We start from the raw sequence: 57,671 nt of genomic DNA, 5'->3' as shown, positions 1-57,671 counted from the left end.
GTTTTATATACGTTAATATGCTGGAGCTATTCATTGGAATTTACGATCAATTATCATGATTATTACATTCTTTTCTGTAGTGTCTTACTGTTGTTGTGTCTAATAAACATTTGGTTATTACTATTAAAAAGAATGGAATTGGTAATACAAGGAATTGAGTCAAAAAAGAGGTGGACTTATTGAATGAATATACATACCCCATATTATTTGGTGTAATTGTCGGTACACTTGCTCGTATTATTATGCTAAAAACAGATTATCGCCAATATCCTACATACCTGCATGGCAAGATAATTCACCTGGCTTTAGGATTTATTGCCGCAGGACTCGGATCCGTAGCTGTTCCTGCAATTATGGAAAAAGAATTCACTGCTATTACGTTTTTAACCATTGCGGCTTCCCAGTTTCGGGAAGTGAGAAATATGGAAAGGAATACACTTACCGAAATGGATGGTTATGAATTAGTTCCGCGCGGGAAAACCTATATTGAAGGTGTTGCCATAGCATTTGAAAGCAGAAATTACTTAGTTATCTTTACATCTCTCATTACCACATTGTCCTATTTGGTCTGGAATCTTTATATTGCTATAGTTGTGGCGATAATTGCATATTTCATTGTAAACAAATTGATGAGTGGTTCTACATTAGGGGATATTGTGGATATAGAACATTCAGAAGTGTCCTTCGATGGAGCTGGACTTTATGTTGATAATATTTATATTATGAATATCGGTTTGCCTGCAAGACAAGAAGAAATCCTGAAATATGGAATGGGGTTTATTTTAACACCCAAATCATTCGATGTCAGGTCAACCATTGCTAATTTAGGGCAACGACAAGCTATTTTACATGATGTATCTGTTTCACTTGGTGTATTCAGGGATTCAGGAACACCAGCATTAGTACCATTGATCAAGCGAGATTTAGATGACGGAAGGATTGGGGTTTTCATTCTGCCTCAAGATAAGAATGTGGAAAAAGCGATGAAAGTTATCAGTGCTGTTCCAGTATTAGAAAATGCTATTCGAATGCCCTCAGAATCCAAAGCAAGTAATAAGGAGGGTTCCTGATGCAATTAGAAAAAGCAATTCTTGCAACAATTACTACAAATGCAAAGAAGGTGACTGCAGGTTCTTCTATCTTTATCTGTGAAACGAAAGAAGAGATGGAGAAAGTAGCTGCCAATTTAGAAGCAATATTAGATGGGATAAGTCATGCACTAAGTGATGAGCTATATATAATTGTTAAACACTAACACTAATGATCTCTGGGAAGCAGTTTTTATCCTGACAATTTTATTTAAAACGTCTATCTTAACTGAAACTTGTTTTTATTCAATGGTTTATGGTACTTTAATTAAAGCGATATAAGAGCAAGCTTTTATAGTGCGTGTTCAAAAAGTCGGCAAATTAGAAGCAAGAAGGTCGAGGCGGTTTAGTGAGGAGCCTCGGAACGTATGGTCTGAATACGTGAGAAGCGGACTCGCAAACCAACGAAGAGATTCGCCACTTATCATTTGGTGACTTTTTGAACATCTTCTTATAGAGAGAAATTTATAAAGGAAGGATGTGCCTTCATGAGAAAATCAGTTGTAGCAATTGTAGGAAGGCCTAATGTAGGTAAATCAACTATATTTAATCGATTAGTTGGTGAAAGGATATCTATTGTGGAAGACATACCTGGAGTAACCAGAGACCGAATTTATGCGAAAGCGGAATGGTTAAATAATACATTTCGTTTAATAGATACAGGTGGAATAGAAATTGGTGATGAGCCGTTACTGATTCAAATGAGAGAACAAGCAGAAGTAGCGATTCAGGAAGCTGATGTTATTATCTTTTTAGTAAATGGCCGTGAGGGAATTACAGCTGCTGATGAAGAAGTAGCCAAAATGCTGTATAAATCAAACAAGCCAATTGTACTAGCTGTAAACAAAATTGATAATCCGGAAATGAGAGAACAGATTTATGAATTTTATGCTTTAGGATTCGGTGAGCCATTCCCTATCTCTGGAACACATGGTCTAGGGCTGGGAGACTTATTGGACCGTGTATTAGAATTATTTCCGGAGCGTGAAGAGGTACCAGTCGATGACGATGTAATCCACTTTAGTTTAATTGGAAGACCGAATGTAGGTAAATCTTCATTGGTGAATGCCATGTTAAATGAAGAGAGAGTAATTGTCAGTGATATAGCCGGAACGACCAGGGATGCAATTGATACCACTTTTACAAAAGATGATCAAAATTTCGTTATTATTGATACAGCAGGAATGAGAAAAAGAGGAAAAATCTATGAAACTACTGAAAAATACAGTATCCTGAGAGCATTAAAGGCAATTGAGCGATCAGATGTTGTCTTAACATTAATTGATGCGGAGACTGGTATAATTGAACAGGACAAAAAAATTGCCGGTTATGCACATGAAGCGGGGAAAGCTGTCGTTATAGTAGTGAATAAATGGGATACGATTTCTCAGCATGATCATGCCATTAAAGAGTTTGAAGAAAATATCCGGGCCCATTTTTTATTTTTAGATTATGCCCCGATTGTTTATTTATCCGCAAAGACAAAAAAGAGAATTCATACCCTTCTGCCTAAAGTAATGGAAGCTAGTGAAAATCATACAAAACGTGTGGAGACGAATGTATTAAATGATGTCATTATGGATGCATTAGCAATTAATCCAACACCGACAAGAAACGGAAAACGGTTGAAAGTTCTTTATGCAACCCAAGTGGCTGTAAAGCCTCCAACCTTTGTTGTATTTGTAAATGATCCAGAATTAATGCATTTCTCCTATGAGCGGTTTTTAGAGAATAAAATAAGAGAAGCATTTGGCTTTGAAGGAACCCCTATTAAAATTTATGCAAGAAGACGAAATTAGAGGTGATTCATTGTGGGGAATATTGCGGTATTAGGTGCAGGAAGCTGGGGCACGGCACTGGCAATGGTGTTATGTGACAATAATCATGATGTGCGCTTATGGACACATAATGACGAGCAGAAAAAAATGATGCAAACTTCTGGAATGAATGAAAAATATTTACCAGGCATTTCACTTCCGTCTAATTTGAATATCGTCAGTGACTTGGAAGAGGCGATGAATAATGCAGAATCAGTTATTCTTGTTGTACCATCTAAAGCTATTCGGGAAACGTGTAAGAAAGCACTACCATATATAAAAAAACATATGGTCATTGTTCATGGTTCCAAAGGCATAGAGCCTGTTTCACATTGCCGAATATCAGAAATGATACAAGAAGAATTAAAAGGTATGGACTATAGCGGCATCGTCGCACTGTCTGGCCCTAGTCATGCGGAAGAAGTAAGTTTAAAACACCCGACAACGGTAACAGCTGCTTCTGTAAGTGCATCTGCTGCAAAATATACCCAGGATTTGTTCATTAATGAGTACTTCCGGGTGTATACCAGCCAGGATATAGTTGGTGTAGAGTTAGGTGGCGCATTAAAAAATATCATCGCATTAGGTGCAGGTATATCTGATGGTTTAGGATATGGCGATAATGCTAAAGCAGCTCTGATTACAAGGGGGCTGGCAGAAATATCAAGGCTTGCCACAGTTTTGGGTGCTAACCCTTTAACTTTTATTGGCTTATCAGGTGTTGGCGATTTAATTGTTACATGTACAAGTGTTCACAGCCGGAATTGGCGGGCAGGAAATTTATTTGGCAAAGGACAAAGTCTAAGTGATGTACTAGACCAAATGGGCATGGCAGTGGAAGGAGTACGAACAACCGAAGCTGTATTTCAATTATCACATAAGCTGAATGTGGACATGCCAATTACAAGAGCAATATACGAAGTCATATTTGAGCAAAAATCTCCAAAAGATGTAGTGGATCACTTGATGACTAGAAATAGAACTACGGAAATTGAAGATATTGCCTCCATTTTAGTCGACAGGTATTCTGATTAACTGTTTGGTCTCCCTCTGCATACTATAAAAAGAGATCTATAGTAAGGAGGAGAAACAGTGAGCGATTTTAAACAAAATATGTTTGACCAAATTCAGAAGAAGTCAAATATCAAATCAGACGAAATATTAAAAGTAGCCCAATCTGTTCAAAATGCTGATTTTTCTGATGAAGCAACAGTAAGAAAGCTGATTAGGCAATTAGCGAACATGGCTGGCAAACCCGTTTCTAAGGAAAAAGAAGATAAAATTGTTCGGGCTATTACGAACAATAATATGCCTGCAGACATAAACACATTAAGTAAACTATTTAAAAAGTGATATTATAGGCACATGAGGATGCAATGTGAAATTGCTTCGCATACAATAAATCGCACAAGCATTCACTTTCAGGGTGCAACTGGGTATTTATTTAGTCATTACCGGAGTAGATTCTGCCCCTTCTACTTCGGTTTTTTTATTTATTCTTCGTTACATATAAGAAAGTTGAATTGATTTTTAACTTTTCTTGAACTTATTAGAAAACAAGTGGCTCAAAATTGCTTATATGGTATACTAGTAATTATGTTTTTATCACGATATTATACAGAGAAAGAAAGGATGGTACTATTCATGTCAGCTTCCATGATGATGATGTGGGTATCTTTTGCTGGAATGATTGCACTATTTTTAGCAATTGGTCTGATATTATTAAGTCGTTATAAATTAAAAGGTGTTCTCGCAGTCATCGTCGCATTCATTGCTTATATTTTTCTAATACTCGGTGGTTTTATTATTGGTTTCGTCGTACTAAGAGGACCGACATCATAATTGGGAGGTTCGAAAGAAGAATGATACATAAAAATATTCTGTTATTTATTATTTTACTGCTGTTAACTGGCTGTATGTACCCATCAGAAAATTTGAGTCAAAATCAAATTTCAAATGATGCACAGCTTGAAATGGTGCAGCAGGCAATTAATCAGTATGCTGCACAAAATGAGGGCAGATTACCAATCTATACTAAAGAGAACGACACACCTATTTATCAGAAGTATATGATTGACTTTAACATGTTAAAACAAAACAACCTGATCCAGTCTATTCCAGGGACTGCTTTTGAAAGCGGTGGAATATATAAATACGTATTAATTAATGTGGAAACAGAACCGGTTGTTAAAGTAATTGATTTAAGAGTAACAGATCAGTTAAGGGATATCCAGCAACGTCTGGATATATATATTAGTGAAAATGAGTACCCTCCATTCGGAAAGAAAGTGGCTGATGGCGTTTATTCATTAAAATACGAAGAATTAAACTTAGATGCTGCGCCTTTCGTGAAGAGCCCATACTCTACTAATAATCTACCTGTTCTAATTGATACAAACGGGGAATTATTAATCGATTACAGGATGGAAATATATAAATTACTGGAAAATACGGATAAGCCATATCAAGCAGAAGAAGATGTAAGAAAAATACTTACCGATAACTATCCGATCGTCCCGGCATATTCCATACCGTATACCTTGAAAGATGGGGAACCAGTTTTTTCTTCCGATTATAAAAAATAGATAGTAAACAAGCTATTTAATACCGAACGATTATTCCAGTTGTCTACCTGCGAATTCGTTCGGTTTTTTTATATTACATTTCCAAAAACTATGAAAGTTCCACTAGATAAACACCGGTATTTCTTGTTTCTTATTTAAACTTAAAAATGAAAGTTAGCATATCCTTCTAATTTGCCTCATATGATCTACTAGTTATTTCTAATCCAACACAAGGGTGTGAAAAAAGAAATTTAATTATTCGATAAATATTAGCATATTTTAATAGGACAACATCATAAACTAACAATGTCAATGATTCGAGTAATTTTAAGTTGAATAGATCGGGAGGGGATCATTTGGAAAGGGTAGATATCTTTAAGGATATTTCAAAACGCACGAACGGGGATATTTATTTAGGAGTAGTCGGTGCTGTTCGAACAGGTAAATCTACTTTTATTAAGAAATTTATGGAAAAAACAGTTTTACCTAATATCCCGAATGAAAGTGATCGACTAAGAGCTCAAGATGAACTGCCGCAAAGCGCAGCGGGTCGCACGATAATGACAACAGAACCAAAATTTATTCCAAATCAAGCTGTTAAATTACATGTGGAAGAAGGATTAGAAGTCAATGTCAGATTAGTTGATTGTGTTGGGTACACGGTAAAAGGTGCTCAGGGATTTGAGGATGAAAACGGACCTCGAATGATCCATACTCCATGGTATGAGGAACCAATTCCTTTTCATGATGCAGCAGAAATTGGGACACGCAAGGTTATTCAGGAACATTCTACTATGGGGATAGTTGTCACGACAGATGGCAGTATTGGTGAAATTCCTCGGGAAGATTATATCGAAGCAGAGAACAGAATTGTAGAAGAACTGAATGAAGTTGGAAAGCCATTTATCATGATAATAAATTCTGTACAACCATATAAACAGGAAACAGAATTATTAAGACAAGAGTTAACAGAGAAGTTCGATATTCCTGTACTTGCCATGAGTGTTGAAAGCATGACAGAACATGATATTAATAATGTGCTGCGTGAAGTATTGTATGAATTTCCTGTACTCGAGGTAAATGTTAATTTACCTAGCTGGGTATTGGTACTTGATGATAATCACTGGTTGAGACAAAACTATCAAGAGGCTATTGAAGACACAGTTAAGGATATTAAAAGATTACGCGATGTAGACAATGTGATCGGGCATTTTGATCAGTTCGATTTTATTGAGCATGCAGCACTAGCCGGAATTGAAATGGGTGAAGGTATTGCTGATATTGATCTGCATGCACCAAATGAATTGTACGACCAAGTTCTGAAAGAGATTGTTGGAGAAGAAATTAGGGGAAAAGATCACTTATTGCAGCTGATGCAGGAATTTACTAATGCAAAAAAAGAATATGACCAGATTGCTGATGCATTAAAAATGGTGAAACAAACAGGTTATGGGGTTGCAGCACCAGCTTTGCAGGATATGGCCTTAGAAGAGCCTGAAATCATCCGTCAGGGACCGAGATTCGGGGTAAGATTAAAAGCGGTTGCTCCTTCCATTCATATGATAAAGGTAGATGTGGAATCTGAGTTTGCTCCGATTATTGGAACTGAAAAGCAAAGTGAAGAATTGGTAAGATACTTAATGCAGGATTTTGAAGAGGATCCATTATCAATTTGGCAGTCAGATATTTTTGGCAGATCACTAAGTTCGATTGTGAGAGAAGGTATACAGGCGAAATTGTCATTAATGCCGGAGAATGCAAGATTTAAATTAAAAGAAACATTAGAACGAATCATAAATGAAGGCTCTGGAGGATTAATAGCTATCATTTTATAATTGGATAATTATTCCTGAAAAGCGTTATGCAATCTGCGTTACGCTTTTTTATTTTGGACAGTATATGCACTACATTTCCTGTCAATAATGTATAGCATAAATACTAGATTTGGATAATACAGAGAAATGTTGATATATCAATATTTGAAATCACTTGCATAGTGAACAGGCATGTGTTAACATTCTGATTAATTCAATGAGATTTATTAGCAGATTTTTTAAAAAATCTGTATGAAAAGAATTATTTTTGTTGAATTATATCTAAATCTCAGTTATTATAAGCCTTGTCATCAAACATTTGGTGATAAACAGCTATAAATTCTTGCATGTCAATTGAGTTCTTATAGCTTATTTTGGGAGGAGGTGAATGTCATGAATAAAACAGATCTAATTAATGCCGTTGCTGAGAAAAGCGAACTTTCTAAAAAAGACGCTACAAAAGCAGTAGATGCGGTTTTCGAATCTATCATGGATTCACTTAAAGATGGAGACAAAGTTCAATTAATCGGTTTTGGAAACTTCGAAGTACGTGAGCGTGCTGCACGTAAAGGACGTAATCCACAAACTGGGGATGAAATTGAAATTCCAGCAAGTAAAGTTCCTGCTTTTAAACCAGGTAAAGCCCTTAAAGATATCGTTAAATAATATATGGTATTACATACGGGCAAAAAGGGTGCATTTTTCAATGCGCTCTTTTTTTTTGAAATCATATTCTTATACAGTTGGTTTAAAAGGGTAGAGGCGGCTTTATCACAGCGCCAACCGTCTGTAATGCCCTAAGCGAAAAGATTCAAGTAACAGGAAGAAAGTTAGTGGGGGATAAACAGACGCTATGCATCCTGATATGTTTCGCTAATGATCAGCTGGACATAGAAAAACCCCAAATGATCAAAGTCTGACTTTATTGGAAATGATTTTTTCTTGTTATTCCTAGATATTATGGCGTGAAATATGTAAAGTTATGATATACTATGTTAATATAATATTGGATTCTAATAAGAATTGCGGTGAGTTTTTTTGAAATCTAAACAATTAATAAATTATTATAAAAAACGAATACATAAAAATATAAAGCAAGACTATCTATTTATGAACCTTGAGCAGCCGGATATTGAAGAGTATAAATTATTTGCATTACATGCCATGACTTCTCATCAATTGCAAAAGGATCATTACATTGTCAGTACAATGATCGTTCAACTGGCATTAAATACTCATGATCAGATATTCAGATCATTCCCGCAAAAAGACAAACACTTAATCAAAAACCAGCAGCTTACTGTGCTGGCCGGTGATTTCTATTCAGGAATTTATTATCAACTGCTGGCGAAAGCAAAAGACATTTCCTTTGTCCGTCAATTAGCGAAGGGAATTAATGAAATGACACAACAGAAAGCTTTTGTATATTATCAACAATTCGACGATATCGAGACTTTTCTTCAGGAATACGAAAAAATCGAAACTGCTTTATTAAATAAAGTTGCCACATACTTTGAATTAGAGCAGGGGATTGAATACATGGGAAAGTGGATATTGTTTAAGAAATTGCAATTAGAGTGGTGGAAATTCAAAAATAGTGGTCATTCTTTCTTTCAGGACTTATTGCTTCATAATGTCGGCAAAGACATGTCGGTGAACGAATTAGAAAGCATGCTGTTCTCTATGATAGATCTGACAATAAAGAAAATCAAAAACTATCAAAAAAAATTGCCGCCACAATTCGATATGTTGATTCAAAATTTTCAGCATGAGATAAGAAATAGTAATTTATTACATGTCAACTCAGTATTGGAAGAAGGATTATCAAAATGAAACAATCAAAGGAAGAAAGAGTCCATCAAGTATTTGAAAAGATTTACAGTAATTATGACACAATGAATTCTATCATTTCCTTTCAAAGACATAAAACGTGGCGTAAAGATGTGATGAAACGAATGGATGTACAAGAGGGTGCAAGGGCGCTCGATGTCTGCTGCGGAACTGGTGACTGGTCTTTTGCCCTTGCTGAACAAGTCGGCCCGGCTGGTGAAGTAATCGGTCTTGACTTTAGTCAGAATATGTTATCAGTTGCAGAAGAAAGAAATCAGACTTTTGGATATAAGCATTTATCATTTACTCAGGGAAATGCAATGGAGCTGCCGTTTGCGAATAATTATTTTGATTATGCGACAATTGGCTTTGGTTTGAGAAATGTACCGGACTATCTACAAGTATTAAAAGAAATGCATCGTGTGGTGAAGCCAGGCGGTCTTGTTGTTTGTCTGGAAACATCCCAGCCAACATTGCCTGTATACAGACAATTATATTATTTTTATTTTAAAAATATTATGCCACTAATCGGGAAGGTGTTTGCCAAAAGTTATCAGGAATATGTATGGCTGCATGAATCGGCAAAAGATTTTCCAGGTAAAGAAGCACTAAAACAGTTGTTTGCAGAAGCAGGTTTAGTAAAAGTGCAGGTAAAAAGCTATACAGGTGGTGTAGCGGCAGCGCATATGGGGGAAAAGATAGTAAAAAGTAAAGGTGACTGAAGAATGAAGCTTGCGAAAACTTACTCATTTATAAAAAAAGATTTAAATCAAATCGAAACAGTGCTTGAAGATACTATATATACAGATCAAGTCGTTTTACGCGATGCTTCACTGCAGCTATTAAAAGCAGGAGGGAAACGACTAAGGCCTGTTTTTGTTTTATTAGCAGCAATGTTTGGTGACTATAATATTAACCGTGTCAAAAAAGTAGCAAGTTCTTTAGAATTGATTCATATGGCTTCATTGGTGCATGATGATGTAATTGACGATTCTGATATAAGAAGAGGAAAGCCAACGGTTAAAGCAAATTGGGATAATCAGATCGCAATGCTGACAGGCGATTTTATTTTTGCGAAAGCATTAGACCAGTTTACAGAAATAGATAATCCGAGAGCACATCAGATTCTTGCGAAAACGATGATTGAATTAACTGTCGGAGAGATTGAACAGATAAGAGATAAATATAATCTTAATCAGAATTTGCGCACATATTTACGGAGAATACGGAGAAAAACTGCACTGTTAATATCTTCGAGCTGTCAATTGGGAGCAATTGCTGCCAATACATCATTGGAGACAGAAAAGGCATTATTCCGGTATGGTTATTATATGGGGATGTCCTACCAGATTATTGATGATATTCTGGATTTTACCGGTACAGAGAAAGAGTTAGGCAAACCTGCTGGTGGTGATCTGCTGCAGGGGAATATTACATTACCTGTATTGTATGCAATGAATGATGTCCAAATAAAAAAGGATTTAGTAGACTTATTTGAAAGTCCAGACACTGTAAATAAAGAAAAGTTAAAGCCAGTTATTGATAAAATTTTAGATACGAATGCGATTGGACAAGCTAGAGTAATCAGTGATCGATATTTACATAAAGCATATGAGTCATTACATTCCCTGCCTGATAACAAAGCAAGGAAATCGTTAGAAGATATTGCTAATTATATTGGGAACCGAAAAATATGATGTGAGGTGTATTTATGGAGAGAACATTTTTAATGGTAAAACCTGATGCAGTTCAGAGAAATCTTATTGGTGAAATAGTCAGTCGGTTTGAAAGAAAAGGCTTTAAACTTGTTGGAGCAAAGTTTATGAAAATAACAAATGAACTTGCGGAAACACATTATCAGGAACATAAAGGGAAGCCCTTTTTTGATAATCTGGTAAGCTTTATTACTTCCGGACCAGTCTTCGCTATGGTTTGGGAAGGGAAAGAAGTTATTACAACTGCAAGAAAAATGATGGGCAAAACTAATCCTCAAGAGGCAGAAACAGGCACCATTAGAGGAGACTTCGGTCTGGTAACCCATCGAAATGTTATTCATGGCTCAGACTCAGAGCAAAGCGCCAAACGGGAGATCTCTATATTCTTCCAGGAAAATGAGTTGATTGAATATAAAAAAACCGTTGATGATTGGCTTGCTTAACCTTTAAAAGGTTCCAAGCATAAAGGGAGAACAACTATGGAAGATTATCAGAGCTTTGTAAAAAAGATATATAAAAAAACCGGGCTGGATTTAAGCTTGTACAAAGAAGTGCAGATGAAAAGGCGACTGACATCATTAAGAAATAAACGCGGGTATGAAAACTTCAATCAATATTTTGAAGCAATAAATAAAGAACAACCATTACTACAGGAATTTCTTGATAAGGTTACGATTAATGTTTCTGAATTTTTTAGAAATCCGAGCAGGTGGAAAGTTCTGGAGGATAAAATACTTCCCAGAATGAAACAGAAAAAGAACAGAATCAGGATTTGGAGTGCAGCATGCTCTACTGGTGAGGAGCCGTATACTTTAGCCATATTAGCGAACCAATTCTGGCCATTACAAGATATTGAAATCATTGCAACAGATCTTGACACAAATGTATTGGCACGTGCCAAACAAGGGATATACAGTGACAGGGCTGTTCAAGATGTTCCATTACAGTTAAAAAAGAAATATTTATTGCAAGAAGCAAATACATATAAAGTGGAAGAGAATTTAAAAAAATGCATTACTTTTAAGCAACACAATTTATTGGCAGATCCTTATCCGAAAGGGTTTGATCTGATTGTTTGCCGTAATGTGATGATTTACTTTACTGAGCAAGCGAAAGAGACAATTTATCATAATTTCAGTCAGTCATTAAATTCGAATGGTGTTTTTTTTGTAGGAAGTACGGAACAGATTTTTCACCCGGAAAAATATGATTATCAAGTTCTTGATACATTTTTCTATGAGAAAAAATAAATAAATAGCTCAAAAAAATACTTACAATCTTGTGAAGCTATGTTATAGTATTACAAAAAATAAAATATGGGGGGATTACATTGCGTTATTTAACTGCAGGTGAATCACATGGAAAACAACAAACAACAATTGTTGAAGGATTACCGGCAAAAATGCCAATTACGAAAGAAGATATAAATGATTCTTTATTGCGACGTCAAAAAGGACATGGCAGAGGAAAAAGAATGCAAATTGAGAAGGATTTAGTTGATATCGTTGGCGGTATTCGTCATGGATATACATTAGGTTCACCAATTGCCCTTGTTGTACATAATGATGATTTTAAACACTGGCTTGATGTTATGGGAGAAGATCCTGTACCAGAAGACCAGAATGTTCGCAGAGTAGTTACTAGACCAAGACCAGGTCATGCAGACTTGAATGGTGCATTAAAATATGGTCATCGGGATATGCGTAATATATTAGAACGTTCTTCTGCAAGAGAGACTACAGCAAGAGTTGCTGCAGGAGCAGTTGCCAAAACATTGCTTAAAAACCTTGGTATTAACATTGTTGGTTATGTCAAAGAAATCGCTGGAATTAAAGCAGAAGAAAGAGATAACTTGTCGATTCAGGAAAGAATCAAAATATCAGAGGATTCTCCTGTCCGTTCACTTGATGAGGTGGCAGGTCAAAAAATGATGGATGCAATAGACCAAGCGAAGAAAGATGGAGATTCGATTGGCGGTGTTTGTGAAGTGTATATTGAAGGAATGCCGGCAGGAATTGGTTCATATGTCCATTATGACAGAAAATTAGATGGTCGTATTGCAGGTGCTGTTCAAAGTATCAATGCCTTCAAAGGTGTAGAATTTGGTATCGGGTTTGAAGCTGCACGTAAAAATGGCAGTGAGGTACATGATGAAATTTTATGGTCTGAAGAACGAGGATATTACAGGAGAACAAACCGCTTAGGTGGATTTGAAGGCGGAATGACAACAGGAATGCCAATTGTGGTAAAAGGTGTAATGAAACCAATTCCTACATTATACAAACCGCTGAAGAGTGTTGATATCGAATCAAAAGAACCATTTAGTGCTAGTATTGAAAGATCAGACTCATGTGCAGTTCCGGCAGCGGCAGTCGTAATGGAGCATGTTGTTGCATTTGAACTTGCTAAAGCTATCTTAGAACAATTCCCGAATGATCAGTTTCCCAAATTAAAGCAGGCTGTCGACCAGTATCGTGAAGAAATCAGGAGTTTCTAATATGCATAAGCAGACGATTAAAACAAGTACGATTCACTATGATGTCATTGTGGGTGAAGGACTGTTAACGGATATTGCTCAATTTTTACCAAAAAATTATGAGAATGTGTTAATAGTATCGGATGATGTTGTGGAAAAGCTCTATGCTGAAAAACTTGCAAATAATTTAAGTCATATTAAGAATGTCAATATGACTTCAGTTCCAGCTGGAGAAGGGTCTAAAAGTATTGATAAATACTTTGAGCTTTTAACAGAAGCAATAAATCATAAGCTTGACCGAAAATCTTTAATAATTGCACTTGGTGGCGGAATGGTTGGTGATTTGGCAGGATTTGTTGCAGCAACTTACATGCGCGGAATTGATTTTATCCAAGTACCGACAACGATACTGGCACATGACAGCAGTGTTGGAGGAAAAGTTGCAATTAACCATCCAAAAGGAAAAAATTTAATCGGTAATTTTTATCCACCTGTCGCGGTTATATATGATGTAACAACACTACGCTCGTTACCGGCATCTGAAATCAGATCAGGTTATGCAGAAGTAGTGAAGCACGGATTAATTAGTGAGGAGTCTTTCTTTAATGAAGTATTGAAAGTGGACTTAACCAAACCTTTAGATCCTGATGTTACAGTTGAACAATTGCAAAAAGGTATTGCTGTAAAAGCAAATATTGTAGAAAAAGATGAACGCGAAAGCAATATTCGGAAATTTCTGAATTTTGGGCATACTTTAGGTCATGCCATTGAATCGGAAATGGGTTATGGGCAAATCACCCATGGAGAAGCAGTGGCGATTGGTATGTTATTCGCATTGAAAGTAAGCCAGGAAAATTATAACATTTCATTGCCATATAATGAGCTTTATCAATGGTTAGCAGCCAACAATTATCCTTTAATGATTAACTGGCCAGGTCCCGATATGCTTATTGATAAAATGAAACTTGACAAGAAGTCTGAAAATGCGATTGTTCAAATGGTTTTATTGGAGGAAGTCGGTAAACCATCCATCGTTAATATTGATGATCATAATCTCCGTATACAATTAGAAAATTTCATTAGAGAGTTGGGTTCACTGTGATCAGAGGAATACGAGGAGCAACAACTGTACAAAAAAATGAAGAAAAAGAAATGCTAGAGGAAACGAAAAAAATGATTGAGCAAATGGCTGTGGTCAATCAAGTCTCTCCTGATCAAATTGCTTCTGTTTTAATTTCTGTAACACCAGACTTGGACGCAGCTTTCCCAGCGAAAGCGCTCAGATTAATCAACGGTTGGAAATATGTTCCTGTTATGTGTATGCCAGAAATAAGTGTTCCAGGCAGTTTGCCACAATGTATACGTGTCATGATGACAGTTAATACGGAATTAGGGCAGGAAGAAGTTGAGCACGTTTATCTTAATGAGGCCGTAAAACTAAGACCAGACTTAGCTGATAAAGCCTGAATAAATCAGAAATAAATGAAAGGAAGTCAATATAATGGAAGCAAAACAAGTTTTTAGTAATATGGCTCCGTATACACCTGGAAAGCAAATAGAAGATGTAAAAAAAGAATATGGTTTGGATAAAATTGTTAAGCTGGCTTCAAATGAAAATCCGTTCGGTTATTCTGAAAAAGTAAGAGAAGCTATTCCTAATATGCTTAATGGATTAGAAATTTATCCGGATGGATATGCAAAAGCTTTGAGAGAAGAAATAGCGGCAAAATTATCTGTTAAAAAAGATCAGTTAACTTTTGGCTGTGGTTCTGATGAAATCATTGATATGTTATGCAAAACTTACCTTGAAAAAGGAACAAATACCATCATGGCGACTCCGAGCTTTCCACAATATAAGCATAATGCATTAATTCAGGGAGCAGAAATTATTGAAGTCCCATTAATCAATGGTTATCATGACCTTGCTGCGATGTTGAAAGCAGTGAATGAAGCAACAAGAATCGTATGGCTATGTTCACCAAATAATCCCACAGGTTCTTTAATTTCTAAAGAGGACTTAATCGACTTTTTAGAAAAATGCCCTGACCATACCTTAGTAGTACTGGATGAGGCTTATTATGAATATATTGATCGGTCTATAAATCCCAACAGTGTAGCGTTATTAAACGATTATGACAATTTGGTTATTCTTAGAACATTCTCGAAAGCTTACGGTTTGGCTAATTTAAGAGTAGGTTATGGCATAGCATCTGAAGAAATAACTAAATACTTAAATATTACACGTGGTCCATTTAATACCACTACTATCTCACAGCTGTCAGCATTAACTGCATTTCTTGATACTGATTTTCTTGAAAAAACCTACCAGGAAAATATTACGAACAAGCAGACGTTTATGCAGTTTTGTGATGATGTTGGACTAGAATATTATGATTCCGAAGCAAATTTCCTTTTTGTTAAATTACCAACATCGGGTGATCAGTTGTTTACTTATTTACTTAAAAACGGCTTTATCGTCCGTTCAGGTGAAGCTTTAGGCCATCCAAATGGTGTACGTATTACGATTGGATCGAAAGAAAATATGACAGAGCTTCAGGAATTAATGAAAAATTATTTAGCAACGGTTTGAAAAGGAGACTAAATCGTGAAGGAAACGGTTTTAATTGCGGGCCTTGGTTTAATTGGAGGCTCGCTTGCTTTAAATATTAAAGAAGTAGAGAATGTACATATAATAGGATATGATGCAAATCGGAGTTCATTAGATTATTGTATAATGAATGGGATTGTGGATGAAGTATATGATGACTTTGCGGAAGCAGTGAAGCTAGCTGATATTTGCATTTTAGCTGCACCTGTATCAATCACTGTTGACTTAATTCATCAATTAAATCATATAACACTGGACAAAGAACTGCTTGTAACAGATGTTGGTTCTGTTAAATCACTGATTATGGAAGCAGCAGAACAATTAACATCAGATCTGGTCACATTTATTGGCGGTCATCCGATGGCGGGTTCACATAAAAAAGGAATTCAGGCAGCAAGAGCCCATTTATTTGAAAATGCCATCTATGTATTGTCACCAACGGAAAAAAGTAATGAAGAGCAATTAGATAAATTAAAAGCATTACTTTCACCAACAAAGTGTAAGTTCCTCATCTTAGACCCGGAAGAGCATGACGAAATGACAAGTGTGATCTCACATTTTCCTCATTTAATTGCGTCATCACTCGTTCACCAGGCCCGCAATTGGCAAATAAAACACCCATATATTCCGAAACTTGCTGCAGGTGGATTTCGTGATATTACAAGAATTGCATCAAGTAATCCGGTTATGTGGCGTGATATCTTCTTTCAAAATAAGGAAAAAATGAGCCGCTTGCTTGCTGACTGGATTGAGGAGATGCAGCAGCTAAAAGAATTAATTGATACAGGGGAAAAACAGCAAATAGAAACATACCTAGAACAGTCCAGAGATTACAGAGACGGTCTTGATAGTAAGAAGAAAGGTGCCATCCTTTCCTATTATGACCTGTATGTTGATATATTTGACCAGCCAGGTGCTTTGCTCAAAGTTGCCGGCTTACTTGCAGAGCATGATATTAGTATTAATAACATAGAAATCTTAGAAATAAGAGAAGGTATCACTGGTGTCTTACGTTTGAGTTTCCAAAACAAAAATGACCAGCAATTAAGTAATGCTATTTTAAAGAAACACAAATATGAAACACTGATAGAAGAATAGGGGGGGGTAAAATGTCAATAAAATCAGTGTCTTTTAATCGAAAAACTTTAAATGGCAGCATATCCGTTCCGGGGGATAAGTCAATCTCACACCGTGCTGTTATGTTTGGATCACTTGCCAAAGGAAAGACTACCATTACTAATTTTTTGGCCGGAGAAGACTGTCTTTCTACGATTGCTGCTTTCGAGGCTATGGGTGTAAAGATAACAAGAAATAACCAGACAGTTGTCGTAGAATCTGCTGGAGCTTCAGAATTAAGTGAACCTCTGGAACCAATTAACTTAGGTAATTCAGGCACAACTGCAAGACTGTTAATGGGCATTTTGTCAGCTTTGCCTTATCATTTTACTTTATATGGTGACGCTTCTTTAACCAAACGGCCAATGGACCGAATCACAAACCCATTAAGAGAAATGGGCGCAAAAATTGACGGCAGAGAAAATGGAAGGTTTTTACCAATCGCAATAAGAGGTGGCAAATTGAATCCGGTACACTATCACACACCGATGAAAAGTGCACAAGTCAAGTCTGGTGTCTTGTTAGCGGGATTATTAACTGATGGCAAAACAGTGGTAGAAGAAGATACAAAAACAAGAGACCATACAGAAAATATGTTAAAAGCGTTTGGCGCGGATCTTTCTGTCGAAGGAAATAGTGTAACAGTCAATGGTAATCAGCCACTAACTGCTTGTGACATTGAAGTTCCCGGAGATATTTCATCTGCTGCATTCTTCTTAGTAGCTGCAGCCATTACTCCAAATAGTGAAGTGAAGATTGAAAATGTAGGCTTGAACCAGACAAGAACTGGGATCATTGATGTGCTGAAATTAATGGGAGTAGATATTACAGTTGAAGAAAAACGGACCATTGGCGGTGAGCCTATAGGTGATATTATTGTTAAATCTTCTAAACCTGCAGCTGCAACAATTTCAGGAGATATCATACCAAGAATTATTGATGAAATTCCTGTAATTGCTTTACTTGCAACACAAGCAGAAGGTACCACGATAATAAAGGATGCTGAAGAATTAAAATTTAAGGAAACAGACCGGATCGAATCGGTTGTCAACACATTACAGGCACTTGGCGCAGAAATTGAAGCGACTAATGATGGAATGATTATTCAAGGAAATGCGAAGTTAAAAGGCGCGGAAACAAACTCGTATGGTGATCACCGTATTGGAATGATGATAGCAATCGCCTCATTGCTTACGGAAGAAACGATAGAATTACATGATGACAAATGTATTGCAGTTTCTTATCCGAATTTCTTTGAAGATTTAGATGAATTATTACAATAATACAACGTAAGTCATGAGTGATGTTTGCTCATGACTTTTTGCTTTGTTGAGACAGGAAGCTTCTATTAGTTGCTTCTCAACAGAAAGTTCGATAAGATGTAGAGTGATTGATTGCAAAGGAATGATAGAAAGGTGGTAGCATGTGGAACAGATAGAACGTGCGATAGATTTAATCCATCAGGGAGAAATCGAAACAGCTTTACACATATTAAAAGAATTAGCAAAAAGCGGCAATCACAATGAGAAACTTGATATTGTTCAAATATACTTAGAGTTAGGCATTCAGGATGAAGCAAGAACATTGCTTGAAGAAATTATTGATCAAGAACCAGCTAATACTGAAGCAAAAATTCTTTTAGCAGATATTTTTATTAATGATAACGAAGATGAAAAAGCGATAACAATATTAAATGAAATAAATCCTGCAGATGATTTCTATACTCAAGCTTTAATCCAGCTGGCGGATTTATATCAGGCTCAGGGTTTATTCGAAGTAGCAGAGAGTAAATTAATTGAAGCAAAGAGAATAGAACCAGACGAACCGGTAATTGATTTTGCGTTAGGTGAGTTTTTATTCTCAATTGGGGAATATAATAAAGCAACTATTTATTTTGATAAATTAATGAAACATACAAAGGAATTTGCCAATGTTAATATTCAAGCAAGACTTGCGGAAGCTTATGCATTAAATGGCGATTTCGAACAAGCTTTGCAACACTTTCAGGCACTAGATACTGATGATCCCGAATTGTTATTTCGCTATGGTTTTCTAGCTTTTAAATCAGAAAGATATGAAATAGCTATTCAAACATGGGAGAAGTTATTAGAATTAGAACTAGAATATCCATCTGTTTATCAATATTTAGCTCAGGCATACGAAGAAGAAGGGCTGATGAATGAAGCGGCAGAAGCTGCAGAGACTGGAGTAGAAATGGATCCATATAATAAAGAGATGTGGTATGTTGCTGGAAGGATATTACACAAAACAGGTAAATCTGAAGAAGCTTATCGATTTATTGAAGAAGCTATTCATCTTGACCAGGAATATTATGAAGCGTTGTTATTTCTAATCGAGATATATAAAAAAGAGGGAGAATTCAATCGCCTTATTGAGCTGTTAACAGATAAAGTTGATATCGATCAATTAGACGGTATTTTCCATTGGGAGCTTGCAAAAGGATATAATGAAGAAGAACAATATAATAATGCATTAATTGCTTACCAGAATGCATACAATAAAATGGATAAAGATATTGATTTTTTACAAGACTATGGCTATTTCTTAGTAGAAGAGGGGAGGATCTCAGAAGCAATAGCAATTTTAGAACAGTATTTATTAATAGAACCATCCGATTTTGAGGTAGAGCAATACGTTGAAAGGTTAAGGAATCAGGATAATACTCTCTAGTAGGAATGGAGGGGAATTAAATATTGGAAACATCGATAAAAGTGGAAGATAAGAAATCATTTATTCATTGGTTTCTCGGTAATTTTCAATTGAAAAAAAGAGAAAGTGTATGGATATTAAATTATTTAATGAATCATGACAATGTTCTGTCAAATGTCCACTTCGTTTTAGAAGCACGTTATTGTCCACGGGCTATGATTATTTCGACACATTGCTCGAAGGAGATAGCTTTCCGTTTTTACAAGAAACATATTGTAACAACAGATGCTGATAAATCATTTCATGACATCAGACTGCATAATAAAGAGCCTATCTATATACAATTGAATTTTAAGAATTCGAAACAAAGCATTGAGTATATGAAAGTCTTGGAAGACAACCCTTTTATACCTGATGACTATTTCTTATCACAACATGACAAAAAACAAGTCGATCATTGGCTTAACTATACACTTTATTATTTTAAAAAACAGCAGCTTGAGGAAAAAATAAATCAAGCGTTAGATGACAAAAATGAAGTACTATTTAATGATTACGCAAGAAAATTACTGGAGCTAGAAAACACCATGAAAAATAAGTATAATAAATAGTGTGGGATACTGATCGAATTTCATTGATAGGAACCAGTGAAATTCGGTTTTTCTATTTATATTTAAGAACATTTTATAATGACAAAGTCTATATTAGGAGCATTCCTGTAATAAGAAAATTTGAGGGATAATCACCGAATCTGAGAAATGCATAAAAAAAGCCCCCCTGGTACGATAGAGAGTGTCATGCATGACCTCGAATTAAGTACCAAAGGAGGACTTCTAGTATGGATTTTACACAAAATAAGCGAATTGCGCAAATCAATGAACAAACATTAATTATTGGAGTAGATGTAGCGAAACGTAAACATGTCGCTCGGGCGATAGATGATCGTGGACGAGATCTGGTGAAACGGCTTGTCTTCACGAATTTCTATCAAGGTTTCTCCGAGCTGATAGATTGGGCCAAAAACTTGTCAGAAAAACATGGTCGACCAAACCTCCTGATTGGGATGGAACCAACTGGGCATTATTGGCTTAATTTAGCCTATTATTTGAAAGCACAAGCAGTATCCGTGGTGGTTGTGAATCCGATGAAGGTAAAACGATTCAAGGAAATGGACGACGACTCCCCAACAAAGAATGACACAAAAGATGCGAAAGTAATCGCACAAATCATACGTGACGGTCGTTATCATGAGCCTACTTTACCAGAGGACGTGTACGCGGAATTGCGAGAAGGCATGAAGCTGTATGACATCATTCAAGAGGATGTAGCGTCAATTAAAGCGCAAATGCAAAATGCACTCGATCGATATTTCCCAGAATTTCTGACCGTCTTTAAAGACTGGACGGGAAAAGCTGCCCTTCATTTATTAGATAAGGGCTATTTGCCAGAAGATATTCGAAAAAAATCCGAAGAAGAATTGCTTTTTGAGGTGAAACAGGCTGCGACACGAGCAGTTGGCATCAAACGTATCCAAGCTTTAAAAGAAGCAGCTGATAATAGTATTGGCCTGAAGGTAGGTTTACACATGGCACGCCAAGAAATTCGGTATCTTGTTGATCAGTATAGGATGTTGGAAGAACGATTAATCGCTCTGGAAGCACAACTGGAAGAACTCGTTCTCCACCTTCCTGGTGCGGATCAAATGATAGCGATCAAAGGGGTAAGTGTCATCACTGTCGCTGGATTTTACGCAGAAGTTGGTGATTTATCTAATTATCAAGATCCACGCCAAATCATAAAATTAGCGGGATTGAACCTAAAGATGAATCAATCAGGTTTATTCAAAGGACAGACAACCATAACCAAACGTGGACGAAAAAGATTGCGGAATTTATTGTATCAAGTGGCCAGACCTTTGTCGTTACACAATGAAGGATTTAAACAGCTGCACCATTACTATCGCAATCGATCGAATAATCCGTTGTCAGGCAAACAATCGTTTATTGCATTAAGCAGGAAACTGATTAAGATTTTTTTCACGATAGGCACACGCCAATGCGCATTCAGGGAAGAACGAATGCTTCGGGATATCCCTATGATTCCGAAGAGGCAGAAAGTCGCTTAATTGAAAGGAAAACACCGTTTACCAAGACACTCTTGACAATTGAAGCATGGAGAAGCCGGTCGTTATTTTATCCATTAGGGCATAGACCCACTTTAGGAGCATTTCCGGCCTCCACCATGGTTAGGTCGAACGAAGGAATTTACGCGCAAAGACGCCGAGAGACGTGGGAGGGTCCACCGCCATGAAATAGTGGAGATCCATTGTGCGATTATACTAATAAAATCCATTTAATGGAAATAAGGGCATTCTCTATAGTAGGCTATGACTATTGAATTCCATATTTATCATGATTAGAAAATAAAAGTAAAATGACTTACCATGAACTTCAAAGAACCAAGAGATATTGGAAGTAAAACGATGAAATTCTAAGAATTATTTAATTCATTGAGGGAGGAATAAATGATGAAATGGGAAGCTGATGATTTACCAAAGTATTTTGAAGCAAAGGAATACATAGATACTGTTTTGGTACCACTCATACCTATCCAGTTATCGAATGAAGCTGACAGCTTAAAATTAGCGAATTACCAGAAGACATTGCAAATTATTGCTAGAGAAGCAGAAAGGGATTTTGCCGGAAGAATGTTATTAAGTCCAGTCTATACATATGTACAAGCAGCATCTTACCAAAAAGAACAGGAACGGATTAATCAGTGGATTCAATTATTATTTAAAGAGGATTTTAAACATGTCTTTTTCTTAACTTTTGATGTGAAATGGAAAAAAGAAGAAAAAGGACTGGATGGGACTCTGTTATGGTTACCTGGAACAGTAATAGAGAATTATCAATCAGTTCTGACGAAGAAGTGGATTAATGAGCAAACAAGTCAACTGAATGAATTAATCAAATCTTTTTGGTAATAATGAGACTTAGTAAGTCAGAAACTAATAGAATTCTTTATTTAGAGCGAGAATTTATTGACCCTAGCTTAAGTTTGCGCTATCATAGTAATGTCCTAGTATAATAAGAGATTATAACCATGATGTCGGAATATGTGTAGAGGGGGGTAAATGATGTCAGAGAAAAAACAACAAGTGTCCCGTCGCCAATTTTTAAATTATACTTTAACTGGTGTGGGAGGATTTATGGCAGCAAGTATGCTTGCACCAATGGTTCGATTTGCAATTGATCCAGTATTGACAGCATCGACTGCTGGAGAAATGCAGGCGGTAGTTGATGTATCTGAGATAACAACAGATCCACAACGTTTTGATTGGACTGTAGAGCAAGTGGATGCGTGGTACACGTCTGATGTAACACACAGTGCCTGGGTCTATAAAAATGAAAACGATGAAATTGTTCCATTATCACCAACGTGTACCCATTTAGGATGTTCAGTGAGTTGGGCTGGTAATGAAGATTATCCAGATCAGTTCTATTGCCCATGTCATGATGGACGTTATCAGAAAGATGGGACAAATGTAGCGGATACGCCGCCGCCAGCTCCTTTAGCTTTATATGAATATGAAGTAAGGGATGGCACTTTATATCTTGGACAACCAGTTCCACGAGGGGGGGTTTAATAAATGCTTCAAAGAATGTATGATTGGATTGATGAACGTGTAGATATTACACCTCTCTGGCGTGACATTGCAGATCATGAAGTGCCAGAACATGTAAACCCTGCACATCATTTCTCCGCATTTGTATATTGTTTTGGTGGATTGACATTTTTTGTTACTGTTATTCAAGTGTTGTCCGGTATGTTCCTGACAATGTATTATGTTCCGGATATTGAGAATGCATGGCGATCTGTTTATTATTTACAAACAGAAGTTGCACATGGACAAATTGTCCGAGGGATGCACCACTGGGGAGCCAGTGTAGTTATTGTTATGTTGTTTTTACATACATTACGTGTTTTCTTCCAAGGTGCCTATAAGAAACCACGTGAGTTAAACTGGATGGTTGGTGTTCTGATCTTTTTCGTAATGCTTGCTTTAGGTTTAACTGGATACTTATTACCTTGGGATAATAAGGCTTATTTCGCCACAGTTGTTACACTTCAAATTGCAGAAGGTGTTCCTCTCATTGGAGAAATGGCTAAAACTTTACTTAATGGTGATCCTTCCATTGTTGGTGCGCAAACATTGGCTCGTTTCTTTGCGATTCATGTTTTCTTCTTACCAGCAGCATTATTTGTACTAATGGGTATTCACTTTATTATGATTCGTAAGCAAGGGATTTCTGGTCCGCTATAGAATTGACTAAAAGGAGGGATTGCTGTGAAAAAAGGTAAAGGGATGAAATTTGTCGGTGACTCACGGATTCCTGCTGACAAACAAAAGTTTATTCCAAAAGATTATTCGGAATATCCAGGCAGAACAGAAGCATTTTGGCCTAACTTCTTATTAAAAGAATGGCTGGTAGGTGCCGTATTCTTAGTAGGTTTTCTTTGCTTAACGGTAGCACACCCAGCTCCGTTAGAGAAATTGGCCGATCCAACTGATACTGCATATTTACCATTGCCTGACTGGTATTTCTTATTTTTATATCAACTACTAAAATATAAATTTGCTAGTGGAGCATTCTTTGTGCTCGGAGCAATTATTATTCCTGGTTTAGCTTTTGGTGCGTTATTTTTAGCTCCATTCCTGGATAGAGGAGAAGAACGTCGACCGCACAAACGACCTGTCACTACTTCGTTGATGCTATTAGGTTTTATTGCTGTATTCTGGTTAACATATGAAGCTGCTGCCCATGTTGACTGGGAAGCAAAAGCGGAAAACAATAAACCAGAACTGCCGTCTTCAGTAGAAATTGATACATCACATCCTGGTTATGCGGCTTATGAGAATAGTTGCTTACAATGTCATGGTGGTGAATTAGAAGGTGGTCCTGCTGCTCCTACATTAATTGGTGTAGAGTATGGTGTAGATGAAATTAAAGATATTGCTGTCAATGGTATAGGTCAAATGCCAGCAGATCAATTCCAAGGCACGGAGGAAGAATTGCAGCAATTAGCTGAATTTATTGTTTCCGTGAATGAACAAGAGTAATAAAAACCCTCGTCATAATAGATGGACGAGGGTTTTTATTTAGGAAATTGACAGATATAAGCTGTCCATTGCAATTGAAAAGTTCGCTTTCCCTGGCAGTTGCACAGTAATTCTGCAAATCAGTTGATCATTTTATGTATTTTGACTTAAGAGAGGGCGTTTTTAAAATGAAGAAATTATTATTCCATCCTCAGATGATTATAATTGTTTTTTTAATCAATCTGATTGGTACAATATATGGATATTACTGGTATATTGACCAATTAAAAGATACACCGCTAATTTTTGCAGCTTTTGTACCAGACAGCCCAACAGCAAGTTTGTTTTTTACCATATTTTTATTTTACTATCTAAAAGGAAAGAGTGTTCCTGTTATCGAGGCTTTAGCATTTGTTTCATTACTGAAATATGGTATATGGGCTGTAGTGATGAATGTGCTGACATTAACAGTAAATGGAACACTCAGCTGGGAAGGTTATATGCTGATGGCTTCTCACGGCGCTATGGCTCTTCAGGCATTACTTTATGCTCCTCTTTATAAAATAAAGCTGCAGCACCTGGCAATTGCTGGCGTTTTTTTGTTACATAATGAAATAATTGATTATGTATATGGGATGATGCCTGTATATGGAAGCTTGGCAGCCTATACGAATCATATTGGCTATTTTACGTTTTGGTTAAGTGTATTCTGTATCATTACTGTCTATTATGTGTCTATATATAAAAAAGATAATCTTCATCATTACAGATAGACAAATGGAATATCTCAGAATTTTCTTTCATACATTATCTAAAAGATGTTATGGAAGAAGGGATATCTATGCGTTTAAAATACATCATTATCTCCATTGTTTTTATTTGCTTGTTTACTCAATCAATTCCTTTCGTTCAAGCAAACACCACTGCCAGTAATTTATATACATTTGAACGATACGTGCAGGAACAAAGATATCCACAAGCAATGCAAACGTTAGAACAAATAGATGAAAATATGATAAATACGGTCAGGAAAATCCAACCTTCACGTGTTAATTTTGTTGAAATTTTAATTACCAATAATTTAAATCATTTGCTTGATGAAAATATAACTGGTTCAGAAAAATTAAAAATGGCCCAGCAGTTAGTTGTAATGTATGATGCATTAATAACTACGGATGCACCATTATGGCACCGATGGAAAAACGACTTAGAGAAGAATATTGAGACAATCCTGAATGAAAAAACAATCGATGATCAACAGTCGGAAAAGATTATTTACAGATGGGATGTCATATCACCAGTTTTAAGTATGTACTTACCTGAAGAAGAATACAGTGAATTAGAATCCATATTTACTAATTTCAGATTGAAAACTACGGAAGAACAGCATAGCGAGTTGCAAAGTGTGTTTAACCAAATGTCTTTGATCAATCTTGAAACAATCCAGAATAACCAGTTGCAATCCTATTCTGAATGGCTGTTAGTGATTGTCATCGGCTTTATCTTTTTGACCTTATCTTATGTTGGCTGGGTACGGTATAAAGCTGAAACAAAAGTAAATCATACAAATTGACAAGCAGCTTATTTTTGACTAAAATTGACCTTAGATAAAACACATGGAGGGAAAGAGATGGGATATTTAGTCTACTTGGCTATTTTAATCATAGTACCATTATTGGCACAGGGAAAAGTTAAAAGTACTTACAAAAAATATTCAAAAGTAATGAATTCCAATATGGTAACAGGTGCTCAAGTTGCAAGAAAAATATTAGATGATAATGGATTATATGATGTTCAAATAGAAGAAACGAGAGGTGTCCTCTCGGATCACTATGACCCGAGAAAGAAAGTTGTTCGATTATCTAGTGATAACTATCATGGATATTCAGCTGCGGCTGCAGCCATAGCTGCACACGAAGTAGGACATGCAATCCAGGATGCAGAGTCATATGCATTTTTACGTTTTCGCCACAGTTTAGTGCCAATTGCAGGTCTTGGGGATAAGATGTCTTTCATCTTTATTATAGCCGGTTTCCTGCTTGGTCAAATGAATCTGGTATTAGTTGGGGTAATCTTTATGTCATTTGCTGTATTGTTCCAGTTAATAACGTTGCCAGTCGAATTTGATGCATCTAACCGAGCGATGAACCAACTGGTATCTTCAGGTATCATCAGAAATAATGAAGAACGTCAAACGAAAAAAGTACTGAATGCTGCTGCACTGACATATGTGGCTGCCGCTTTAGTTGCATTGGCAGAATTAATTCGCTTTGCGTCAATGTTCTTTTTATCAAGTGATGAATAATGGATTGGGAGACAGGTGTAAATTACGCCTGTTTTTTTATTATCAGAAATTAAAAATGAGAGGTTCTTTTTGCATTAATTTCTAGTGCAATCGACGAAGTCCTAAAGGAGAGTATATTTACTAAGTAAGATATTTCTCTTTAACTTAACAGCATGTCATCCACTTCATCTATTGTGTTATGGTAAAATGGTGAAACAATATGTCTCTGAATGTTATACTTTATCCAAGGAGGGTTTACGATGTATAATAAAGATAGTATGGCTGAAATGCAAAAAAGAGTAGATGACTTTATTTCGCAATATGAGGAAGGTTACTTCTCTCCATTAAGTATGCTGGCAAGATTTACAGAAGAGATAGGCGAATTAGCCAGGGAAGTTAATCATGTTTATGGTGAGAAGCCAAAGAAAACAACGGAAGAAGACAATACGATTGAGGCGGAATTAGGTGACTTACTCTTTGTTTTAATCAGCTTTGCTAATTCTCAAAACATCTCATTAAATGAAGCATTTGACCAAGCAATGTCCAAAATTGAAACAAGAGATAAGAACAGATGGACAAAGAAAGAGTAGGGGGTTATTAAATGGAAAAAATAAAAGTGATTGTAGCAGGCCCGCGCGGGAAAATGGGTTCTGAAGCATTAAGAATGATTGAAAAACAAGATGACTTAGAATTGGTTGCTTGTCTTGATCATCAATTTAATGGAATGAAAATTAGTGAAATTGATAATTTACCATCATTCGATGCACTTATTTATACAGATATTCAGGAATGCTTTGATTCTGTAAAGGCGGATGTGTTAGTTGATTTGACAACACCTGAATTTGGTTATTTACATACAAAAACAGCAATTGAGAATGGAATTAGACCTGTTGTAGGAACAACTGGTTTTACCGACGAACAATTACAAGAATTAACAGAATTATCTGAAGAAAAAGGAATTGGTGTAATTATCGCCCCAAACTTTGCACTTGGAGCTGTGTTAATGATGCAATTTGCAAAATGGGCAGCTAAGTACTTCCCGGATGTGGAAATTATTGAAAAACATCATGATAACAAGTTAGATGCACCTTCCGGAACTGCAGTAAAAACAGCACAACTTATCAGTGAAGTAAGAGAAGCTAAGAAACAAGGCCATCCGGATGAGAAAGAAACGATTTCTGGCGCACGTGGCGCTGAAATGGAAGGAATGAGGATTCACAGTATGCGTCTGCCGGGCCTAGTAGCCCATCAGGAAGTGGTATTTGGATCAAAAGGAGAGAATTTAACAATCAAACATGATTCCTTTCATCGAGAATCCTTCATGACTGGTGTGAAGCTCGCAATAGACCAAGTAATGAAATTAGATATATTAGTATACGGATTAGAGAATATATTGGAGTAGGTGAAAATATGAAGATAGCATTAATTGCTCATGACAAAAAGAAAGTTGATATGATTAATTTTACTGTTGCCTATACTAGCATCCTGGAAAAGCATACTTTGTTTGCAACGGGAACAACCGGTTTGAAAATTCAAGAGGCAACGGGATTGGATGTGGAACGATTTCAATCTGGGCCACTTGGGGGTGACCAGCAGATTGGGGCAAAAATTGCGAATAATGAGATGGATCTGGTTATTTTCTTCCGAGATCCATTAACAGCTCAACCACATGAGCCGGATATTACTGCCTTAATGCGACTTTGCGACGTTTATCAAATTCCATTAGTAACCAATTTAGGCGGAGCTGAAGTGATGATTCGCGCACTAGATAAGGGACTGTTTGAGTGGAGAAACGTTTGATAAGTAAAGATAAGGAAGGACAATTGTATGTTAAAAATAGGAATAACATGTTATCCTTCAGTTGGTGGATCTGGGATTATAGCAACTGAATTAGGTAAGATGCTTGCCAAGAAAGGGCATGAAGTACATTTTATCACTTCAAGCGTGCCATTTCGATTGAATCTGTTTCATCCAAATATTTATTTTCACGAAGTGGAACTGAACCATTATCCTGTCTTTCAATATCCGCCTTATGACTTAGCTCTGGCAACGAAAATGGCAGAAGTGATTGATGGAGAGAAACTAGATATTATTCATGCTCATTATGCTGTTCCACATGCCATTTGTGCAATATTAGCCAAACAAATGGCGAAACATCCTGTCAAAATTGTGACAACATTGCATGGTACAGATATAACTGTATTAGGTATTGATTCAAGTATGAAGAAATTGATCAGGTTCGGGATAGAAGCATCTGACGCAGTTACTGCTGTTTCCAAAAGTCTGGTAAATCAGACAAAAGAAATGATAGGAGTTACAAACGATATAGAAGTTGTTTATAATTTCATCAATGAAAATGAGTATTTTCATAATACGGAGCCAAATTTAAAAGAAAAATACAATATTCCTTCTGATGAAAAAGTACTTATTCATATATCCAATTTTCGAAAAGTAAAACGTGTGGAAGACGTTGTGCGTACATTTGACCTTGTAAATAAACAAATACCGACAACATTATTATTAGTCGGTGATGGCCCGGAATACAGCAAAGTACAGGATCTTGTTCATGAACTGCAGTTAGAGAAGAAAGTCCACTTCTTAGGAAAACAAAAGAATATTCCCGAGTTATTATCTCTGGCTGATGTAAAACTTCTATTATCAGAAAAAGAGAGTTTCGGACTTGTTTTACTTGAAGCAATCGGCTGTGGCGTTGTCTGTGTCGGAACGAATACTGGCGGCATTCCAGAGGTTATTCAGCACAATCATACAGGATTTATTGAGCAGTTAGGAGATATTGAAAATATTGCAAAGCGGGTAATCAGTTTGTTAGAAAATCCACAAAAGATGGAGGAAATGGCCCGTAACGCAAGTGAATATGCAAGTAAGCATTTCTCTTCGGAAAAAGTTCTGGCACATTATGAAAAGATTTATACACAAGTGTTAGGTGAGGAAAATGAATGAAATATTATTGCAAAAAGCTCTTCAAGTCATTCAGGTACTAGAAAGCCATCAGTATCAAGCCTACCTTGTTGGCGGAGCTGTTAGAGATCACTTGCTTGGCAGAGAGGTTGCAGATGCTGATATTGCAACCTCGGCCCTTCCTGATGAAGTGATGCAGTTATTTGATAAAGTATTTCCCACAGGGATTGAACACGGAACTGTCCTGGTAAGATGGGAAGGGGAATCATTTGAAGTCACCACATTCAGGCAAGAGAGTGACTATGAAGACTTTCGGCACCCAAATCAAGTGATGTTTGTTACAGATATTAAGGAAGATTTATCACGAAGGGATTTTACTATTAATGCGATGGCTATGGATCATAATTTATCCATTATTGATCCCTTTCACGGAAGGAACGATATCCATAGACAAATGTTGCGTACGGTTGGAAATGCAACGGAACGTTTTCAGGAAGATCCCTTAAGAATGATGAGAGCTGTTCGCTTTAGCAGTCAATTAGGATTTATAATTGAAAGAGAAACAATAAATGCAATAGAGAGAAATGGATCACTACTATCTCATATAGCAATGGAAAGAATAGCAGTGGAGTGGGAAAAATTGTTGGCAGGTTCCTTTATCGAATTAAGTTTAGAAGCGCTTTTCTTAACAAAATTATATAAATATATACCAATTATTTCAGGTAGTTCCATTATACAAGAAAAAATCCAGCATATTCATGTACCAATCCACTCTATTTCTGCGTTCATCTCCTATTTAACCATTAGTGAGCCTGCTGTTTCGGTTGAGGAGTGGACGAAGAGCTGGAAATTATCCAATCAAACAAAGCGTCATGCTAATCAAATTAAAGATGCCATTCAGATATACAGAAATGGCGAGGCAGATTGGGCAATTTATCAAGTGCCATCTGACTTAATTGAGCATTTTGTTTTGGTTTATCAATTACTGCATGAAGTTAGGTTGAAAGCGGAGACAATTCACCAAATCAAACGATCATTGCCGATCCATAACACACAGCAGTTAGCTGTTAATGGAAATCATATAAAGCAACTCTTCCCATCTGAAACCCCTGGTAAATGGATTCAGGAACTGTTGACAATTGTAGAAAAATCAGTGGTAACAGGTAAACTTAAAAATGATCGAAATACAATAAGTGAGTGGGTAATCAATGAAAGAGACGAAACGAGACCAACTAATTAATTTATTGGCTCAAAATGAAAAAGACTTTATCTCCGGACAGGCAGTGTCGGGAAAATTGAATATTTCCAGAACTGCTGTATGGAAACATATCAATGAATTAAAAAAAGATGGTTATCAATTTGAAGCAGTGCCGAAGAAGGGCTACAGATTAATTTCAAGCCCAACCTCTGTAAATGAGACTACCATTAAATGGGACTTGAAAACAGAATGGTTAGGTCAAACACTTATATTTAAAGATGAAGTAGATTCTACACAAAATATTGCCCATCAGTTAGCAAGAGAAGGTGCAGAAAGCGGGACTGTGGTAGTTGCTAATAAACAATTAAAAGGCAGAGGGAGATTAAACAGAAAATGGATTTCCCATCAAGATGACGGAATTTGGATGAGCCTGATTTTGAGACCGGAAATGCCGCCATATCAAGCTTCTCAAATGACATTATTTACAGCAGTATCTGTTGTCGATACAATCAGCAAGTTTGTAAAGCTTCCTGTTAAAATTAAATGGCCTAATGATTTATTTATTGGTAATAAGAAATTTTGTGGAATATTAACAGAAATGCAAGCAGAATTAGATCATATTGAGTATCTGGTAATTGGGATCGGATTAAACATTAATCAGAAGCAAACAGCCTTTCCAACAGAAATTCAGTCCAAAACCACGTCTTTAGCAATTGCATCAAATCAACACTTCGATAGAAAAACATTAATTCAGCAATTACTAGTGGATTATGAAAAAAATTATTTAGAATTTCAGCGAACCGGTTTTTCCTATGTGAAAGACAAATGGATCGAAAATGCTTATAAGTTAGGTGAAAATGTGTTTATCAAAATGCCTAAAAAGTCATTTGAAGCTACAATAAAGGGGATTTCTGATGATGGGGCTTTGCTTGTGCAAACGAATCAGAATACGATAGAAAAAGTCTATAGTGCAGAAATCCACTGGTAAGGAGTTTTATTAAATTGAAAACGACAATCCAAATAAAAGAGATGAAAAAAAACAAAGAGAAAATTACAATGGTAACAGCATATGATTATCCTTCAGCTAAATTGGCTGAACAGGCAGAGGTAGATATGTTATTAGTAGGTGATTCTCTTGGTATGGTCGTTCTTGGCTATAAGTCCACAATTGAAGTAACAGTAGAAGATATGATTCATCACGGAATGGCAGTAACCAGGGGCGCTAAAGATACTTTTGTAGTAATAGATATGCCGTTTATGTCCTACCACATTTCAACTGAGAATTCGTTGGAAAATGCCCGGCGAATCATCCAGAAAACGAATGCACATGCAGTAAAAGTGGAAGGAGCTGCACAGCACATATTAGACTTGACAGAACGTTTAACAGTGGCGGGGGTACCTGTTTTCGGACACTTGGGATTAACCCCTCAATCGGTCCATGTCTTAGGTGGTTACCGTGTCCAGGGAAAGAACAGGGAAACAGCGAAGCAATTAATAATAGATGCAAAAAATCTGGAGAGAGCCGGGGCTATCGGTATCGTATTAGAATGTGTACCAGACCTTTTAGCAAAATATATTTCTGAACAATTAACGATCCCGACCATCGGGATTGGTGCAGGTATGGATTGTGATGGTCAGGTCCTTGTGTATCATGATATTCTTCAGTATGCTGTTGAATATACACCATCATTTGTTCAAAAGTATGAAGAAATAGGGAACCGGACAAAAGAAGCAATTAAAAAATACTGTTCAGATGTAAAGACAGGACAATTCCCGACAAACTCTCATAAATTTTCAATGGAACCTTCTCTTATGAAAGAGATTATACAGGAGGAAAACCAATGAAAGTTATCCGTACGGTAAATGAGATGGTAGAGATTGCAACTAGTGTAAAGGCGAATGATCAAACAATCGGTTTTGTTCCCACAATGGGCTATCTGCATGATGGGCACGCCAAATTAATTGATCAATGTAGGAAAGAATCCCAAATTGTTATTGTCAGTATTTTTGTTAATCCTTTACAATTCGGGCCAAATGAAGACTTTGAAAGATATCCTCGGGATGAAAAAAGAGATTGCATGATAGCTGAAAGCCATGGTGTTGATTACATATTCATACCTTCTGTTGAAGAAATGTATCGAGACAACTCGTCCATTAAACTCCAGGTAGTCGAGCGCACAAATGTTTTGTGTGGCAGAAGCAGGGCAGGTCATTTTGATGGGGTAGTTACTGTCTTAGCCAAACTGTTTCATATTACAAAGGCGGATCTGGCTTTCTTTGGTATGAAAGACGCTCAGCAAATTGCAGTAGTGAAGGCTTTTGTGGATGATTTAAACTTTTCCGTTAAAATCCGGCCAGTACCAACTATTCGAGAAGACGATGGTTTGGCACGCAGCAGTCGGAATGTTTACTTATCTCAACAGGAAAGAGCAGATGCTGCTAGTTTATACAGCTCTTTGAAAGTGGGACAACATTTAATAATTGACGGTGAGAAAAATCCTGTTATGATAATAGATGAAGTGAAAAAGAATATTCATAGACACACAAACGGTACAATAGACTATGTAGAAATTTTATCATATCCAGATCTAAAAGCGGTAACGGTTATTAATCAGCAGATTATTATTGCCATTGCTGTGAATTTTCAAAAGGCGAGATTAATTGATAATCTGGTGATAAATGAACATGGGATAATTGTTAGGGACCCTTTCGAATGAAATGGGCTGTATATAGGAGGAAACGAAATGTTACGCTCAATGATGAAATCGAAAATTCATCGTGCTACAGTAACAGAAGCTAATCTTAATTATGTTGGCAGTATAACAATCGATAAAGAAATTATAGAAAAAGTTGGAATATTGCCACATGAAAAAGTTCAAATTGTCAATAATAATAATGGAGCAAGGCTTGAAACATATGTAATACCAGGCGAGTATGGAAGCAAAATTATATGTCTTAATGGTGCAGCTGCTCGTCTTGTGCAGCCAGGTGATATTGTCATTATTGTTTCTTATGCACTTATTTCCGATGATGAATTAGCACAATTCAAACCAAAAGTAGCGATAATGGATGAGAATAATACCGTAACACAATTAATTGATCAAGAGCCACCATTATCATCTTTTTAGGCACTGAGTTATGTATGAGAAACTCTTATCAATGTGATAAGAGTTTCTTTCTTTCTAAGACTGCTTTTATACGAATACGTGCAAATTTGATTAGAATGGGGTGAGTTTTTGAATAAATATGCTGTAATTGATGTAGAAACAACTGGTCATGCCCCAACAAAAGATGATAGAATCATTGAAATAGGTATTGTCGTTGTTCAAAATGGCGAATTTATTAAAGAATACAATCAACTTATTAATCCGTTAAAAAAAATTCCGCCTTTTATCTCTCATCTCACATCGATTCATGATGAAGATGTGGAAGATCAGCCTTTGTTTGAAGAGGTTGCAGATGAGATATTGGAAATATTGCATGATGCCATAATTGTGGCCCACAATATTACATTTGATCTGAATTTTGTGAATGCAGAACTGGAACGGGTTGGAAAATCAAAACTTCAGCCAGAGGTTATTGATACCGTTGAATTAGCGCGTATATTATTTCCCAAAGCACCTGGGTATAAGTTAAACGAGCTGGCAAATTTTCTTTATATTACACATGATCAGCCGCATCGAGCGATTTCTGATGCACTGGTTACGGCAGATTTACTGTTAATCATCTTGCAGAAATTTCATTCTTTACCGAATCAGTTACATGAGCAATTAATCCAGTTGTCCACTCAATTAAAAACTGATTTGACTTTGTTACTACCAGAACAACCTGTACTGGAACGAAATGACCTTATTGCACTTAATAACATCTATCTTAGAAAGATTCCAGAGAAGAAACAGGATATTATATATGAGCATTCTTCCTATCAGGAATTTCTTGAACGCATTTATCATAAGAACGGATTTTTGGCTAGCATAATGAAAGATTATGAAATGAGAGAAGACCAATTGTTTATTAGTGAAACAATTTATGATCACTTTCAAACAAAAAGGCATGCGATGATAGAAGCAGACACAGGGATTGGAAAGTCTATAGCATACCTGCTCCCATCTGTCTATGAAGCAATTGTAACAGGGAAGCCTGTAGTTATCAGCACATCGAATGTTAATTTGCAGACGAAATTATTAAAAGAAGATATGCAGCAAATTAATCACTTCTTCAAGAGCACAATCAATGTATCGATTGTGAAAGGAAAGAACCATTATTTAAGTCTTGCTAAATTTGAGACATTTTTACATGACCAATTACAAAAGTCCTACCATCACCAGCTGATTAAAGCAATGATCCTCGTATGGCTAACAGAAACGGACACTGGTGACTTGGATGAAATACAATTTCCGAAACGGGATCAACATATAAGGCAACAATTAGTTGTAAACAACCGGAATGAAGATATTAACTGGGGGATGTACAGTTTTTATGAACGAATTAGACAACAAGCATCAGAATCGCAAGTGATCATTACAAATCATGCGTTACTTTCACTTGACTTAAAGACAAATGATACACTCATCCCCTCGTATAATAAACTGATTTTGGATGAAGCACATCATTTTGATTTAACTGCATCCAGATACTTAGGGGAGTCTTTAAATTATTTCGAATTAATTGCTTATTTGCAGCGGCTGGAAATGGAACTGAATAAACAAGAAATGGAAAGATCGAAACAGAGAGAACAAATATTGAATGTTAAGTATGAAATTGATTCCTTGTTCCGATTATTATTCCTGTATGTAAAAAATGCAAAGAGTATGGAAAAATCTTATAATGATAAAGGAAGAATTCAAAGAACCTGGGAACCTGGAAATGATACACATGATGGCAAAATTATTGAAGATTCAGTAAGACGAACAATAATGGAAATGGAAAAAACCTCATCTGTTCTAAATGACGATGAACTAACCATGTATATCAATAATATAAAGCAACTATTGTTAGTTAATAAAAGTCTCTCTGTGACATGGCTGGAAATCGACCAGAACGGTGCCCAAAATGCCGTCTATATAAACAGAGAACTTTTCTCCGCAACAGAAGAGCTTGCAGCAAAATTGTTCAATTAAAAAGAAAGTATTATATTAATTAGTGCCACATTAACCATTGAAAATTCTTTTGATTATTATAGAAAGAGACTCGGGGTTTCAAAAGACGAGGTTTCATGCTTTCAACTGGATTCACATTTTCCTTATGAACAGAATGTACAATTAATGGTACCTTCTGACTTTCCGGAAATAAAGTATCCAAATAATACTGACTTTATTTATGCGACATGTGAAGCCATTATTTCTCTTGCTGGAGTATTGAATGGAAAGATATTGGCGTTGTTCACATCCTATGATATGTTAAAAAGTGCTTATTATATTTTAAAAGAATCTGAGGAATTAGCGGATTATATTATTATTGGCCAAGGTATTTCCTCTGGGAGCAGAAACCGTTTAATTAAACATTTTCAATCATTTTCACAGTCGATTCTTTTAGGAACGAATGCTTATTGGGAAGGGATAGATATACCTGGAGAGGATTTATCCTGTGTTATTATTGTAAAACTGCCATTCCAGGCACCAAATGATCCAGTTTTTGCAAAAAAAGCGGAATATTATAAGCAAATGGGTAAAAACCCTTTTATGGAATTATCGTTACCAAAAGCTGTGTTTCAGTTTAAGCAAGGATTTGGCCGATTGATCAGGAGAGAAACAGATAAAGGTGTCATTTTTGTTTTGGATGAGCGAATTATGACAAAGAAATATGGGAAATATTTTACCCAATCTATCCCAGATGTACCCATGCATTTTGAACCGATTTATCAGCTGATAGAAAAAGTAAATGATTGGATCTGATAATAAAATCAACTTGTGCCATCCTAATGGATAAGACCATGGAAAGCAGGATGCATAAGATGAATTGTAAATTTATTATTATATTTGGCCTTATCCTATGTTTGGCATTTATGGATGCAACTAGATTGCATGCCGAACAGAGGCTGGATGATGAGGTTATTGACATTATTTTTCTAAACTTGCCAGATGGTGAGGCTACATTAATTAAAACAGAATCTGGTGACAATATTTTAGTAAATACAGGTGCAAAGTTAAGTTATAAGGAACTGTTAATTCAATTGAAGGAATTGATGGTTACCGAAATTGATCAGTTGATTGTAACAAGCAGTGATGAAGAGTATGCTGCCAATATCGAAGAAATCAGGAAAAAGTTTCATGTTAAAAAATTTTTATTACCTGATGGTTTTCTGTTAGATGATAATAACTTAAATATTCAATATTGGAAGGATGTCGATCAGTACACTTTATCCAAAAGAGTTACCATTAAGAATATTGATGAGAATGCGAATGGGGATGCAACCTTTGTTTTACAGTATGGTGAGGAAACCGTATTGTTTCTCAATGACAAGAATATAGCTTTTGAAGAAAAACTGTATCCAAATTTAAAACAAATCGATATTGTGAAAATCGCCGCTTTTGGCAGTGGGAACTCGCCATCCCAACGTTTACTTCAACAATTAGATCCTTACATTGGCATTATCTTTCACAGCCCTGAATATAACATTAATGAAGATCTTGTCGAAAGATTGTTTGCATCATGGATTGATGCTTACTTTTTAAAACAGACAGGAAGTATTTATATTCGTCTATCGGTTAATGATTATGAACTTCTTTCCTAGAATGGAGCACGTGCTTAATCTATTGAAACCAACATGATATAATAAATAGGGGAAATAAGAAAATTCGTTCCGTAAATGCATTTTTTAGTTGAAAAAAAGTGAAATCTCAATCAAAATAGATTAAGATAGCTGCTTGAATTTTTTGGGGGTGTCAGAATGGATCAATCAAAAATTATAACCTTATCAACAGTAAAGTTAAATTATTCAGAGGACCTGTATAAAGTTGTCGATAGTCTGAATCGAACATTAAAAGAAGATGATTTAATGTTTGGCTTAACATTAAGTGAGGATGATCATGGGAAAGCTATTTTTACCATTTATCGAACTTAAGAAAAGTGTTGTTATTAGTTGGATAGCAATCATTTTATTTGGCGGCGTTTTGTTTTACTTTATACATATTTACAAGCAGGTTATGGATGATAAAGTTAGCCAGTATGATGAGGTGCGGCAATATTTATTGGAAGAAGAGCCAACGATTAGTAAGATAAATACTATTGAACGATACCATGGGGATAAACTTTATTATGTGGCTGATGCAGAAATGGAAGAAAATAATGCTTTTATCTTTGTAACAGAGAATGACACGGATTTTCATTACAATGTCTATAACAAAGATGATTTCTATGCAACAGATGAAATTCTAACAGAGTGGCAGAATTCTTGTTCTAATTGCAAATTAATAAACTCAGCAATCGGGATGTTAAACGGGAATCCAGCATTAGAGATTAAATATATGTTGGACAAACAATTAGTATATGAGCATGTATTATTAAGTGATAAATCAACATATACGCTAACAATTGACCCATTAATAAATTAGGGAAGGTGAATTTTATGGAATTAGCAAATAGAGTGCAAACATTAACACCATCTTCAACTTTAGCAATTACAGCAAAAGCAAAAGAATTGAAACAAGCAGGTCATGATGTAATCGGTCTTGGGGCAGGGGAACCTGATTTTAATACTCCTGATCATATCCTGGATGCCGCATCTAAAGCAATGTATGAAGGTTTTACTAAATATACACCAGCCGGCGGAACAGTTGAGTTAAAAAAAGCAATACAATCAAAAATGAGTAAAGATCACAGTCTGACATATGATATGGATCAAATTATCGTTACAATCGGTGCCAAACATGCGCTGTATACCTTATTTCAAGTTTTACTAAATAAAGGGGACGAAGTGATTGTCCCTGCACCGTACTGGGTAAGTTATCCAGAACAGATCAAATTAGCAGAAGGAACTCCGGTATTTGTTAATGCAATGGAAGAAAATGAATTCAAATTAACTCCGGACCAGCTGGAAGATGCAATCACTGAAAAAACAAAGGCAGTTATTATCAATTCGCCAAGTAATCCAACTGGTGTGATGTATGAAAAAGAAGAATTACAAGCATTAGGAGAAGTCTGTTTAAAACATGATATCTTTATTGTGTCAGATGAAATTTATGAGAAATTAACCTATACAGAAACCGATCACGTTTCGATAGCGGAATTATCTGACAGCTTAAAAGAAAATACCATTATTATTAATGGTGTTTCCAAATCTCATTCCATGACAGGCTGGAGAATTGGTTATGCAGTCGGGAATAAACAAATTATTAAAGCAATGACCAATCTCGCTTCTCATTCCACATCAAATCCAACTTCTATTTCACAAGTAGCGGCTGAATCGGCTTATACAGGAAGCCAGGAGCCTGTACAAGTCATGAAGGAGGCATTTAATGAGCGATTGGAAAGACTTTATGAATTGCTTGTTGCTATACCGGGAGTTGACTGTGTGAAGCCAAAAGGCGCTTTTTATTTGTTTCCAAATGTGAAAAAGGCAGTAGAAATGAATGGTTTTGAGTCAGTTGACGAGTGGGTTACAGCAATTTTAGAGGAAGAGAAAGTAGCACTGGTTCCTGGTTCCGGTTTCGGTGCCCCGGATAATGTACGATTATCTTATGCTATCTCAATAGAACAGCTAGAAGAAGCAGCAAATCGAATTAAACGTTTTGTGGAAAATCATCAATAAACGTTTAAGGATGATGGAGGAGAATAAATGAAAACAACGATAAATAGAGTGAGTGAATTTGTAAACAAGGAAGTGACAATAGGGGTCTGGTTAGCTAATAAGCGTTCAAGCGGGAAGATTGCTTTTCTGCAGCTGCGTGACGGTACAGGTTTTATCCAAGGTGTTGTCGTCAAGGCAGATGTAACAGAAGAAACGTTTGCGGCTGCAAAATCCATAACACAAGAATCAGCCCTGTATGTAACTGGTACAGTTGTTGAAGATTCGAGATCACCCTTTGGGTATGAAATGCAAGTTAGTGAAATAGAAATAATCCATGAATCAAAGGATTATCCGATTACACCGAAAGAGCATGGAACAGAGTTTCTAATGGATCATCGTCATTTATGGCTGCGTTCCAAAAAGCAGCATGCGATCATGAAAATTCGTAATCAAATTATTCAAGCTACGTATCATTTCTTTGAGAAAGAAGATTTTGTTAAAATTGACCCGCCAATCTTAACAGGTTCAGCGGCAGAAGGTACAACAGAATTATTTCATACAAAGTATTTTGATGAAGAAGCTTATTTATCTCAAAGCGGCCAGTTGTATATGGAAGCAGCTGCGATGGCTTTAGGAAAGGTTTTCTCATTTGGGCCAACATTCCGAGCAGAGAAATCGAAAACGAGAAGACATTTAATCGAGTTTTGGATGATCGAACCTGAAATGGCTTTTACAACACATGAGGAAAGTTTGGAAATCCAGGAAAAATACGTACAATTCATCGTGGAATCTGTATTGGGGAATTGTCAACTGGAATTAAATACTTTGGGCAGATCTGTAGAGAAATTAGAGCAAATCAAGGCACCATTTCCAAGAATCACGTATGATCATGCGATCGAACTGCTGAAAGAGAAAGGGTTTAGTGATGTGGAATGGGGCGAAGATTTTGGTGCCCCGCACGAAACAGCAATTGCTGAGAGTTTTGATAAGCCTGTATTTATCACACATTACCCTAAAGAAATTAAAGCATTCTATATGAAGCCGGATCCTGACCGTGATGACGTCGTTCAATGTGCTGACTTAATTGCACCAGAGGGATATGGTGAAATTATTGGTGGTTCGGCAAGAATTGATGATATGGCTTTAATGGAACAAAGGTACAAAGAGCATAACCTGTCAGGGGAAGCCTATAAATGGTATTTGGAGTTACGTCAGTATGGCAGTGTACCACATGCAGGATTCGGATTAGGCTTAGAACGGACTGTTGCGTGGATCTGTGGCGTTGACCATGTGAGGGAAACTATTCCTTTTCCAAGACTCTTAAACAGATTATATCCTTAATTCCAATAAAATAGTTAAGCAATGTAGTAATCCTTTGCATTTTAAATGCAAAGGATTATCATGTTTCTAGACAAGGTGGTGGAAAAATGAGTTATAGTCAAATTGTATCAGATCAAATAGCAGTATCAAAACTGTTGATAAACCAGTACCACAAACTTGGTATGAATGAACAGCAACTAGTTATCTTATTACACATCTACATTTCCAAGATCAATGGTGTTCATTTTCCAACCCCAGAAGAGATTTCTGAAAATATGACCATAACAACAGAAGAATGTTCCCGGCATTTACGTAATTTAATACAGTTAGGCTACTTACAAATCGAAGAAGATGAGACGAGTGGTAAATTAAAAGAGATGTACTCATTAGAAAGTTTGTGGGAAAAGATCTATAAGGAGCCTGAAAAGATTGAAAATAAAGAAGAAGCCCAGATAGGTGAAATGTTTCGCCGTTTTGAACAAGAATTTGGCAGACCTCTGTCTCCATTTGAAATTGAAAGGATTAACTCATGGATTGATGAAGAAAAATATTCGATAGAGCTTATTTATGCTGCATTAAGGGAAGCTGTTCTTATGAGTAAACTGAATTTTAATTATATTGACCGGATATTGATTGATTGGGTGAAAAAAGGTGTACGCTCCTTAGCACAAGCAAAAGAAACGAGCAAATCATTTCATGAACACAAGAATACCGAAAGCAAGCCCAGTCAAAACAAACCAAACAGGAAAAAATTGTACTATAACTGGCTGGATGAATAAAAAAAGGGGGAGGAGAATTTGTTAACAAAAGCGCAAATAAGACATGTGTTAGATTCTATTGCCGAAATGTTTCCTGATGCAGAATGCGAACTTAATCATCGCAATGCTTTTGATTTACTCATTGCAGTTGTTCTATCTGCTCAGTGCACAGATGCTTTAGTAAATAAAGTAACGAAAGATCTTTTTCAAAAATACCATACCCCTCAAGATTATGTGAGTGTCTCTTTAGAAGAGTTACAACAAGATATCAGGTCGATCGGGCTTTATCGCAATAAATCAAAAAATATTCAAAAGCTTTGTCGAACCATATTAGAGGAACATGATGGGAAAGTTCCTGAAACAAAAGCGGAATTAGAAAATTTAGCAGGGGTTGGACGCAAAACTGCCAATGTTGTTGCATCTGTAGCTTTTAATGAGCCTGCCATTGCGGTCGACACTCATGTGGAAAGAGTATCGAAACGATTAGGTATATGCAGATGGAAAGACAGTGTTCTGGAAGTTGAAAAGACCCTTATGAGAAAAATTCCAGTCGAAGAATGGAGCGATACCCATCATCGTTTAATTTTTTTCGGTCGATACCATTGCAAAGCTAAAAACCCGCAATGTGATATATGTCCTTTATTGGATATATGCAGAGAAGGAAAAAAGAGAATGAAAAACAGCATGTCATAGCAGACATGCTGTTTTTATTTAACTAATCCTCTTCGTTATTATTGGTTCCGGATGTTTGGGAGTCAGCATCTGTATTGTTTTGCTGCTGTTCTTGTTCTTCCTGATTTTGCTGCTGATTGCTCCCATTTCCGTTTCCGTTGCCTTCGGGTTGCTCATTCCCATTATTTCCGTTTCCGTTTGGTTGCTCATCATTATTGTTACCATTACCGTTTGGCTGGTCTTCATTATTATTGTTTTCGTTCTCGTTTGATTGATCTTCTGATTCATTCCCTTGTCCTTGGGTAGAAATCTGAATAGAAGAGGATGGACCGGACTCTCCATCTTCATTTCTGGATACAGGCGTTACGGTAACTGTATAGATTCTTCCAAGTTGCAACTGTGTCAGATTTAATGACGTTTGATTTGTTGTGAATTCATCAATCACATTTCCAGCTTCCGATAAGCTGATATTGAACTCAATTGGACCATTCTGATCATATGCCCAAGTGACGAGTGAAGAACGATTAGCTGGATCAAAGGTTTGCTGCAATTGTTGAACAGGAGGCAGGTTTGTTTCCTCTCCACCAGGTATTTCAACACTTACTGATGCTGGTTCACTTGTTGAACTGTCGTTTTTAGCTGTAACTTCAATCGTGTAAGATATACCTTTTTCAATATTACTAATTTCCAAAGATGTACTTTCTGTTTCTGTGACATTACCAGATGATCCTTCAGGTATAACAGAAACATCATAAGATATATTCTCTGATTCTTCATAATCCCATTCAACAAATATTTTCTCTTCTTCTTCATTGTATTCTGCAGTTAGATTAGTTACTGGATCCAACTGGTCAAATCTTTCTGATACATTACTAGGTTCATGTCCTTTGACAAATAGTTCTGTTACAATTTCTGAGCTAGGTGTATATTCACTTGGCCGTTTCGCCGGATTTGACCCTTTTTCCACTTCCACTTCTACTACTGATGAAGGCTGTTGGAAATCAGCTGTTTCCACACCACTGGAAACATGCTGCATGAGTTCCCGGAAGATATGAAGCGGCAACTGAGTATTATTAATCGGCTTCCGATCTTTACTAAATCCGCTCCAGATTGAAATGGTGTAGTTGGTTGTGTATCCGGTAAACCAAGAGTCAGGGCTTCCATCTTGGTCCTCTAAATTCGTTGTTCCAGTTTTACCAGCGATCGGGAGACCGTTGATATTGGCATTGGTACCAGTACCTTCCTGTACAACCGATTTTAGCATGTCTGTAATCATGTAGGCAGTATAGTCAGCCATAGCTTCCACAGGTTGTGAAGTTAATTCTTCTGTACGGCCGTCTGGATACTCAACTTTTGTTACTGAGTAAGGTTCATGATAAATCCCTTTATTGCCGAATGCCGCATAGGCACCGGCCATTTCTAATGGTAAGACACCTGTATTTGTACCACCAATTGCATCCCTGATCGATATCTCATCATTTGCAAATTCTATTCCTAATCCCTCAGAAAATGCTTTTGCATTGCTATAGCCTACTTCCTCTAGGGTTTTTACTGCTGGAACATTTAATGATTGTTGCAATGCATAGCGAGCGCTCATCCAGCCTTGATAAGCCCGGTTCCAGTTTCGAATCACACCGTCAGTTCCTGCAACTGGAAATGGTTTATCATCATTTAATTGGTGATAGGTTGACCAATTTAAATGTTCAATAGCTGGTCCATAAGCAACAATAGGTTTCATAGAAGATCCGCCTTGACGTCCATCACCATCGATCGCAAAGTTCCATCCATCACTTTCACGATTACGACCGCCGCCGATTGCGCGAATTGCTCCTGTTTGGGTATCAAGCAAGGTAATTCCAACTTGAATATCCGGATCCGCACTGTAATCGATTGGATTATTTTCCTGATCACTTAATAATAACTCAGTATATTCTTGTGCTCCAGGATCTAAGGTTGTATAAACTTGCAGGCTGTCCTTATAAATATCTGCGCCGGTTTTTTGTTCCACTTCTTTTCTTACTTGCTGAATGAAACCTTCATATTTCACATATTGTTTTTTGCTCTCTACAAGAAGTGCTGCTACATCCGTATCTCTCACTTCGTCTGCTTCCGCTTCGCTAATCTTGTTATGCTGTACCATTAAATTAAGGACTGTATTCATTCTTTCCTTCGTAAGATCAGGATTTACAAACGGATCATATGCAGATGGACGCTGCGGTAATCCGGCCAGTATAGCAGCTTCAGCCAGCGTCAGATCATTCAAATCAGTTTTGCCGAAATACACTTCTGCTGCTGTTGCTACACCATAGGCTCCAGCACCATAATAGATTTTATTTACATACATTTCAAAGATCTCTTCTTTAGAATACTTGCGTTCTAATTGCAATGCGAGCCACTGTTCCTGCACTTTTCGTCTTAGCTGTTTATCATTCGAAAGGAAGGATCCTTTCACTACTTGCTGTGTAATTGTACTGGCACCCTGGGAACCGAATCCATCACGGAAGTTAGCAATAATGGCTGCACCGATCCGTTTAAAATCTATCCCCATATGGCTTTTAAACCGGACATCCTCAGTTGCTAAGATTGCGTCCTCTAATACTTTAGGTATCTCGCTGTATTCAACGGTGGATCGTTTCTCTGTTCCCAAGTCTGCAAAAATTTCTCCATTTATATCATATAATTTAGTCGATGCTGGAGCGGACAATTGTGATGAGTCCAAATCAGGTGCTGTCATCACATAAAAACCAAATAATCCTGCTACTCCCACGCCAATGCAAAGGATCCCGATAATAATGATTTTTATTAATTGCTTCCATAACGAGCTTTTTTTCTTGTCTTTTGGTTGTTTTTGATTCTGTTTTCTTCTTGCCATTCTTGTTTGACTATTTTCAGCCATTTTATGTTCCTCCGTTCTATATACAATACTTATCAATTACACTTAAATAATCTACTTTTATATGAAATTGAATCGGTATTATATAACCTTCCTTTTTGACTGCATCTAATGGAATAGATTTTCTTCCTCCATTTAGTTGTTTTTCCCAATAAATAAACAGCTTCTCTGCCGGATAATAATAAGTTTCCTGTAACACACTAAATCGTATTATTAGAAAACAAATCGCCCCATGACTTACTACTTGCTTCATATGGTCAATTTGATGCTGATGAATGTTACTTAAAGGAAAAGAAGTTTTGTTTCTCGTTTCTTTCGCTTCAAAATCAATATACTTCCCTTTATAAATCCCATTATAGTCGGTGGTGGATGCCTGTTTAAAATAGGCTTCCTTTATGACTGCAGCACTCCTTTTTGGATAATCCACCTGAACAATTTGAACAGGTACTGGTTTTTTGTGAATAATTGCTTTATTTGAATCTTTGTAAAAATCATTTGTTTCATTAATATCTTCTTCTAATGTCATGCCGCGATTACTGTAGATTGTTTCTCTAAAAACAGATGGTTTGGCAGCATTTACCGAGACTTTCTTACCGTTCGGATAATGCATATTTTCCCCCCTAACTGAAAGAACCTTGCCAGTTTACTATGTGGCAACAGCTAGCTTCATCATACGCTATGCAGTAGAATTGTTCAATTAATATGATAGCTTAGAAAGTCACAAGATACTAACTTATATATTCGTTTTTTGTCATATTTTTATGGGGGAATATGGACAAACAGTATCACGTTATATGTCATCTTTATCCTTTGCGATATACTATATTCCCAATTCTATGATAAATACTTTTAATGTATAAGAAAAAATCGACATTGCAAGAACTGCATTGCCGATTTTAAAAAAAGGTACTGGATAGATGCTTGACTAAACAGATGGACGGTTCGGTCCATTTAATTTTTTATCATTTTGAGTTGGAATTGCAGTATCCTTTTTCTTTTTGTTATCCTTCGCTCTCTTATTCAGACGCATTTTAGTCCCTCCTTATTAAAAACTCAGTTCCTTAACAAGAAACTTACTTACCATAGTTTGCCTCTTTATGGAGAAAAAATTCACTAAATTAGAGAAGGTTTGTCATACTGATACTAGTTTTGTCAAATGAAAAGGATATCTTTCACTCTCATGGAATATTAACTTTAGAAAAAGCGCCATTTACTATCTTAATGAGAGGTGAACGAAGTGACAAAGAAAAAAATAATTAAGACAAATACGCTGATTGTTAAAGTTGACCAATTAATTGATTTGATGAAGCAGATTGATCATGAAGCACATACATCGTTATGCTATAATAAAAAAACGGAAAGTGTTAAAATATTAAAGAAGATTGGATAAAGGTAAAAAAGAGAAAAAGAGAAAAAGGTGTGACAATTTTGCAACTATTGGAGCAGACTATTCAACTGGAGCAAGTTCTGGTGAAATTGAAAGATCATTACTTAACAAACGAACGCCCTGAAAACAAGCGGGACCCTGTTTTCTTTCAATTCGTCAAAGAGCAGACAAGCCCTGTATTCGAACAAATCGATCACTGGTATAAAAATGCTCTTCAATTTATTCAGAATCGAGAAGTAAAAGTTCACCCGCAGCAATTGCAGTCAACCGAAGACAATTTAAAAATACTTTTGTTGCACAGTTATTATATTGATGTTCGTAAAAGAAGATATATGGATTTATATCAATCTATCCAATATGTTCTGGACTCGTTAAAACAGGATATAAAGAATCAAACCAAAAGAGGCGGTGAGTAGAATGGAGCAAACGGAATTAATTAGCCTGGCAAAAGAAGCACATGGAAAAGCATATACTCCCTATTCTAAATTCAATGTAGGTGCAGCCCTTTTAATGAAATCAGGGAAAGTTTACCTTGGATGTAATATAGAAAATGCAGCTTACCCTGTGACGATATGTGCTGAGCGGACAGCTATTTTCAAAGCAATATCTGAAGGAGAGTATGATTTCGATCAGTTAGCAGTAGTTGCAGATACAGAAAGACCTGTCCCTCCTTGTGGATCATGCAGACAAGTGTTAAGCGAATTTTTTACCAAGGAGACGTTAATCCATACGAGTAATCTAACAGGTGACATTAAGACAATTACGATGGAAGAATTGCTGCCATTTTCATTCGCTGCAAGCGACATGGAAAAGAATAAGAATTAAATCATGGAAAAGTAGGTAGATGTCTTAGACAAACTTCACTATCGTGACATACGCTAGTATAGATCAAATATAGTGAGGTGATAAATGATGAGAAGAAGACCATGTATGATGCCGATGAACACAATGCCAGCAAACACGATGGTTTATCCAACAAAATGTAACGAGGTAAACACTTGTAGTGAGAGTGTAGTGAATCATATTCATCCTTCACACACTACTTGTGTTAACCATCATCTAGTGAAAAACGTCCATTATTATCCACACACCACTTCTAATCAATATACAGTAGATCAAATCAATGTGAATGGTGGTCCTGTACCGCCAATGTTTAATCAAATGGGGATGAACCAAGGCAACTTCCCTAGATAATATTGAAAGCTGTCATTTTCAAAATGACAGCTTTTTGTTTACATTTCTGCAAGGAAGTTTAGGGCGACGCAGTAGAATTTTGAGTTTTTACAATATAATTGGTAGCAACAAACCGGAGCTTCTATTATAATTTTAAGTAATAAACTGCACATGGGAGCGAATACTGATTGATAAAAATATTAACTATTACAGGAAATAAACCGAACGAATTGAATATTTCAAGTGAAAAGGACAAGAGAATTAGTTATATAAAAGAAGCCATCCGCAAAAAAATCATTTCATTTATTGAAGATGGACTGGAATGGATCATTATCACAGGTCAGTTAGGAATTGAATTATGGGCTGCTGAAGTAGTTTGTGAACTGAAAGAAAAATATTCTGTTAAATTAGGCATTTTTCCACCTTTTCTTGAATATTCATCAAGATGGCCGGAACATTATCAGGAAAAACTGGAACAGATACTGTTAGAAGCAGATTTCTCTCAATCACTCTATAATCAGCCATATAAGGGGCCATATCAATTTAGTAATAAAGACAATTGGCTGCTGCAAAAAACGGACGCATGTTTGATTATTGGGGATGAGGAGTATCCTGGCAGTGTAAAATTTTTTCTGGAAAAGGCTAAGAATGCAGCAGAGTCTGATCACTATCAAATTTTTTGGATTACACCCTTTGATCTAGAAGAAATTGTGAAAGAAGAAGCGGAACTGAAGTTATTGGATATCGATCATTAAATAATATTGACAAGATTAAATTATTTTGAAAAAATGGATGAAGGTCTATTATTAACAAAATAATCCTTCTTATATTATAATTTAATGGAGATGTTGACATAGAATGAAATGTCAAGGACTTTAAAAGAGGTGGATGGAAATGGCAAATCAATTAATTGGAAAAGATATTCTTGAAAAAAACTTTAAAACGTCGATGCGCGGATATAATCAGGAAGAAGTGGATGAATATTTAGACACCATTATCCAGGATTATGAATATTTTCAACAGGAAATCAGCAGATTAAGACAAGAGAATGATCGATTAAAGAAAAACTCGGAGACACGACTCAGATCAACAACGTCCAATCATCAAGTTAATTATGATATTCTCAAAAGGTTGTCCAACTTAGAAAAAGCAGTGTTTGGACGAAAGATTGAAGAAGAATAAGTTAGTTGCAATACTTTCCATTGACTATTTTGAATGCCATGTTACAATAGTAAAGGCTTGAGAAATTATTCAAAGAATGAATGGAGAAGTAATCGCTGCACATGTACAATGTGTAGAGGAAAGTCCATGCTCACACAAGCTGAGATGCTTGTAGTGTTCGTGCTTGACGAAATCATAAGTCAAGGTAACCAATTCCGGTTAACGGCAGAGAAAACACCTACGTCCTTTATTGGATATGGTGTGAGTATCTTGAAAGTGCCACAGTGACGTAGCTAAACAGGAAACTGTTTAGGTGGAACGCGGTAAACCCCTCGAGTGAGCAACCCAAATATTGGTAGGGGCATCTTTTATTAGGGAAATAATGAACCGAACGAAGGACAAGCTTCTTGCTTGTAGACAGATGATTACACCTTTGGTACGAGGCTGACCACCGTATGCAGTACGAAAAGGACAGAACATGGCTTACGAACATTCATTCGGTCAATTATTGCTTAGCAGAAACCCCTTTTCATTATGAAAGGGGTTTTGATATTATATGAAGTAAATTATGTTGAGAAAAATAATGTGAATACATAGAAGGGACTATTATATGAAGAAAAAATTTACTCTGATAGCAACAGCTGCAATGGGCTTAGAGTCAATCGTTGCCAATGAGGTAAAAGCATTAGGCTATGAAGAGGTAAAAGTAGAAAATGGGAAAGTCATTTATGAAACTGACGAACTGGGAATTGCCCGTTCCAACTTGTGGCTGCGGACTGCAGATCGTGTGAAACTGTTAATTGGTGAATTTGATGCCACAACCTATGATGAGCTTTTCGAAAAGACAAAAGCATTGCCATGGGAGAAATTTATCCCAGAGGATGGGGAATTCCCTGTCATAGGAAAGTCACATAAATCTACTTTATATAGTGTGCCTGATTGTCAGTCCATTACAAAAAAGGCAATTGTTGAAAGGCTGAAACAAAAGCATGGAGTGGCTAGATGGCTAAAAGAAACAGGTGCCTTGCACAGAGTAGAGGTAGCACTTTTGAAAGATAAAGTGACACTAACGATGGACTCATCAGGGAGCGGACTGCATAAACGCGGTTACCGGACAGGACAAGGTGAAGCACCTCTTAAAGAAACATTAGCGGCAGCGTTAGTACAATTAACGAACTGGACCCCTGATCAAACATTCTATGATATTTTTTGCGGTTCTGGTACAATACCGATTGAAGCCGCATTAATCGGCCAGAATATCGCTCCAGGGTTTAACCGAGAGTTTGCTTTTGAAGGATGGGAGTTTATTCCGGCGTCCGTGCATGAACGTGCATTAGAAGAAGCAGAGGACCTTGCTAATTATGATCAGCCATTAGACATATACGGTACCGATATCAGCCATAAGATGATTGAAATTGCAAAAGATAATGCGATGGAAGCTGGTCTCGGTGACCTGGTCAAATGGAAGCAAATGCAAGCAAATGATTTTCATACGACTTCAAGCGGGGGATATATAGTCAGCAATCCGCCTTACGGGGAACGAATCGGGGACCGTCAAGAGGTGGAAGCGATGTATCAGAAACTAGGCAATACATTAAAACAATACCCGACATGGAGTGTCTATATTCTCACATCAAATGAAAATTTTGAAAAACTGTACGGTAAGGAAGCTTCGAAAAAACGCAAGTTATTTAATGGTTTTATCCGAACCGATTATTACCAGTATTTCGGCAGAAGTGAATAGATTCAAGTTAAATGAGGGATAACGGTGAATAATAGTGAGATAGTAGCATACTACTTGGAAAACCTTTGGTCAAAAGGTTTTAAATTAACAGATGAAGAAGTTCGCTTCATTTATTTTGGGATGAAATATACAAATACGTCTGCTAAGCAAGTAAAGATTGCCTTGTCCCTCACTTTACAAATACAATTAAGCTTTGATGGAAGTTTTTACATTAGCTTATTAGAGCTGTTTCACAGCAATCATGTGAAGACAATGAAAGAAGCACGAAAGCTCCTTCAGGAAAAGCAGGTCAACTAACCCCTAATCTTCCTGTTGATATAAAGCTTCACGTGCTAGCTTATCTGCATGGCTGTTTTGTTTTTCCGGAATCCACTTTATAAAAAAGTAGGGAAAAGTCTTAGCTTTTTCAGTAATTTGTTCATAGTATGGTTTGAATACTTTGTTTTTCACAAATTGTTTTTCCAACGTTTCGACGACAAGTTTAGAGTCTGAACGTACAGAGATAATTTCCTCAGGGAATTTTTTTTGGCAATAATCGAGCGCTTCAATTATTGCAATAAATTCAGCTTCATGATTTGAATATTCTCCAATGTATTTTGCAATTGTAAACATTTCTTTCCCTTTCTTCATATACACACCAATACCGCTTGGCCCTGGATTTCCTTTTGTTGCTGCGTCTGTATAAACCTCAAGCATGCTGATCACCTTTCTGCCATTTTTTAGCCAAATAGATAAACGGTGTATCAATAACAGAGACAATAAATTTAATTAAATAGGTTGTTAAAAACACTTCGAACCAGTCATCCATAGAGTATAGCCCGTAAAATGCAATACTGCAAAAAATAAAGGTGTCAACAAGTTGACTTATCATGGTACTGCCATTGTTTCGAAGCCACAAAAACTTTGTATCAGGCAGTCGTTTCCTCAGCTTAGCATAAATCCAGACATCAATATACTGACTGACAACATATGCTAGCATACTCCCGAGTGCGATATTAGGAATGACTTCAAAAATCGCTTCAAGGGCTGGTTGCATTACGTCAGATTCATGAGGGGTAAAGCGAAGTGCGACTTGCATCAGGATAGTCATCACCAGTAATGTGGAGAAACCCATCCAGACTGCCTTTTTTGCATCCTTTCTGCCATGGTTTTCATTTAATATATCTGTCGCCAGAAATACCGTCCCATACATTATATTCCCTAATGTTGCAATAAAGCCGAACATCTCTACAGTTTTTAACACCTGGATATTTGCAATTACTGTTGCCATCCCGATCCATACGAATAATCCAGCACGTCCAAAGAAGCGGTACATAAGGATCAGGATCGAAAAATTAACAATAGCAAAAAGAATCCATAGCAATTCATTTGGCAATATCATTACATCCCTTCAAAATATCTTACTAAAAAATATCATAATCCTATTATTCCTGTAAACGAAAAGCAATATAAAAGGCGATGAAGCAGTTCATCGCCTGTAAATTTATTATTTTTTCTCAACATTTGCAGCTTGTGGGCCTCTTTCACCTTCGACAACTTCAAAAGTTACTTCTTGACCTTCTTCTAACGTTTTAAAACCTTCTTGTTGGATTGCAGAATAATGAACAAATACATCATTACCTTCTTCCAACTGGATAAATCCATACCCTTTTTCTGCGTTGAACCATTTTACTATACCATTTTCCATCTTTTTCTTCCTCCCTAAATCCTTTCACGTAATAGATACGTGGAAATTTCACAAACAAGATTATGGGTTTTTGCCTATAGCAAAAAAGGCAGCAACTATAGAAGTGCAGGATCATCATTCCATTCCTTCTATAGAAGCTACCCGATAATAATGAATCCCAGACATCTGATTTGCTTGTGTTTACTATAGCTCATTTTGCTGTGACCGTCAAGAAATCCCATAATATCCAGTTAAACATTTGGAAACACTATGAAAATATGATATTTTTTATAAAGATTATGTATATAAGGATTTGAGATTATGTCAATATTGATTGGTTTAACTGGATGGGGAGACCATCCTGCGTTGAAAGCTCAGACCAAAAATAAAAATAAACTAGTCGAATACAGCTCCCATTTTCCTACAGTGGAAGTGGACAGTTCTTTTTATGCGATCCAGCCGCAACAAAGATACCAGAACTGGGTAGAACAAACACCAGATGCTTTTTCTTTTGTTGTGAAAGCACATCAGACGATAACAGGGCATGATCGCAAAAATCTGACAAATCAAGAAATGAAATCGTTGGTAGATGAATTTAAACAGTCAATCGAGCCTGTTATTCAGGCAAACAAACTGAATATGGCATTATTTCAGTTTCCCCCATGGTTTCAATTGAATCAGCAGAACATCGTCAAACTAAAAAAGATTCGGGAATGGGTTGGGGACATACCAGTTGCTTTAGAGTTCCGTAATCGAACATGGTTAGAAGATTATCGTAATCAAACCATGGAATTTCTCAAATCGGAACATTGGATTCATGTCATATGCGATGAACCGCAAGCAGGAGTCGGATCAATACCGACAGTACTGGAAACGAGTGATAATAAACAGTCATTAATCAGATTTCATGGAAGAAATGTTCACGGCTGGAATAATCACGGTCAGGAAAATTGGCGTGAAGTTCGTTTTCTGTATCGATACAACGATTCGGAATTGTTAGAATGGGTCAGACATATCCGCTGGCTGCAAAATCAGGTAGAACAAGTTACCATTTTATTCAACAACAATTCCGGTGGAGACGCTTACGATAATGCGAAGCAATTAATCAGCATGCTTAACATTGAATATAATGATCTTCACCCAAAACAAATGAATTTATTTGATGACCTATTTTGATACAACGCGTTTTGCACCCAAATAACGTGCAGACCAGTAATCTTCACTAAGAGCACTAATTTCGACACCATTGCTAGCACCGGCATGAATGAACTGCCCGTTTCCAAGGTAAATGCCTGCATGAGACGGGCCAGGCTTATATGTTTCAAAGAATACAAGATCACCTACCCCAGGCTGGTCCAGAGATTTTGTCGCATTCCACATTTCGTTTACCGTTCTTGGCAAATGAATGTTAAATTGTTTGAATACATACTGAATATAACCGCTGCAATCAAATCCAGATGTGGTTGTGCCGCCCCAAACATAGGGAACCCCTAAGAAAGTTTTTGCTGCTGCTGTTATACCAGGCAATTTATTTACAGTAACAGGAATCATTTTAATATTCTGTTCATTATTTTCTTCATTTTTGGGAGAATCCGACTCAACTTCCTTATTATCATCCTTGACACTAACAGTAGGGATAGAAGAAATAGCCACATTATTTACTCTTTCATTTTCAATATGAACAATTTCCAAACCGTTATCTTGTTTAAATGATTGAAAGGCGTTATCTGTTTTCGGACCATAGATCCCATCAATTGCTGCTTGATAATATCCGTAATAATGAAGTGCTTCTTGCAATTGGGTTACAGCTTTTGCATTATCTGATTGATCATCCGCTATGTGTTCTGAAAGAATCTGTTCATAGGCTTCTTCTTCCTTTCTGATTAATTTCTGCTTTGTATCACTGGCTGCTTCCCCACTTATTTTCAATTGCTGATCTTTCTGGAATTTTTTTAGTGCATATTCCGTCAATATACCAAATTCTCCATCAATGGATGAGTCATAATAGGATAATTTCTGCAATTTTTCTTGTAAAATTCGGACAGAGTCATGGTGCATTCCGTATTTTAGATTATCTGCCTGTTCTAAAACTTCATTATCGATCACTGGGTATTCATCAATATAAAATGAAAATGGTTGACTGAAAGCAAAACTGTATGCAATGGAGTGCTTTACTATTGTTGACAAATGATCATGTAATAACATATTAAGCCCCCCTCTTGAATAATGCTTAACAAAAATGTATGCTTAAATAATTAGAATATGATGTGTAGCAGTATTTTGTTACCGTTTTGTAATATTACATATACGGGGGAAGGTTGAAGATAATGAGTAAAAGCGAACAAGCATATTTGGATTTATGTAAACGAGTTTTAGAGGAAGGAAACAATAGGGATGACCGTACTAAGACAGGTACACTTTCCGTGTTTGGTCATCAGATGAGATTTAATTTGGCAGATGGATTTCCTCTTTTAACAACAAAGAAAGTACCATTCCGCTTAATCGTGAGTGAATTATTATGGTTTATTAAAGGGGATACTAATATCCGGTATTTATTAGAAAACAATAATCATATATGGAATGAATGGGCTTTTGAAAAATGGATTGAAAGTGAAGATTACAAAGGTCCTGATATGACTGATTTTGGTCACCGTTCGTTAAAAGATGCGGATTTTAAAGAACAATATGAGGAACAAATGAAATTGTTTACAGACAAGATTTTGACAGATAATCAATTTGCTGAGGGATTCGGTGATTTAGGCTCTGTTTATGGTTCGCAATGGCGTTCCTGGAACACGACAAAAGGAGAAACGATTGATCAATTAAAAGAGGTTATTACTTCAATTAAAGAAAATCCTTATTCAAGAAGACATATCGTCACAGCATGGAATCCGGAAGATGTACCAACAATGGCTCTGCCACCGTGCCATACTATGTTCCAGTTTTACGTCTCCGATGGAAAATTAAGTTGTCAATTATATCAGCGAAGCGGAGATATTTTTTTAGGTGTGCCATTTAATATAGCGAGCTACTCCTTGCTTACCTGTCTAATTGCAAAGGAGTGTAATTTAGCTCCAGGCGAATTTGTTCATACGATAGGTGATGCGCATATTTATGCCAATCACATTGATCAGGTTAAAACACAGTTAACACGGAATCCAAAAGCCTTACCTGCATTAAAACTAAAGGATTTTGATTCTATATTTGATGTTAATGTAGAAGATATTGAAATAGAAAACTATGAGCCGCATCCAGCAATCAAAGCACCAATCGCAGTGTAAAGGAGGAGACAAATGATTTCACTATTATTTGCAATGGACAGGAACAGGGTGATAGGGAAAAATAATGACATGCCATGGCATTTACCTAATGATATGAAGTTTTTCAGAGAAATGACTACAAATCAGACCATTATTATGGGCAGGAAAACATTAGAATCGATGAATGGCCCATTACCTAAGCGGGAAAACATTGTGCTGACAAGAGATGCGGATTTTAGTCATCCCAATTGTAAAGTCATCCATTCGATCAAAGAATTGCAAAAAATAATCAATGAACAGCCAGAAAAAGAATGGTTCGTTATTGGCGGAGAAAATATCTTTAGACAGACACTGGAGATTGCAGATCGAATCTATATGACGCATATTGATGAATCATTTGGAGGAGATACCTATTTCCCTGAATTCAATCAATCCGAGTGGGAGATCACAAGTGAAAAAGCGGGCACAGTGGATGAGTTGAATAAATATCCTCATACATTTATTCAATATGACCGAAAAAAATAATCAAAATTTGTACAGGATCAAGACAAGCTAGACAAAACATGGTAAGATGAGTATGATAATAACAACAGATACAATGAAAAAGGTGGGCAAATCATATGTTATCCCAAATTGGAATACCAGGATTAATCTTAATATTAGTAATTGCGCTAGTTATATTTGGACCGAAAAAGCTTCCGGAAATCGGGAAAGCTACTGGTGAAACGTTAAGGGAATTCAAAAAATCTGCACGAGATTTGACTAGTGACGAGAAAGATGACAAAAAATCTTAATTCTCACACTTGCAGTAAATTGAGGTGAAAAGGATGCTATCAAGTATTGGCTTTCCAGGATTAATTTTAATATTAGTCACGGCATTGATCATTTTTGGACCATCTAAACTTCCGGAAATCGGAAAAGCTGTTGGAAGTTCTATGCGTGAGTTTAAAAAAGCAACAAATGATTTACTAAACGATGATAAAAAAGATCAACAATAAATTGGAAAGGTGTAAAAGCTGTGCCCTTTTACATCTTTTTATTATGTTAAAAAGTATATTTGTCAGTTTGAGTGTTAAACAGTGAAGGGGTTATTATAGGATGGAGCAAGATAAATCATTACAAAATGATAAAGAAATGGGTTATCTCGATCACTTTGCGGAATTGCGTAACCGGTTAATTGTTACAGCGGTAATTTTTATACTTTTTTTTGGATTAGGCTTGTATTTTGTCAATGATATCCGTGATTTCTTCTTAAAAGATATTGATATTACCTTAAATTTAATCTCACCTGAAGAGATTATCTGGGTAATTTTGACGATTGCATTGACGGTTGCCATTACAGGAACTCTGCCTTTTTTATGTTTGCAATTATGGTTGTTTGTGAAGCCCGGATTGACGCGTCATGAGCGCCGAGTATCTGCATGGTATATTCCAGCTGTTTTCCTGTTATTTATCGCAGGATTAACATTTGGTTATTATATTTTTGTTAAATTAATCTTACCATTCGTCTTATCATTAAATGATGGAATTTTTGAGACATTATTTTCTGTTGAAAACTACTTCCGGTTTATTTTTCGAGTAACGTTACCGTTCGCTGTCTTTTTTGAAATTCCTGTTATTTTTATGTTTTTAACAAGCTTAGGATTAGTGACACCCCATTTTCTTCATAAGACAAGAAAGTATGCTTATTTTATTCTAATCATCAT

The 57,671-nt window shown here is 36.4% G+C and carries 70 protein-coding genes and 1 other RNA gene (1 of these 71 only partly in view); 64 read left to right on the top strand and 7 right to left on the bottom strand.

Features of this window, described 5'->3' with window-relative positions:
• The 49 genes from F9U64_RS04890 to nth form a co-directional block, all read left to right on the top strand.
• Positions 1-183 carry the final stretch of a YphA family membrane protein gene (locus F9U64_RS04890; RefSeq protein ID WP_153401884.1) on the top strand. 417 nt of this gene lie to the left of the window's left edge, so the window shows 183 of its 600 coding nt (coding positions 418-600); its start codon lies beyond the left edge, outside the window; the stop codon is at positions 181-183.
• Positions 180-1,070, top strand: coding sequence for a YIEGIA family protein (locus tag F9U64_RS04885; protein WP_153401883.1), 891 nt, complete (start codon positions 180-182; stop codon positions 1,068-1,070). The genes F9U64_RS04890 and F9U64_RS04885 overlap by 4 nt, the downstream gene beginning before the upstream one ends.
• The gene (locus tag F9U64_RS04880; protein ID WP_153401882.1) at positions 1,070-1,255 is read left to right on the top strand and encodes a capping complex subunit for YIEGIA; all 186 of its coding nucleotides are present in this window, start codon (positions 1,070-1,072) and stop codon (positions 1,253-1,255) included. The genes F9U64_RS04885 and F9U64_RS04880 overlap by 1 nt, the downstream gene beginning before the upstream one ends.
• Positions 1,256-1,576: 321 nt before the next feature.
• Positions 1,577-2,887: a ribosome biogenesis GTPase Der gene (der, locus tag F9U64_RS04875; protein ID WP_153401881.1), complete on the top strand. Its 1,311-nt coding sequence runs from the start codon at positions 1,577-1,579 to the stop codon at positions 2,885-2,887.
• Between the two features lie 12 nt (positions 2,888-2,899).
• Positions 2,900-3,940, top strand: coding sequence for an NAD(P)H-dependent glycerol-3-phosphate dehydrogenase (locus F9U64_RS04870; protein WP_153401880.1), 1,041 nt, complete (start codon positions 2,900-2,902; stop codon positions 3,938-3,940).
• A gap of 57 nt (positions 3,941-3,997) precedes the next feature.
• Complete coding sequence (locus tag F9U64_RS04865; RefSeq protein ID WP_153401879.1) at positions 3,998-4,258, top strand: stage VI sporulation protein F; 261 nt, start codon at positions 3,998-4,000, stop codon at positions 4,256-4,258.
• 291 nt (positions 4,259-4,549) lie between these two features.
• The gene (locus tag F9U64_RS04860; protein WP_153401878.1) at positions 4,550-4,747 is read left to right on the top strand and encodes a DUF2768 domain-containing protein; all 198 of its coding nucleotides are present in this window, start codon (positions 4,550-4,552) and stop codon (positions 4,745-4,747) included.
• 20 nt (positions 4,748-4,767) lie between these two features.
• A complete protein-coding gene (locus tag F9U64_RS04855; RefSeq protein ID WP_153401877.1) occupies positions 4,768-5,490 on the top strand; it encodes a hypothetical protein in 723 nt (240 codons plus the stop codon).
• 335 nt (positions 5,491-5,825) lie between these two features.
• On the top strand, positions 5,826-7,304 hold the full coding sequence (gene spoIVA / locus F9U64_RS04850; RefSeq protein ID WP_153401876.1) for a stage IV sporulation protein A: 1,479 nt from the start codon (positions 5,826-5,828) through the stop codon (positions 7,302-7,304).
• Between the two features lie 372 nt (positions 7,305-7,676).
• Entirely contained in the window at positions 7,677-7,949 is a 273-nt protein-coding gene (locus F9U64_RS04845; RefSeq protein ID WP_033405291.1) for an HU family DNA-binding protein, read from the top strand.
• A 372-nt stretch (positions 7,950-8,321) separates the two neighbouring features.
• Entirely contained in the window at positions 8,322-9,116 is a 795-nt protein-coding gene (locus F9U64_RS04840) for a heptaprenyl diphosphate synthase component 1 (RefSeq protein WP_153401875.1), read from the top strand.
• Entirely contained in the window at positions 9,113-9,835 is a 723-nt protein-coding gene (locus tag F9U64_RS04835) for a demethylmenaquinone methyltransferase (protein WP_153401874.1), read from the top strand. The genes F9U64_RS04840 and F9U64_RS04835 overlap by 4 nt, the downstream gene beginning before the upstream one ends.
• Before the next feature lie 3 nt (positions 9,836-9,838).
• The gene (gene hepT, locus F9U64_RS04830) at positions 9,839-10,810 is read left to right on the top strand and encodes a heptaprenyl diphosphate synthase component II (RefSeq protein WP_153401873.1); all 972 of its coding nucleotides are present in this window, start codon (positions 9,839-9,841) and stop codon (positions 10,808-10,810) included.
• 14 nt (positions 10,811-10,824) lie between these two features.
• Positions 10,825-11,271, top strand: coding sequence for a nucleoside-diphosphate kinase (gene ndk, locus F9U64_RS04825; RefSeq protein WP_153401872.1), 447 nt, complete (start codon positions 10,825-10,827; stop codon positions 11,269-11,271).
• 36 nt (positions 11,272-11,307) lie between these two features.
• Entirely contained in the window at positions 11,308-12,078 is a 771-nt protein-coding gene (locus F9U64_RS04820; protein WP_153401871.1) for a CheR family methyltransferase, read from the top strand.
• Between the two features lie 80 nt (positions 12,079-12,158).
• The gene (aroC, locus tag F9U64_RS04815) at positions 12,159-13,325 is read left to right on the top strand and encodes a chorismate synthase (RefSeq protein ID WP_153401870.1); all 1,167 of its coding nucleotides are present in this window, start codon (positions 12,159-12,161) and stop codon (positions 13,323-13,325) included.
• 1 nt (position 13,326) lies between these two features.
• Positions 13,327-14,406 carry a 3-dehydroquinate synthase gene (aroB, locus tag F9U64_RS04810; protein WP_153401869.1) on the top strand — a complete coding sequence of 360 codons (1,080 nt, stop codon included), beginning with the start codon at positions 13,327-13,329 and terminating at the stop codon, positions 14,404-14,406.
• On the top strand, positions 14,403-14,771 hold the full coding sequence (gene aroH / locus F9U64_RS04805; protein ID WP_153401868.1) for a chorismate mutase: 369 nt from the start codon (positions 14,403-14,405) through the stop codon (positions 14,769-14,771). Before aroB ends, aroH begins: the two co-directional genes overlap by 4 nt.
• A 34-nt stretch (positions 14,772-14,805) precedes the next feature.
• Positions 14,806-15,894 (top strand): histidinol-phosphate transaminase, encoded by a 1,089-nt coding sequence (gene hisC, locus F9U64_RS04800; RefSeq protein WP_153401867.1) that lies wholly within the window; start codon positions 14,806-14,808, stop codon positions 15,892-15,894.
• Positions 15,895-15,909: 15 nt separating this feature from the next.
• On the top strand, positions 15,910-17,010 hold the full coding sequence (locus tag F9U64_RS04795; RefSeq protein WP_194287279.1) for a prephenate dehydrogenase: 1,101 nt from the start codon (positions 15,910-15,912) through the stop codon (positions 17,008-17,010).
• An 11-nt stretch (positions 17,011-17,021) separates the two neighbouring features.
• Positions 17,022-18,311: a 3-phosphoshikimate 1-carboxyvinyltransferase gene (aroA, locus tag F9U64_RS04790; RefSeq protein WP_153401865.1), complete on the top strand. Its 1,290-nt coding sequence runs from the start codon at positions 17,022-17,024 to the stop codon at positions 18,309-18,311.
• Positions 18,312-18,453: 142 nt separating this feature from the next.
• Entirely contained in the window at positions 18,454-19,719 is a 1,266-nt protein-coding gene (locus F9U64_RS04785) for a tetratricopeptide repeat protein (protein WP_153401864.1), read from the top strand.
• Positions 19,720-19,742: 23 nt separating this feature from the next.
• Positions 19,743-20,309 (top strand): ReoY family proteolytic degradation factor, encoded by a 567-nt coding sequence (locus F9U64_RS04780; protein WP_153401863.1) that lies wholly within the window; start codon positions 19,743-19,745, stop codon positions 20,307-20,309.
• 227 nt (positions 20,310-20,536) lie between these two features.
• Positions 20,537-21,823, top strand: coding sequence for an IS110 family RNA-guided transposase (locus F9U64_RS04775; protein WP_153401862.1), 1,287 nt, complete (start codon positions 20,537-20,539; stop codon positions 21,821-21,823).
• Between the two features lie 402 nt (positions 21,824-22,225).
• Complete coding sequence (locus F9U64_RS04770; RefSeq protein WP_228275587.1) at positions 22,226-22,684, top strand: DUF2487 family protein; 459 nt, start codon at positions 22,226-22,228, stop codon at positions 22,682-22,684.
• Between the two features lie 153 nt (positions 22,685-22,837).
• A complete protein-coding gene (locus F9U64_RS04765) occupies positions 22,838-23,347 on the top strand; it encodes a QcrA and Rieske domain-containing protein (protein WP_153401860.1) in 510 nt (169 codons plus the stop codon).
• Positions 23,348-23,350: 3 nt separating this feature from the next.
• Positions 23,351-24,025: a menaquinol-cytochrome c reductase cytochrome b subunit gene (gene qcrB / locus F9U64_RS04760; protein WP_153401859.1), complete on the top strand. Its 675-nt coding sequence runs from the start codon at positions 23,351-23,353 to the stop codon at positions 24,023-24,025.
• 24 nt (positions 24,026-24,049) lie between these two features.
• Positions 24,050-24,823, top strand: a complete 774-nt coding sequence (locus tag F9U64_RS04755; RefSeq protein ID WP_153401858.1) for a menaquinol-cytochrome c reductase cytochrome b/c subunit — start codon at positions 24,050-24,052, stop codon at positions 24,821-24,823.
• A gap of 167 nt (positions 24,824-24,990) precedes the next feature.
• Entirely contained in the window at positions 24,991-25,575 is a 585-nt protein-coding gene (gene lhaT, locus F9U64_RS04750; protein WP_228275586.1) for a lipoprotein heptaprenylglyceryl N-acetyltransferase LhaT, read from the top strand.
• Between the two features lie 68 nt (positions 25,576-25,643).
• On the top strand, positions 25,644-26,375 hold the full coding sequence (locus F9U64_RS04745) for a sporulation protein YpjB (RefSeq protein ID WP_194287278.1): 732 nt from the start codon (positions 25,644-25,646) through the stop codon (positions 26,373-26,375).
• Between the two features lie 57 nt (positions 26,376-26,432).
• The gene (locus F9U64_RS04740; protein ID WP_153401856.1) at positions 26,433-27,107 is read left to right on the top strand and encodes a zinc metallopeptidase; all 675 of its coding nucleotides are present in this window, start codon (positions 26,433-26,435) and stop codon (positions 27,105-27,107) included.
• A 239-nt stretch (positions 27,108-27,346) separates the two neighbouring features.
• Entirely contained in the window at positions 27,347-27,676 is a 330-nt protein-coding gene (locus tag F9U64_RS04735; RefSeq protein WP_153401855.1) for a nucleotide pyrophosphohydrolase, read from the top strand.
• Between the two features lie 11 nt (positions 27,677-27,687).
• Positions 27,688-28,488, top strand: coding sequence for a 4-hydroxy-tetrahydrodipicolinate reductase (gene dapB, locus F9U64_RS04730; protein ID WP_153401854.1), 801 nt, complete (start codon positions 27,688-27,690; stop codon positions 28,486-28,488).
• A gap of 8 nt (positions 28,489-28,496) precedes the next feature.
• On the top strand, positions 28,497-28,886 hold the full coding sequence (gene mgsA / locus F9U64_RS04725) for a methylglyoxal synthase (RefSeq protein WP_153401853.1): 390 nt from the start codon (positions 28,497-28,499) through the stop codon (positions 28,884-28,886).
• Positions 28,887-28,913: 27 nt separating this feature from the next.
• Positions 28,914-30,047 (top strand): N-acetyl-alpha-D-glucosaminyl L-malate synthase BshA, encoded by a 1,134-nt coding sequence (gene bshA, locus F9U64_RS04720; RefSeq protein WP_153401852.1) that lies wholly within the window; start codon positions 28,914-28,916, stop codon positions 30,045-30,047.
• Positions 30,040-31,245, top strand: coding sequence for a CCA tRNA nucleotidyltransferase (locus F9U64_RS04715; protein ID WP_153401851.1), 1,206 nt, complete (start codon positions 30,040-30,042; stop codon positions 31,243-31,245). Before bshA ends, F9U64_RS04715 begins: the two co-directional genes overlap by 8 nt.
• Complete coding sequence (locus F9U64_RS04710) at positions 31,214-32,191, top strand: biotin--[acetyl-CoA-carboxylase] ligase (RefSeq protein WP_153401850.1); 978 nt, start codon at positions 31,214-31,216, stop codon at positions 32,189-32,191. The genes F9U64_RS04715 and F9U64_RS04710 overlap by 32 nt, the downstream gene beginning before the upstream one ends.
• Before the next feature lie 14 nt (positions 32,192-32,205).
• Positions 32,206-33,048 carry a 3-methyl-2-oxobutanoate hydroxymethyltransferase gene (gene panB / locus F9U64_RS04705; protein WP_153401849.1) on the top strand — a complete coding sequence of 281 codons (843 nt, stop codon included), beginning with the start codon at positions 32,206-32,208 and terminating at the stop codon, positions 33,046-33,048.
• Entirely contained in the window at positions 33,045-33,920 is an 876-nt protein-coding gene (panC, locus tag F9U64_RS04700; RefSeq protein ID WP_153401848.1) for a pantoate--beta-alanine ligase, read from the top strand. Before panB ends, panC begins: the two co-directional genes overlap by 4 nt.
• Before the next feature lie 27 nt (positions 33,921-33,947).
• A complete protein-coding gene (gene panD, locus F9U64_RS04695) occupies positions 33,948-34,331 on the top strand; it encodes an aspartate 1-decarboxylase (RefSeq protein WP_153401847.1) in 384 nt (127 codons plus the stop codon).
• A 108-nt stretch (positions 34,332-34,439) separates the two neighbouring features.
• Positions 34,440-36,323 (top strand): exonuclease domain-containing protein, encoded by a 1,884-nt coding sequence (locus F9U64_RS04690; protein WP_153401846.1) that lies wholly within the window; start codon positions 34,440-34,442, stop codon positions 36,321-36,323.
• Positions 36,324-36,467: 144 nt separating this feature from the next.
• Positions 36,468-37,097 carry a helicase C-terminal domain-containing protein gene (locus tag F9U64_RS04685; protein ID WP_153401845.1) on the top strand — a complete coding sequence of 210 codons (630 nt, stop codon included), beginning with the start codon at positions 36,468-36,470 and terminating at the stop codon, positions 37,095-37,097.
• 59 nt (positions 37,098-37,156) lie between these two features.
• On the top strand, positions 37,157-37,936 hold the full coding sequence (locus F9U64_RS04680) for a ComEC/Rec2 family competence protein (protein ID WP_153401844.1): 780 nt from the start codon (positions 37,157-37,159) through the stop codon (positions 37,934-37,936).
• Between the two features lie 156 nt (positions 37,937-38,092).
• Positions 38,093-38,266: a YpmA family protein gene (locus F9U64_RS04675; protein ID WP_153401843.1), complete on the top strand. Its 174-nt coding sequence runs from the start codon at positions 38,093-38,095 to the stop codon at positions 38,264-38,266.
• Positions 38,232-38,756 (top strand): hypothetical protein, encoded by a 525-nt coding sequence (locus F9U64_RS04670; protein WP_153401842.1) that lies wholly within the window; start codon positions 38,232-38,234, stop codon positions 38,754-38,756. Before F9U64_RS04675 ends, F9U64_RS04670 begins: the two co-directional genes overlap by 35 nt.
• 14 nt (positions 38,757-38,770) lie before the next feature.
• The gene (locus F9U64_RS04665; protein WP_153401841.1) at positions 38,771-39,952 is read left to right on the top strand and encodes a pyridoxal phosphate-dependent aminotransferase; all 1,182 of its coding nucleotides are present in this window, start codon (positions 38,771-38,773) and stop codon (positions 39,950-39,952) included.
• A 27-nt stretch (positions 39,953-39,979) separates the two neighbouring features.
• Positions 39,980-41,272 (top strand): asparagine--tRNA ligase, encoded by a 1,293-nt coding sequence (gene asnS / locus F9U64_RS04660; protein ID WP_153401840.1) that lies wholly within the window; start codon positions 39,980-39,982, stop codon positions 41,270-41,272.
• 86 nt (positions 41,273-41,358) lie between these two features.
• Positions 41,359-42,030 (top strand): DnaD domain-containing protein, encoded by a 672-nt coding sequence (locus F9U64_RS04655; protein WP_153401839.1) that lies wholly within the window; start codon positions 41,359-41,361, stop codon positions 42,028-42,030.
• Between the two features lie 18 nt (positions 42,031-42,048).
• Entirely contained in the window at positions 42,049-42,702 is a 654-nt protein-coding gene (gene nth / locus F9U64_RS04650; RefSeq protein ID WP_153401838.1) for an endonuclease III, read from the top strand.
• Positions 42,703-42,724: 22 nt separating this feature from the next.
• Here the strand turns inward: nth and F9U64_RS04645 are convergent, their stop codons facing one another.
• From F9U64_RS04645 to F9U64_RS22600, 3 genes are all read right to left on the bottom strand, one after another.
• Complete coding sequence (locus F9U64_RS04645) at positions 42,725-45,577, bottom strand: penicillin-binding protein 1A (protein ID WP_153401837.1); 2,853 nt, start codon at positions 45,575-45,577, stop codon at positions 42,725-42,727.
• Positions 45,578-45,593: 16 nt separating this feature from the next.
• On the bottom strand, positions 45,594-46,184 hold the full coding sequence (gene recU, locus F9U64_RS04640; RefSeq protein ID WP_153401836.1) for a Holliday junction resolvase RecU: 591 nt from the start codon (positions 46,182-46,184) through the stop codon (positions 45,594-45,596).
• Positions 46,185-46,499: 315 nt separating this feature from the next.
• Positions 46,500-46,604: a spore protein gene (locus tag F9U64_RS22600; protein ID WP_194287277.1), complete on the bottom strand. Its 105-nt coding sequence runs from the start codon at positions 46,602-46,604 to the stop codon at positions 46,500-46,502.
• Positions 46,605-46,811: 207 nt separating this feature from the next.
• On the opposite strand from F9U64_RS22600, the gene F9U64_RS04635 reads away from it, so the two are divergent.
• From F9U64_RS04635 to F9U64_RS04595, 9 genes are all read left to right on the top strand, one after another.
• On the top strand, positions 46,812-46,964 hold the full coding sequence (locus F9U64_RS04635) for a hypothetical protein (protein WP_153401835.1): 153 nt from the start codon (positions 46,812-46,814) through the stop codon (positions 46,962-46,964).
• Between the two features lie 29 nt (positions 46,965-46,993).
• Positions 46,994-47,377 carry a DUF1798 family protein gene (locus tag F9U64_RS04630; protein WP_228275585.1) on the top strand — a complete coding sequence of 128 codons (384 nt, stop codon included), beginning with the start codon at positions 46,994-46,996 and terminating at the stop codon, positions 47,375-47,377.
• A 1-nt stretch (position 47,378) separates the two neighbouring features.
• Positions 47,379-47,786 carry a cytidine deaminase gene (locus tag F9U64_RS04625; protein ID WP_153401834.1) on the top strand — a complete coding sequence of 136 codons (408 nt, stop codon included), beginning with the start codon at positions 47,379-47,381 and terminating at the stop codon, positions 47,784-47,786.
• 84 nt (positions 47,787-47,870) lie between these two features.
• Positions 47,871-48,155 carry a CotD family spore coat protein gene (locus tag F9U64_RS04620; RefSeq protein WP_228275584.1) on the top strand — a complete coding sequence of 95 codons (285 nt, stop codon included), beginning with the start codon at positions 47,871-47,873 and terminating at the stop codon, positions 48,153-48,155.
• A gap of 167 nt (positions 48,156-48,322) precedes the next feature.
• On the top strand, positions 48,323-48,889 hold the full coding sequence (locus F9U64_RS04615) for an SLOG family protein (RefSeq protein WP_323125820.1): 567 nt from the start codon (positions 48,323-48,325) through the stop codon (positions 48,887-48,889).
• Between the two features lie 139 nt (positions 48,890-49,028).
• Complete coding sequence (gene gpsB, locus F9U64_RS04610; RefSeq protein ID WP_153401833.1) at positions 49,029-49,316, top strand: cell division regulator GpsB; 288 nt, start codon at positions 49,029-49,031, stop codon at positions 49,314-49,316.
• Positions 49,317-49,396: 80 nt separating this feature from the next.
• Positions 49,397-49,786: RNase P RNA component class B (rnpB, locus tag F9U64_RS04605), an RNA gene on the top strand.
• A gap of 119 nt (positions 49,787-49,905) precedes the next feature.
• Positions 49,906-51,039 carry a THUMP domain-containing class I SAM-dependent RNA methyltransferase gene (locus tag F9U64_RS04600; RefSeq protein WP_153401832.1) on the top strand — a complete coding sequence of 378 codons (1,134 nt, stop codon included), beginning with the start codon at positions 49,906-49,908 and terminating at the stop codon, positions 51,037-51,039.
• A 24-nt stretch (positions 51,040-51,063) separates the two neighbouring features.
• On the top strand, positions 51,064-51,336 hold the full coding sequence (locus F9U64_RS04595; RefSeq protein WP_153401831.1) for a DUF6123 family protein: 273 nt from the start codon (positions 51,064-51,066) through the stop codon (positions 51,334-51,336).
• Positions 51,337-51,339: 3 nt separating this feature from the next.
• On the opposite strand, the gene F9U64_RS04590 is transcribed toward F9U64_RS04595, so the two are convergent.
• From F9U64_RS04590 to F9U64_RS04580, 3 genes are all read right to left on the bottom strand, one after another.
• Positions 51,340-51,735 (bottom strand): ribonuclease HI family protein, encoded by a 396-nt coding sequence (locus F9U64_RS04590; protein ID WP_153401830.1) that lies wholly within the window; start codon positions 51,733-51,735, stop codon positions 51,340-51,342.
• A complete protein-coding gene (locus F9U64_RS04585) occupies positions 51,728-52,414 on the bottom strand; it encodes a queuosine precursor transporter (protein ID WP_153401829.1) in 687 nt (228 codons plus the stop codon). Before F9U64_RS04585 ends, F9U64_RS04590 begins: the two co-directional genes overlap by 8 nt.
• 111 nt (positions 52,415-52,525) lie before the next feature.
• Positions 52,526-52,726, bottom strand: coding sequence for a cold-shock protein (locus tag F9U64_RS04580; protein WP_153401828.1), 201 nt, complete (start codon positions 52,724-52,726; stop codon positions 52,526-52,528).
• Between the two features lie 300 nt (positions 52,727-53,026).
• Here F9U64_RS04580 and F9U64_RS04575 point away from each other — a divergent pair, with 300 nt between their 5' ends.
• On the top strand, positions 53,027-53,881 hold the full coding sequence (locus tag F9U64_RS04575; protein ID WP_153401827.1) for a DUF72 domain-containing protein: 855 nt from the start codon (positions 53,027-53,029) through the stop codon (positions 53,879-53,881).
• On the opposite strand, the gene F9U64_RS23470 is transcribed toward F9U64_RS04575, so the two are convergent.
• Positions 53,873-54,910 (bottom strand): C40 family peptidase, encoded by a 1,038-nt coding sequence (locus tag F9U64_RS23470; protein ID WP_153401826.1) that lies wholly within the window; start codon positions 54,908-54,910, stop codon positions 53,873-53,875. The two genes, F9U64_RS04575 and F9U64_RS23470, sit on opposite strands and share 9 nt — an antisense overlap.
• Positions 54,911-55,032: 122 nt before the next feature.
• Here F9U64_RS23470 and F9U64_RS04565 point away from each other — a divergent pair, with 122 nt between their 5' ends.
• The 5 genes from F9U64_RS04565 to tatC all read left to right on the top strand — a co-directional run.
• Positions 55,033-55,986 carry a thymidylate synthase gene (locus F9U64_RS04565; RefSeq protein ID WP_153401825.1) on the top strand — a complete coding sequence of 318 codons (954 nt, stop codon included), beginning with the start codon at positions 55,033-55,035 and terminating at the stop codon, positions 55,984-55,986.
• Positions 55,987-55,998: 12 nt separating this feature from the next.
• On the top strand, positions 55,999-56,490 hold the full coding sequence (locus tag F9U64_RS04560) for a dihydrofolate reductase (protein WP_153401824.1): 492 nt from the start codon (positions 55,999-56,001) through the stop codon (positions 56,488-56,490).
• 95 nt (positions 56,491-56,585) lie between these two features.
• Positions 56,586-56,759 (top strand): twin-arginine translocase TatA/TatE family subunit, encoded by a 174-nt coding sequence (locus F9U64_RS04555; protein WP_153401823.1) that lies wholly within the window; start codon positions 56,586-56,588, stop codon positions 56,757-56,759.
• A 33-nt stretch (positions 56,760-56,792) separates the two neighbouring features.
• A complete protein-coding gene (locus tag F9U64_RS04550) occupies positions 56,793-56,963 on the top strand; it encodes a twin-arginine translocase TatA/TatE family subunit (RefSeq protein WP_153401970.1) in 171 nt (56 codons plus the stop codon).
• Positions 56,964-57,063: 100 nt separating this feature from the next.
• Positions 57,064-57,671, top strand: a 608-nt coding sequence (gene tatC / locus F9U64_RS04545; RefSeq protein WP_228275583.1) for a twin-arginine translocase subunit TatC, incomplete at its 3' end; no start/stop codon positions are given.

Origin of the sequence: Gracilibacillus oryzae, from assembly GCF_009498735.1 — a bacterium.
GTDB classification, from domain to species: Bacteria; Bacillota; Bacilli; order Bacillales; family Amphibacillaceae; genus Gracilibacillus; species Gracilibacillus oryzae.
This window is presented reverse-complemented; position numbering and strand designations above follow the sequence as displayed.

Coding starts and splice junctions, on each gene's coding strand:
- F9U64_RS04880 (WP_153401882.1), top strand. CDS start 1,070: ATGCAATTAGAAAAAGCAATTCTTGCAACAATTACTACAAATGCAAAG.
- der (WP_153401881.1), top strand. CDS start 1,577: ATGAGAAAATCAGTTGTAGCAATTGTAGGAAGGCCTAATGTAGGTAAA.
- F9U64_RS04860 (WP_153401878.1), top strand. CDS start 4,550: ATGTCAGCTTCCATGATGATGATGTGGGTATCTTTTGCTGGAATGATT.
- F9U64_RS04855 (WP_153401877.1), top strand. CDS start 4,768: ATGATACATAAAAATATTCTGTTATTTATTATTTTACTGCTGTTAACT.
- F9U64_RS04845 (WP_033405291.1), top strand. CDS start 7,677: ATGAATAAAACAGATCTAATTAATGCCGTTGCTGAGAAAAGCGAACTT.
- F9U64_RS04835 (WP_153401874.1), top strand. CDS start 9,113: ATGAAACAATCAAAGGAAGAAAGAGTCCATCAAGTATTTGAAAAGATT.
- hepT (WP_153401873.1), top strand. CDS start 9,839: ATGAAGCTTGCGAAAACTTACTCATTTATAAAAAAAGATTTAAATCAA.
- ndk (WP_153401872.1), top strand. CDS start 10,825: ATGGAGAGAACATTTTTAATGGTAAAACCTGATGCAGTTCAGAGAAAT.
- F9U64_RS04820 (WP_153401871.1), top strand. CDS start 11,308: ATGGAAGATTATCAGAGCTTTGTAAAAAAGATATATAAAAAAACCGGG.
- aroB (WP_153401869.1), top strand. CDS start 13,327: ATGCATAAGCAGACGATTAAAACAAGTACGATTCACTATGATGTCATT.
- hisC (WP_153401867.1), top strand. CDS start 14,806: ATGGAAGCAAAACAAGTTTTTAGTAATATGGCTCCGTATACACCTGGA.
- aroA (WP_153401865.1), top strand. CDS start 17,022: ATGTCAATAAAATCAGTGTCTTTTAATCGAAAAACTTTAAATGGCAGC.
- F9U64_RS04775 (WP_153401862.1), top strand. CDS start 20,537: ATGGATTTTACACAAAATAAGCGAATTGCGCAAATCAATGAACAAACA.
- F9U64_RS04770 (WP_228275587.1), top strand. CDS start 22,226: ATGAAATGGGAAGCTGATGATTTACCAAAGTATTTTGAAGCAAAGGAA.
- F9U64_RS04765 (WP_153401860.1), top strand. CDS start 22,838: ATGTCAGAGAAAAAACAACAAGTGTCCCGTCGCCAATTTTTAAATTAT.
- qcrB (WP_153401859.1), top strand. CDS start 23,351: ATGCTTCAAAGAATGTATGATTGGATTGATGAACGTGTAGATATTACA.
- lhaT (WP_228275586.1), top strand. CDS start 24,991: ATGAAGAAATTATTATTCCATCCTCAGATGATTATAATTGTTTTTTTA.
- F9U64_RS04745 (WP_194287278.1), top strand. CDS start 25,644: ATGCGTTTAAAATACATCATTATCTCCATTGTTTTTATTTGCTTGTTT.
- F9U64_RS04740 (WP_153401856.1), top strand. CDS start 26,433: ATGGGATATTTAGTCTACTTGGCTATTTTAATCATAGTACCATTATTG.
- F9U64_RS04735 (WP_153401855.1), top strand. CDS start 27,347: ATGTATAATAAAGATAGTATGGCTGAAATGCAAAAAAGAGTAGATGAC.
- dapB (WP_153401854.1), top strand. CDS start 27,688: ATGGAAAAAATAAAAGTGATTGTAGCAGGCCCGCGCGGGAAAATGGGT.
- mgsA (WP_153401853.1), top strand. CDS start 28,497: ATGAAGATAGCATTAATTGCTCATGACAAAAAGAAAGTTGATATGATT.
- bshA (WP_153401852.1), top strand. CDS start 28,914: ATGTTAAAAATAGGAATAACATGTTATCCTTCAGTTGGTGGATCTGGG.
- F9U64_RS04715 (WP_153401851.1), top strand. CDS start 30,040: ATGAATGAAATATTATTGCAAAAAGCTCTTCAAGTCATTCAGGTACTA.
- F9U64_RS04710 (WP_153401850.1), top strand. CDS start 31,214: ATGAAAGAGACGAAACGAGACCAACTAATTAATTTATTGGCTCAAAAT.
- panC (WP_153401848.1), top strand. CDS start 33,045: ATGAAAGTTATCCGTACGGTAAATGAGATGGTAGAGATTGCAACTAGT.
- panD (WP_153401847.1), top strand. CDS start 33,948: ATGTTACGCTCAATGATGAAATCGAAAATTCATCGTGCTACAGTAACA.
- F9U64_RS04685 (WP_153401845.1), top strand. CDS start 36,468: ATGGTACCTTCTGACTTTCCGGAAATAAAGTATCCAAATAATACTGAC.
- F9U64_RS04680 (WP_153401844.1), top strand. CDS start 37,157: ATGAATTGTAAATTTATTATTATATTTGGCCTTATCCTATGTTTGGCA.
- F9U64_RS04675 (WP_153401843.1), top strand. CDS start 38,093: ATGGATCAATCAAAAATTATAACCTTATCAACAGTAAAGTTAAATTAT.
- F9U64_RS04670 (WP_153401842.1), top strand. CDS start 38,232: ATGGGAAAGCTATTTTTACCATTTATCGAACTTAAGAAAAGTGTTGTT.
- F9U64_RS04665 (WP_153401841.1), top strand. CDS start 38,771: ATGGAATTAGCAAATAGAGTGCAAACATTAACACCATCTTCAACTTTA.
- asnS (WP_153401840.1), top strand. CDS start 39,980: ATGAAAACAACGATAAATAGAGTGAGTGAATTTGTAAACAAGGAAGTG.
- F9U64_RS04655 (WP_153401839.1), top strand. CDS start 41,359: ATGAGTTATAGTCAAATTGTATCAGATCAAATAGCAGTATCAAAACTG.
- F9U64_RS04645 (WP_153401837.1), bottom strand. CDS start 45,577: ATGGCTGAAAATAGTCAAACAAGAATGGCAAGAAGAAAACAGAATCAA.
- recU (WP_153401836.1), bottom strand. CDS start 46,184: ATGCATTATCCGAACGGTAAGAAAGTCTCGGTAAATGCTGCCAAACCA.
- F9U64_RS22600 (WP_194287277.1), bottom strand. CDS start 46,604: ATGCGTCTGAATAAGAGAGCGAAGGATAACAAAAAGAAAAAGGATACT.
- F9U64_RS04625 (WP_153401834.1), top strand. CDS start 47,379: ATGGAGCAAACGGAATTAATTAGCCTGGCAAAAGAAGCACATGGAAAA.
- F9U64_RS04620 (WP_228275584.1), top strand. CDS start 47,871: ATGATGAGAAGAAGACCATGTATGATGCCGATGAACACAATGCCAGCA.
- gpsB (WP_153401833.1), top strand. CDS start 49,029: ATGGCAAATCAATTAATTGGAAAAGATATTCTTGAAAAAAACTTTAAA.
- F9U64_RS04600 (WP_153401832.1), top strand. CDS start 49,906: ATGAAGAAAAAATTTACTCTGATAGCAACAGCTGCAATGGGCTTAGAG.
- F9U64_RS04590 (WP_153401830.1), bottom strand. CDS start 51,735: ATGCTTGAGGTTTATACAGACGCAGCAACAAAAGGAAATCCAGGGCCA.
- F9U64_RS04580 (WP_153401828.1), bottom strand. CDS start 52,726: ATGGAAAATGGTATAGTAAAATGGTTCAACGCAGAAAAAGGGTATGGA.
- F9U64_RS04575 (WP_153401827.1), top strand. CDS start 53,027: ATGTCAATATTGATTGGTTTAACTGGATGGGGAGACCATCCTGCGTTG.
- F9U64_RS23470 (WP_153401826.1), bottom strand. CDS start 54,910: ATGTTATTACATGATCATTTGTCAACAATAGTAAAGCACTCCATTGCA.
- F9U64_RS04565 (WP_153401825.1), top strand. CDS start 55,033: ATGAGTAAAAGCGAACAAGCATATTTGGATTTATGTAAACGAGTTTTA.
- F9U64_RS04560 (WP_153401824.1), top strand. CDS start 55,999: ATGATTTCACTATTATTTGCAATGGACAGGAACAGGGTGATAGGGAAA.
- F9U64_RS04555 (WP_153401823.1), top strand. CDS start 56,586: ATGTTATCCCAAATTGGAATACCAGGATTAATCTTAATATTAGTAATT.
- F9U64_RS04550 (WP_153401970.1), top strand. CDS start 56,793: ATGCTATCAAGTATTGGCTTTCCAGGATTAATTTTAATATTAGTCACG.